Source organism: Clostridium oryzae (assembly GCF_002029235.1).
GTDB lineage: Bacteria > Bacillota > Clostridia > Clostridiales > Clostridiaceae > Clostridium_AE > Clostridium_AE oryzae.
On record NZ_MZGV01000023.1, the window covers coordinates 1 to 57,671 of the forward strand.

Sequence of the window (57,671 nt, forward strand, 5' to 3'; positions counted from 1 at the left end):
TATTTGACTTTTAATGACATATTTGTTATTATCTATTGTGAAAGATGTCGAATAATGTATAAGGGAGGAACTCAAATGAAATCAACAGGAGTAGTAAGAAGAGTAGATGAATTAGGAAGAATAGTTATTCCTATAGAATTAAGAAGGACTTTGGATATCGCTGAAAAAGATGCCCTTGAAATATACGTAGATGGTGAGCAAATAATATTAAAAAAGTATGAGCCAGCTTGTATATTCTGCGGTGACGCTAGAGATGTTATCAATTATAAGGGTAAAAATATCTGCAAGCACTGTCTTGAAGAATTAAAAAACGGTAAATAGTCTATTAACCAATTTACAGCACTGGCATACACATGCCAGTGTTTTAATATTACTAAATTTTATGCCTAAAAAACTAAACGGGAAAGTATTTCATTAAGAAATTCTTTCCCGTTTTATTTATCATGTTTTTTAACAAATTATGTTCTTAATTATCTAACCCTTCTTGCACCTGCAAAATCACTCCTGTTAAGTGGAGAGATTTTTATAACATCACCAGTTCTAGGTGAGTGAATATAACAACCATTTCCTATGTACATTCCTACATGATGTACAGGGCTTCCAAAGAATACCAAATCTCCTGGTTGCAAATCCGATGATGACACTGGAGTACCATATCGTGATTGGTCACCGCTGCTTCTAGGTAAATTTACTCCGAAATGTGCATAAACATATTTCATAAAACCTGAGCAATCAAAACCAGTAGACGGTGAAGTTCCTCCCCAATGATAAGGAGTTCCTCTAAATGTCATAGCATATTGTACAACAGCATCTGTGGAATAACTAGCATTTCCTGGATCAGAAGAAGGTATATTTATGCTTCCTCTTGAATATGTTTTTCTTGTAGGTGTTGTCTTAGCTACTGTAACTCTTGCCGCAGCTGCTTTAGCTTTGGCTGCTGCATTTTCTTTAGCCTTTATTTTGCTATCAATTGACATAATCAATGATACATATTTATCGACTTTCTTATCAGAACCTTTTGCAGCTATCTCCTCTTTTTTAATAAGCTTATTCTGTTCAGTTCTAGTATCTTTCATTTCAGCCATTTTAGTTTCATTAGCTTGTTTAACTTTTATTAACGCAGCTTCCTCTTTATCTAACTGCTGCTTCTTACTCTGTAATTCTGCCTTGGCCTGCTTATGTTCCTGTATAAGATTCTTGTCAAAAGCAGCAATCTTGCTTACAGCTTCAACCCTTGTCAAAAGATCAGAAAAACTTTTACTGCTAAGTATTACTGACAGATATCCAGTACTTCCATTTTCATAGGCAGCACTCAATCTCTCATCCAAAAGTTTCTGCTGCTTCTCAAGTTTTACTTGTTCAGTATTAATAAAATTTTGAACCTTCTCAATACTATTCTCATATTTCTTTATATCAACTTTATTTTTATTAACTTCCTTCAATAATTCTTCTATTTTTCCGTCCATCATTTCGATTGAACTTTCTAACTTGTCGATTTTAGATTGGTGTTTTTTATAGGATTTCATATACTTTTGTTTCTCTTGTATAGCCTTCGCTTTTTGACTTTTAAGCTCTCCCATAGACACAGCCATTGTGTTTGTTCCTAATGAAATCGTTAACCCAACAGCTAACAAAACCGCAAATATTTTCTTATTCAAACCATCCCACTCCATAGTCCTAAGTATAGAGCAGTTCCACCCCCTCGTATATTTACTTTCACCAACTGCTCGTCCACTAAAAACGAATATGTATTGATGAATATATTAATAGTATAACACTTTTTCCATTAAACTCACAACTTTAATCATATACATTTCATAATTTGTTAAAACTTTTTTGGATATTTTATAAAATTTATCATTTTTTTTGGACTTTTGTTATTAATATTAAGATATTATTAATAGTTTATCAAGTACTTTAGTATTAACTATTAATATTAAGGTCATTTTTCTGGAAAAAATGGCCTTAATACATGCTTTTTAATGCCTATTAATGCGTTTTTTATTACTTTTTACAATGCAAGTGAACTATAAATATGCTTGATACGTATACTATAAGTCTATAGAATAATTATATATTTCTGACTTCTTCATATTTCTATCTTTTGCTACCATTTTTACTGCTTCTTTTTTGCTGAAGCCTTCTCCAATGTATTTTTTTATATGATCCTCTATACTTATATCATTCCATACACTTCTTGCTTCGCTAAGAATTTCTTCTTTACTTTTTCCTTCAAGTACTAAAACATATTCCCCTTTCGGTGAATTTTCATCATAATACTTTATAATCTCATCCAAGCTTCCTCTCATAATTTCCTCGTGCAGCTTTGTAAGTTCTCTGCATATCGATATATTCCTATTTCCGAAACCTTTTCTTAGAAATGTCAACGTTTCTAAAAGCCTATGTGGAGCTTCATAGAAAATTATCGTTTCTATTCTGCTGGTTAAATTAGCTGTGATCTCTTCCTTGCTTTTATTATCTCTTGGTATAAAACCATAGAATATAAACTTAGAAGTGTCCAATCCCGAGTACACTAAAGCTGTAGTTATAGCTGTAGCCCCTGGAAGCACCTCAAAAGCTATATCATTATCTATGCATTTCCTAACAAGTGTACTTCCAGGATCAGAAATTCCTGGAGTTCCAGCATCAGTTATTACTGCAATATTTTCACCAGCACGTAGTCTTTCAATAATTTCATTACTTTTTGTATTTTCATTAAATTTATGATAACTGATTAATGTTTTTTTTATTTTGTAATGATTCAACAGCTTTAATGATTGCCTTGTATCCTCTGCTGCAATAGTATCAACGTTCTCTAAAACTTCTAATGCCCTTAGAGTTATATCCTTCAAATTCCCTATCGGAGTTGGTACTAAGTACAATTTCCCGTATTCCATTTTATATTTTCCTTCCATATATCGAATCTATTTCTTCGCTGTAGCCTCCAGTATCTTTATAGATGTATAGCGGTTTTTCCCAGCGTAGAAATTTACCGCCATAATTTTGTGCCTCTATAAGCATAATATTAGGAGGTTTCTTTGTATTAGGATGCACTGGTCTTATAACTTTAGGCTCTATTTTATACTTCCTCATCGCACAAATAATATCAGCTATTCTTTCCGGCCTATGTACCATGTATAGCCTTCCGTTATCTTTTAGTACAGCCTTAGCTGCTGCTATTACATCGTCAATATTACAACATATTTCATGACGTGCGATGGCTTCACTATCCTCTTCATTGATTATCCCTGAATTACATAGCTTGTAAGGAGGATTTACTGTTACTACATCCACCTTCTCAATTTTTTTTAGTTTATCCGTATCCTTAAGGTCCATTTCAATGAATTGTATTTTTTCCTGAAGCTTGTTATATATTGCACTCCTGTTAGCCATTTCAACCATTTCTTTTTGAATTTCTATTCCATAAACAATTTCTGGCTTCATTTTACCACATATTATAAATGGCACAATTCCAGTACCCGAACACAAATCTAATACTTTCATATCTTTTTTTACTCTTGCAAAATTAGCTAATAAAACAGCATCCACTCCAAATCTAAATGAATGCTTTTTCTGTATCAGATATATGCCATTTAATTGTAAATCGTCTAAAGTCTCATCATCTCTAATAAGTTTCTCCATGAATCCCTCTCATTTCAATATTAATTATCACTCATTTGAATTTATACTTTAGTACTACATCTTCACCGGCCTTAACATCCTCACCTATATTCAACTCTATAAAGCATATATTATCCATATTCGTTATTAGTACCGGAGTAATAAATGAACAATTTCTTTCTTTTATGTATTCTCTATCAAACCTCAATATAGCGTCACCAGCTTTTACCTTCTTACCTTCTTCCACAAGTCTATGAAAGCCTTCTCCACATAGACACACGGTATCCAGTCCTACATGAACCAACACCTCTACTTTGTTATCTAAAAGCAGTCCAAAAGCGTGATTTGTTTTAAATATTAAGGTAATTTCTCCATCAGCAGGAGCAACTACAGTATCTCCAGTTGCTTCTATAGCTATACCATCTCCGGCCATCTTCTCAGCAAAGATATCATCAGGAATTTTGGTCAAATCCACAACTTTGCCATCGATAGGCGCAAGCAATTTATAACTTCTTCTTATAAAGTCAAGCATAACGCTCCTCCTACATTATTCATTAACGCTATTATAATCAACAGTGTATCTATTGTCAATTTAGCAGTTTAAAACAAGTTAATAGGCAAATTCAGCTTGAAAATTAGGTATTTTGAGTTATACTATTATTGGCAATCTATTTTTAGCATAACCCAGCATATACAATTAATTATGCTGTTGAAATCTATTTATATTTATAGACTATATGAAAGGATGATACATAAACATGGCAAAATTACTTATTCGGGATTTATTCAGAAACGAAAAAGATTATATTGATAAATCCATAACTATTTCCGGTTGGATCAGAACCATTAGAAGTTCAAATGCTTTTGGTTTTATAGAAGTAAATGACGGAAGCTTTTTTAAGAACCTTCAAATAGTGTTTGATGCAAACTTAGACAATTTTAAAGAAATATGCAAACTGCATATAAGTTCTTCTATAACAGTAACTGGTACTTTAATAGCCACTCCCGATGCAAAGCAGCCTTTTGAAATTCATGCCACTTCATTGGTGGTTGAAGGGCACTCTTCCTCAGATTATCCGCTTCAGAAGAAGAGACACAGTTTTGAGTTTCTAAGGGAAATTGCTCATTTGAGACCTAGAAGTAACACATTTTCTGCTGTATTTAGAGTTCGTTCCATTGCCGCTTTTGCGATACACAAATTTTTTCAAGAACGAAATTTTGTGTATACAAATACACCTTTAATAACTGGAAGTGACTGTGAAGGTGCCGGAGAAATGTTTAGAGTCACAACTTTGGATTTGGAGAATCTTCCAAAAGACAAATCCGGTAAGGTTGATTATTCCAAAGACTTCTTTGGAAAAGAAACAAGTCTTACTGTTAGTGGGCAGTTAGCTGCTGAAGCATATGCTCTTGCTTTTAGAAACGTTTATACCTTCGGTCCAACTTTCAGAGCTGAAAATTCTAACACAACTCGTCATGCTTCAGAGTTCTGGATGATAGAACCAGAAATGGCGTTTGCAGACCTTAATTATGATATGGAAGTTGCAGAAGAAATGATTAAATATATTATAAAGTATGTTATGGACAACGCACCTGAAGAGATAGATTTTTTCAATAAATTCATAGATAAAGGACTTCTAGATAGATTAAATAATGTTGTAAACTCAGAATTTGCAAAAATAAGTTATACAGAAGCTGTTGATATCTTAAAGAAAGCTCCAAAAGAATTCTCTTATCCAGTAGAATGGGGCTGCGATCTACAAACAGAGCATGAAAGATACATTACAGAAGAAGTGTATAATAAGCCCGTATTTGTTAAAGATTATCCAAAAGATATAAAGGCTTTCTATATGCGAATGAATGATGATAATAAAACTGTGGCTGCCGCCGATTTACTTGTACCAGGAGTTGGTGAGATTATAGGTGGAAGCCAAAGAGAAGAGAGACTTGATGTACTTGAGGCACGTATGAAGGAACTTGGCCTTAATAAAGAAGATTACTGGTGGTACTTAGAGCTTAGAAAATATGGCGGTACCAAACATGCTGGTTTCGGTTTAGGTTTTGAAAGAATTATCATGTACATAACAGGTATGTCTAATATAAGAGACGTAATACCTTTCCCAAGAACACCAAACAACGCAGAGTTTTAATAAGAGAAAAGAGTAAAGAGAAGGTAGAAATTCAACTGTGCTGAATTTTAAGGAATTAAATTTTTAGAAATTTCGTTTACCGAAATTTCTTCCTTCACTTTACTCTCTACTCTTTTCTCTTTACTCTTCTTTAGCTGTGCTGAATTTTGTCCTTATCTTTTATTAATAGCTATCCATACCTCTTGACGGTTCTCTTGCATATAACATTCAATAACCGGAAGATCAGCCAATTCATATCCTGAATTAGGCAGCCATTCAGTATAAAATTGTTTATATATCTTCTGTGTTGCATTTGGCAATTCTCCATTTCATTTCTAACACTTGAAGGCAGTACTCCATGAAAATTTTTAAATGCCCTCGTAAATGAATCTTGAGATTCATATCCATATTTTAAGGAAATATCAATTATTCTTTCTGTACCATTCAGCAAATCAAAAGCCGCCATGGTTAAACGCCTGTTTCTTATATATTCAGACAAAGGCTTGTCAGCTATATATGAAAACATTCTTTGAAAATTATAAACAGAACATCCAGCAATTTTAGAAATAGCTTCATAGGATATTTCGTGCCGCATTATGCAGCTTCACTATTTATGGCAAACTTATAGTATATCCTTATTTAATGCACTACCTGCTGCAGTTGTTAATATACTACTACTAATAATAATTACAATTATATCAATATAAAGGAGTATTCTATGTATAATAACCAATTTTCCTGTTATTCCTACTATAATCAATCTGATTTTTCCCTCTTCAATATAAGATATAGCGATACTGAACAAAAATTTGCTGGGTTTAGCGGTGTAGTTACAAGGATTGAAGACTTTTACGCAATTCAAGATGATGCATCAGCAGGCTGCTATAAATTAATGGCGTTAGAAAACATAGACATGGGACAGGTGAATTTTGTAATATCCCCAGGTACTTACTTCGTAGACCATCAAATGATAGAAGTAGGAGATGAGATAACTGGATTCTACGATGCAAATGCACCTGCCATTCTTATTTATCCTCCTCAATATCCTGCAATTGTTATAGCAAAAAATTCAGTATATCGAAATGTTACTGTAGATTATTTTAATAATCAACTTGTAAGCAGTGATGGAAATTTGAAACTAAATATAGCCCCCTCTACTAAGCTAATTCTGACAAATGATCAGCCTTTTAACAGATATCCTGGAAAAAGAAATCTAATTGTTGTCTATGGTCCTACTACTAAAAGTATACCCGCGCAAACTAGTCCATATAAAATCATTGTTCTATGCTAAATTAAGATATATTACAAAGAGGATTCAGCACGAACTGAATCCTCTCCATCTCTTTACTCTTCTTTTAGTTGTCATAATCAAGGACAACTATTTTTCCACTTTCTTCACTTTTTTGAACATCTATTATCCGCTGGTTGTATGAACCTCTAAATTTTATTGCCATACTTTGCTTTTCTTGAATAAAAGGTCCGTCAACTAAAACGTCTATATATTTAAGAAGCTCTGCCCATCCAATCCTTCTATCTTTATTTTCAATAATATATTCAAAAGTATAACCGGTATAACACCAAATATTGAGTCCAATATCATGTATATTCTTAGCTAAATAAGCAAATTTATCTGCCTGCTCAAATGGATCACCGCCAGAAAACGTAATTCCTCTAAGCATAGGATTATCCTGTATATCTCTGAGTATATCATCCATATCGTAACTTATACCACCATTAAAACTGTGAGTATCCTGATTAAAACATCCTTCGCAATCGTGAATACAGCCTTGGGCGAAAAGTACCCGCCTTATACCAGGTCCATTCACTAAACTTTCATATGCAATTCCTGCTAATCTAACGGCATTACTTTTGCCCAAAACTACCACCTGCTTAAATCAATTTTATTCATAGGTATGCTTTCTGCTGCTGTGAGATATTCTATCCTTTCTCTCTGCAACTTTACCAGCACCAAATCTCTCATCAAGACTTAAATATCCTGTAACTCTTGATACTCCTTGTATGTTGTAGCTTCCGCACTTAGTACATTTAGTATCTCCACTATGCAGATAGGTTCCGCAATCTTTGCAATATCTTATATGAAAATTAATACCTATATAACTTATATTCGTGTTTTTATATGCATAATTAAGTATACTCATTATATCTTCACCATTAGGAGTATCGTCTAGTTCGATATAACTAATATGACCTGCATTACACAACTTATGATATGGAGCTTCTGTCTCTATCTTATCCTTTATTGATATAGCAAAACCAACAGGTATATGATAACTATTTGTATAGTATTCCTTATCTGTAACTCCTGGAATTATACCGAATATTTTTTTATCCTGTACTATGAATTTTCCACTTAATCCTTCAGCTGGTGTAGCATATGTACTCCAATTAAGTCTATCTTGTTGAGTAATTTTATCGGTGTATTCTCTTATATGAGTAATTATTCTTAAACCAAGTTCCTTAGCTTCAATACTTTCACCGTGATGTTTACCTATGAGTGCTGTCAGTGTTTCAGCCAGACCTATAAAACCGATTCCCCAAGTTCCCTGCTTAAGTATTGGCTCAATAGAATCATCTGGTTTAAGTCCTTCTGATCCCTTCATAAGACCTTGCCCTGCTACAAATGGTAAATCTTTTACCCTTAGTTTTTTGAGGACATCGTATCGATGAAGCAGTGCCTCTCTCGTAAGTGCTAATCTGCTATCTAAAAGTTCAAAAAATTTATCTATATCACCTTTAGCTAATATTCCTATCCTCGGAAGATTAATTGTTGAAGGAGCAATATTCCCTCTTCCTTTTGTTCCAGGCTCACCATTTATATTTGAAATAACATAAGTTCTGCAGCCCATAGTAGCTGGAATTATTCCTTGATCATAATATTTTTTGTTAAAATCAGCATCCATATTCATAAAAGTTGGGTTCATACGTTTAGCTGCTACTCTACAAGCCAACTCATACAGATAGTAATATGGATCTTCCTTTTCACGATTTAAACCTGCTTTTACTCTAAATATTATATTGGGGAATATAGGTTGCTCACCTTTTCCAAGCCCTTTTTCATATTGCAGTAAGAATATTTCACAAACAAGTGCTGCATCCTTTGAATGCGGTATTCCTATATTTACAGAACTGAACGGTACTTGTGAACCGGCTCTTGAATGCATTGTATTCAAATTATAAACTATTCCCTGCATGGCTTGCGATATAGTCTTTCTAAGTTTCTTTTCCACCATAGACTCTATCAGATTCTTTGGAACTCCAAGCTCCTCAATTTCTGCTCTTATTTCCTGTCTTGTCGGCTCAACAAAAGCAGCCATATCATTATCAAAATCAGGATGTGACTGACCGCCAAACATATCATTTTGAGTGGATTGAAGTAAAATACATGAAAGTTCTGCGGCTGACTCTATTCTTTTGGGTTTATTTATCGTTCCATAACCCGTATTAAATCCTCTTTCAAGAATCTCCCTAGTAGGTATATGTAGACAATTAGTAGTTAAATTATAACTATCTAAGTCATGATAATATATGTCTCCATTTTCATGAAGTTTTGCAAGGTGCTTAGGCATTGTTGAAAGATTATGCCATTTGTTAGATTCACTTGCTATTCTAAGCAATTTAGAACTAAAATTATTACCTACGTTAGCATTATCTCTATCTGTTTCCACACCTATTTTGGTTATTGCTTTCATTAAATCAGATTTGATTTCTCTTATTGTCGTTCTTTCTTTTCGATAATTTGAGTAAGCTACTCCTATTTGTTTATAATCGTTTTCTTTTAAAACTTCTTCTACAATATTTTGTATACTTTCTACACTAATTTTATCCTCGGTTTTTTCTTCAATAACTCTTATTGCCTTTTGTGTAAGTTCTACAGCTTCACTTTCTTTGATATCCTCGCCTATTTCTTCAGCTGCCCCTTTTATGGCATCAGTAATTTTCACTGAATTAAAGCTTGTTTCTCTTCCATCTCTCTTTACAACATATAGCATATACTAGCCTCCTAAAGCACAATATATTGTAAATGTATTATACTCTGATAATAAAAATTAAGCAATTTTATATTTGATTAATAATTTTTACTAAGCACATATAGGTCAAAAATACTCTTTTTTATTCCTTTTTTTATTAGCATCTACACGTTGACAATTCATTATGTTTAACAATGTTATAAAATATGCTATAATTATTAAATCAATGTCTGTATTTGAAGGGAGTCTTATATGAATAAAAGATGGTTTCTATCAACTTTACTAGTGTGCTCTATTTTTTTATCTAGTTGTAATGGTTCTTCTACTAAAAATACTGTAAAAAAAAGTTCAGATAAGCCTAAAAGTTCAATTGTAAGCAAGGAAGTCATCAAAAAAGATACAAAGAAAAAAGCCCCTATATATAGGTCTGTATATACTGGATTAAAAATATCGAAAAAGCAATATAAAAATATACCGTTTATGGCTGTCATAGAAAATTCAAGAGCAGCCAGGCCTCAGGCTGGACTTTCCAAAGCAGATATAGTCTTCGAAACTATGGCTGAAGGCGGAGTTCCTAGATTTATGGCATTGTTTTATTCCAATTCACCTAAAGTCATAGGACCTGTTAGAAGCGCAAGGCCTTACTTTTTAACTCTTTCTGTTGAATTTAACCTTCCTTTCGCCCATTGTGGCGGAAGCAGCGAAGCTTTAAATAGAATAAAAACTGATAGTACTATAATGAGTATGAATCAATATGCCTATGGTAACTATTACTGGAGAGATCCTTCAAGATATGCTCCTCATAATCTATATACTTCAGCTGCTAAACTAAGGAAATTGATAAGAGTAAAAAATTATGTACATAAACCTAAATCAAGCCTAAAATTTAGTACTACTTATTGGAATTCAAACAAAACAAACATAAAGAACATAAACATGAGGTTCAATTCCTATTATTCAACATCGTATAAATATAAGAATGGATTATATTATAAGTATATGGATGGTATTGCTTCAATGGATAAACTGTACAATAAACCATTAGCTTTTAAAAACATAATTATTCAGATTACAGATATAAGCACAAGAAAAGATACTAGACTTAATATAAAACAAACTGGAAACGGAAAAGGCTATGTACTTAGTCAGGGCAAACTGATAAAAATAAACTGGAAGAAGTCGAGTGAAAAATCACCTACTATTATTACTGATAAAAATGGAAGTGTTATCAAACTTTCACGAGGAAACACTTGGTGGCATATTCTAGATAGCTCCTGCAAACTTAGCTTTAAATAATTTCATTAATTAGGCAAAGGAAGCTGGTGAAATGGATAAATCAAATTTACATAGAGACGGAATAAAGGAAGAAGAAAGAAAGTTATATTTAGAATATAAAAAGAAATTAAAAGAACTTAGAAAAGTGAAGAAGGAAAATGAATCTGTTGGTCAAGTCTTCACAAAAGGTCTTTTACCTTTGTATGTACTTTTTATACTTAATCTAGGTCCTTCCAACGGAAATGACATTGCAAATAAGGTTGGAAAGAGAACTGACGGCCTTTGGCTGCCAAGTACTGGTGGAATCTATCCGATACTTAAGCGTTTTGAAAAGGCTGGTTTAGTTGAAGGTAAATGGGATGATCCAGAAAAAAAACTTCAGAAAATTTATTCTCTTACCGAGCTTGGAATTGAGGAATATGAACATAAAAAAAAATTATTAAAATGTAAGATAGAGGAGTCTCTTTCTGTCTTCAAAATTGTTTATAACGATCTATATAAAAAAGGGTAAGAAGTGACTCCCGTCGGCTGCAAAATGCCTCCTCCAACCACTTCCTACCCTGTGTCGGCTAGCTCCGCTGAATTCCCACCTTCACTTTACTCTCTACTCTTTACTATATCCTTAATTATAGGTGTGTACTTTTGGATGTTGACCATATATTGTTCAACAGTCCCATTTTCCATATTCTCAGTGAGGTCTAGGTCTACTGGCAGTTCCATAATCAAATTGAGGTTAAAATATTTCGCATGCTCTTCAGCTGAAGTTTTACTGAATATTCTTATCTTCTCGCCGCAGGAACACGTCACATAAGACATATTTTCAACTACCCCAAGTAATGGTATATTCAACTTTTCTGCCATTACCACTACCTTGTTTACTATCATAGACACCATATTCTGAGGCGTCGATACAATCACCATTGAACTAACTGGAAAACTCTGCATTACTGTTAATGCTACATCACCTGTACCTGGAGGCATATCTATAAGCAAGTAATCAAGCTCTCCCCACATAGTATCACCAAACATCTGATTTAGAACCCCATTTATCACTGGTCCTCTCCATATAACAGGCTGATCCTCAACCTCTGTAAGGAAGTTAAGAGACATCACTTTTATACCAAGAGAAGTTTCAATAGGTTCAAATTTAACCTGATCCTTTGCATCTGCCTGCAGAATTGGTGCTCTTTTCTTATTTGCGCCAAAAAATCTAGGCATAGATGGACCTGTTATATCTGCATCTAAAACTCCAACCTTATAACCTGCTTTTCTCAATTCTATTGCCATTAATCCAGTAACAGTAGATTTTCCTACTCCACCTTTTCCACTTATAACTCCAATAATATTTTTAATTTTCCCATATTTCGGAGTAAGCTTTGAACAGCTTTTCTCTCCGCCGCAATTATTCTTACTTGGGCAACTATCACATTTACTACTCATTTTTTCCTCCTTGTTGTATAATTACTTTTAAAATCCCGTCATAACTTTATCTGAGATTTGAATTGTCCATTCCCCATTTTCATATACATCGTTCACATAATACTTTTTTTCACTGTGTTCCTTTTTATTATCAACAAGCAATATAGCTTTATACAGGGATGGCTTATAGCCTTGTGTTTTTAATGTAACAACGACATCAAAATCGGTTCTGTTATTATCTACAAGAACCGCTTCTGGCATAACATTGCTCAGCTTATTTTTAAACGAATCTATATCTATAGATAACAAATATTTTTGCATTTCCACATCCTGAGAAATATCTATACCAATGGCCTTATTTTTCTTATTTACTACATTACCATAATCCTTAAAAAACTTAAGTATAGTACCATAATATACTTTTTCAAATTCCGTAGGTTTTCTAGTATTCCATAAGTTTTTTATGATATCAATATCTAGCCTTCTGGAAACAATATATATCTTCTTACCATCTTCACTAAATAGATTTCCTGCATCATGCTTATCAAGTCCAGCAATATAATCAAACTTATATACTTTATCTCCCTTATGTATTTCAAAAGTATAATCAGCCTTAAGAGACGATTTTCTATCAACCTTCTTTGCAGATGATAATATACTATAAAGCTCTTTAATAGCACTCTTATCTGTTACAACAAACCTAAAACCTAAATCTCTCGTACTTTGTATAACTATCTTGTTTGCCATATTGTTCTTTATATATTCAAAATCAGCATTTTTCATTCCTAACTTTACTTGAAGCTTATCAATTCTGTTACATCCTGAAAAAAGTAAAGTCATAATAAGCAGCATAACAAATGGTATCCTGTAAATAGTCTTCTTTATATTAATTATCGGCAAAACTAGATCTCCTTTCGAAATAATTGTTCTATTCACTCTTCTGAGGATATAAAAATAATATTATTCCAAATATAAAAGTAAATATGCAAATAAATTGTGAAGTAGATAAAACTCCAACACTACCCCTAGGGTCGTTTCTGAGGAACTCAATTAGAAATCTTCCTATGCTATATAATACGATATAGGCTGAAAAAATACTTCCTTTCTTTCTAGGTTTTCTTCCGTAATACAGTAGGAAAATAGCCAGTGCGAAATCAAATATAGAAGAATATATCTGAGTCGGAATAAGATTCACGTCGTTTGGAGCAAATTGTGACTTTGTAAATTTTACACCTATTCTTAATTGAGTCTCTCTACCATAACAACACCCAGCCAGAAAACATCCTATACGGCCAAAACCCTGTGCTAAAGGAACAGATGGTGTAATAAGATCAATAACTTTAAGCGTGTCCCATTTCTTATTTCTGCAATATAAGTAAACTGCCACAGCCCCTAAAATAATTCCACCTATAACCACAAAACCAGAGCCGAGATTAAGCAATTCTTTAGGGTTTTTTATAAAATAGTTTATTTCAACAATTACATACAATAGCTTACTTCCAATTACACCACATATAACAGCTATAAAGGCCATATTGAATATCTTATCATCATCATAGCCCTTCTTCTTTGCTCTATAATTAAGAAGAAGCATAGCAGCAATAATTCCTATAGCTATCATTGTTCCATATCCTTGAATTTTCAAAGGTCCTATATCAAATAACACGGGTCTCATTGCAAAATCTCCTTTTTCTACTGCCTCTTAGTTTTTTTATTATATTATTTATCTGTAAACAAATTAGAGAAGCCTAAGCTTCTCATTATGCACAGATTAATTATAATACTAATGCTTGTGTTAAGCAATGTATGTTTTATACCTTATTAAAAGTATTAGTAATGGATTCAAATACTACAGGCAAATTAGCCTTATATTCTTCCTGGGGTACAAAAAAGCATATTCTGAAAAACTCATTATTTTCTTCTATATAATATTCCCAGGCTTTATAGATTTCTCCTGACTGATTTTTCATATTATAAGTAACTAGGTATGTTTCAAAGTTTTTTATTTTTGTCTTCTTTATTTTATAATTTAACACACTTCCAGGCTTATAGCTGCTGCTTTTACTGTTTTCAAGAAATTTTTTTAATGGTGTTTTCAATTTCCATACCTCTGCAAAGCCGTGAAGTTTCAAATCATCTGAGACAAAATTGTTGTGATACACTATCTCTGAACTATCAAATGATTCCTCATTAGTGTTCCAATTGTTAGGAAGCTTATATTGATATTTTTTACCTACAGTATAGTATTCTGTTAACTGACTTATTCCATTTTGCATAAAGGCAGTACTCTTAAGCTTGCTATTGAATGTTAGCTGAGCACTTAATATAATAAGTATTACTCCCAAAATTATTGAAACATAGCTTATTAGTCTTCTATTTAATATAATTATTTTCATACTATTATTGTACTGGTATAACTATAGTAGAATTTCTAAAATCATAAAACATAAGCCAATATCCTAATTTATCAAAAGCTTCCCTATTTACATCATCAATCGCCCATGTAACAAATCCTGATCTGCCGGCATAGGGTTGATCATTAATAGTTTTAAATCCTGGTATTCCATATACTAAATATTTAACATTTCCAAACATATCATGTTTATAGCCAAGAAGAAAATGCCCATACTTTTTTATATATGGATAATAACTTATCATTGGATAATATACTACAGTGTACTTATTATAGTCAGATGCATCACACATATCTTCAAGACTCTTAACATTTACTCTATACCAGTCACATCTTTTTATATCTTCACATATCGGATTAACCTTTTTAAAATCTTTTGCTATATCATCAAAGAATTTTTCTAATGTTCCCTTGGTTACAGTAACTTTAGGTTTATTCTTATCACCTCTATCAAATTCTGCTGTTTTTTTATCATCCTCTTCTATTTCAACATTAGCAGTATCTTGTTTTTCATGAGCATCTTTTTCGGCATTTTCTATTACTTTCTTATCTTCTTTTGACTCACTCTCAACTTGTTTATATTTATCCTCTGCTAACTTTTGACTATTTTTGGGCTCCTCTATTATTTCTTCAGAGTTCCTTATATCTTCTCTTGCAATAACTTCTGCCTCTGCTTTGCTATCTTTTTCCTTATTATCCTCCTCTGCTGCATTTATTTCTGGCGTTTTATTATCTATATTTTCCTGTTCTGAATTCTCAACTATTTTTTGTTCTGAAGAATTAGTCTCAACATTTTTATTATTATCATCTATTTGATCTGCCTTGCCTTTATCTGAAACATCTTTCTGGGTAGTATCTATATTTTTTTCGTATTCGTCAAAAATATTAGCAGGCTTCTCTTCGCTTATAGTTGGTGTTTTTACAGGCTTTTCCTGTAAACTTGGTTTCGTCCCTTCTGCATCTAACGATTTAAAGCTTTTCCAATCTCTTGGTGCATCATTAGTTATGAAACCACTCATTATAGAATGCATGTCCTTGTTATTGCTATGTTTAACAACTGCTGCGCCGGTTACCATCTCAATAGGTATTGAAGTATCAGCAATATTGGCTGCGTTATACTCATAACTCACCTCAGCCCTTCCATATTCGTCTACAGTCATATTACCTAGATTAACAAGTTTCCTCATTTCTTTCTTACTGCATATAAGCACCATTTGATAAGGCTCTAATTCTTTTTTTAAATTTTGTACATAGTAGGTAATTTTACACTTATCATTCTTTGTCTCTAACTTTGTATATCCAGAAGGTAACTTATCCGAAGCCAGCGAATAACCATTTTCATCCTGCTGCAATATTATAAAATATCTGCTATAGGATTTTTTTTGTGCCACCTTAATATCCCTCCATTGCATTTATTACAGAAAAATCACATAACTGATTTTATAAATATAAGACGAAGTAAATGCTCTAGACTAAATAGTTAAAAGAAAGTGCATTAAATAGGTATGAGAGAAAAGAGTAGAGTGAAGGTTAAAATTCAGACATGCTGAATTTTGATTGTATAGATAATCCTAATTATTTAATTATGCTTTTGAAATATTAGATATTCTCTTAATTTTTAGAAAGTTATCTGCAGATAATGAGATTTAAATTCTCAGAAATTCTGCATAGCAGAATTTCTTCCTTCACTTTTCTCTCTACTCTTTACTCTTTTCTCTTACCTATTTAAAGCATGCACTAACTACTAAACATTATCTTCATTTAATTCACTTTCTTACTTCGCAATATATTTATTATGCGATTCTTTCATTTAGTTTAATATATGAGATACTACTCAAAAAAATGAACATGATATACAATTAATTGTGCTTACAGTAAAAATTGGTTTAACATTTTATGTACCACTTCTATTGTCTTTTTCTCTTATGCTAATCATTCACTTTTCTTGCTATTTCATCTGAAAGTGCTGCAAATTCTTCAATTGATAAAGTTTCTGCTCTTCTTCGGCTATCTATTCCGCAGTTTTCTAAAGCTGAAAGGATTATATCCTGAGGATACTTCAAATTTTTAAGGGAATTTGAAAGAGTCTTTCTTCTCATGGAAAAAGCACTTTTAATGACCTCAAAAAATAGTTTTTCGTCTACAACGTTCACTGCTGGTTTTTCCAATATCTCAAGCTTTATTACAGAAGATTCCACTTTAGGCTGTGGAACAAAACACGCAGGGCTAACCTTGCGTATTATTTCAGTCTTACAATAATACTTCACGAGGAGTGAAAGTGCGCCATAATCTTTTCCGCCTGCAGATGCATTCATCCTCTCAGCCACTTCTTTTTGGATCATTATAGTTATGGATTTAAAAGGATATTTTTCTTTTAAAAGTTTAACTACTATAGGAGTTGTAACATAGTAGGGTAAATTTGCAACAAGTTTTACGCTCTTTTCATCCTTAATGATTTCATTAAAATCTATCTTTAATGCATCATCATTTATCAGTGTAAAATTTGGAAACTCTTTAAGTTCCTCCTTTAGAATCGGTATAAGTGTATTGTCTATCTCTACTGCACAAACTGCTTTTGCCTTTTCAAGAAGTTCTCTCGTAAGTGCACCGACTCCTGGCCCGATCTCAATTACAAAATCATCTTTATCTACACTGGCACCTGATACTATATCCTCCAAAACAGACTCATCGGTTAGAAAATTCTGGCCTAAACTTTTAGTAAATCTAAATCCATACTTCTTAACTATATCCTGTGTCCTATTATAATTCATATAAGTTGCTCCTCTAAATTTCATAAATTAAATTTCATTGATAGCATTTGAAAATTCTTCTTCTGTTATGCCATAATTATTAAGTCTAGATAAAAATTGAACTGAATTTCCATATCCTATTCCAAGCTTTTTACCTAATCTTTCTCGCCTTTTGCCTGAATCTGGATAACCGGTCAACTTAAAGAAAAACATGTCTTCCATTGTGAATCTTATAGATACTTTTTCAATTTCGCATCTTGCTTTATTAAGAGCTTCTATAATTACCTCAGGTGATGCATTTTCCACACCTACATCCCCATCTTTTGTTCCGTCTTTTCTATCTATATATGCATGCTTTATACCTTTCACCCTTTTAGAAATTATGCTTCTTATTTTCTCCCCAGCATAATCTGGATCAGTTAACACTATAACTCCTTTTCTATTTTGTGCCTCTCGTATTCTTTGGATAACTTTTGCATTTATTCCAAATCCGCCTACAGCAATCACTTCAGCTTCTATAGCTCTCTTCACTGCAGATACGTCATCTCTTCCTTCAACAACTATAACTTCATGTATCATAACAAATTCCTCCAAAATGTTCCTACTCAATTCTTCATATGCCTTATTAAATTTTAACCATTATGTTACCATTTATCAAGAATAATAATTCCATTAGGCTTTATACTTTGTTTCAGCACATAGAAAAAGCATTGAGAATATCACATTCTCAATGCTTTTTCTTACTTCATCACATATAATTCAATGTACTTAACACCCCAGTTAATAGCTTCTCCGTAGCTGTTAAAGAACAAATCTATTCTATTCCCTTTTATTGCTCCACCTACATCTTCAGCAATGGCAAAGCCATAGCCTTTTACAAAAACTTTTGTACCAAGTGGTATAATTCTAGGATCCACAGCTATAGTACTATAGCCTTTAACATTTCTTTTAGCTACCGTTCCACAAGCGGTTATGCCATAACCTTTATCACCTGGAGTTTTGCCAGTACATTCATAACAGGCACTGTATGCCGTAGCTCTTACATGAAATACTCTTGTGTACGTCAACTGACTTCCACCTCTAGAAGCCAAATAATAGCAGTTTTTACTTCCTTTCAAAATAACCTTATTTTTTGATTTTTTTAATATTTTATTGGAACTTACTCTGCTAGAAACAAGTTTTCCATCTTCATAAACCTGTTTTACTGTTATCTGCTTCCTTCCATTATGTCCTTTTCTTAGTATCTTCATAAAATTTGAAGGAAGCTGTGCATCCTTTTTAACTATAGTTGAGTACTCTATTTTTTTTACTTGTCTCACTGTTTTTTTTGTAACTCTTTTTATCTGTATCTTTTCTCCTTTTTTTATCAGAGTATCTAACGAAGGAGCAACCTTATCACTCTTATTTATAGTTATACCTTCATCTAAAAGCATATCCCCGATATTATCTTGTGATGTAAGTATTTTTCTTGTACTGCCATCTACTGTCAAATATACATTTACCGCTTTTTTAATTACGATTTTTTGCCCGTCCCTAATCTTACTCTTAAGTGCCGGATATATTCTGTCTTTAGGGCCAATTTTTATATTATTCTTTTCAAGTGAACTCCTTAAATTAGAAGAATAAGTCACTATACTTTTTTGATGATCGTTGATAGATACTATCAGTGTTTTCTTCATACTTAAAAGTACAATGTAGCATAGTAAAATCATAATCAGTACTAGAAAGATTGAATTTTTGTGAGAAAGTCTTTTTACCATCATTCTTTTTAATCTTTCCATAATTACCCTCCTAAAAATAAAACTGTTTAATGCATCTATCTGCATATGCATATAAAACTATGAAATATTAATGATTGCATTTTATTACAGTTCTATCTATATATAGGAATATATGGATTGACAAAACATAAAATGGCACCATAGCCTCAGTATTTTGCATACTACTGCGCTATTATGATTTATTACCATTTTGCGGTAAATTATACATTATACTATAAATATATTTCAAAAATGTATTTTTATTACTGCTAATTATATAATGAAGAATGAGGAATGAAGGTAAAAATTCAGCTGTGCTGAATTTTAATTATATAGCATCCTTCACTTTTCTCTCTACTCTTCTCTCATTCTTAATTATAAATTAAGCATTCTTTTTACATTACTTATTGTAGCTCTACTAACTTCTTCCGGAGTAATACATTTTATTGAGGCAATCTGTTCTATTATGTATTTTATATAATCAGATTGATTTCTTTTTCCTCTGTTGGGTACAGGCGCCATATATGGACAATCTGTTTCAACTAAAAGTCTCTCAAGCGGTACCATTTTAACAACATCGATAATCTTTTTAGCATTTTTAAAGGTTACCACTCCAGTTACTCCTAAATAATACCCTTCTTTGAGACATAATTCAGCAAACTCCACACTTCCCGAAAAGCAGTGTACTACCCCGTTAACTTCTGGAAATTGTCTTATTATCTCCAGCGTATCTTGATGAGCATCTCTATCATGTATAATTACTGGAAGTCTGAGGTCTTTTGCTAATTGCATATGCCTAATAAATGTTTGCTTTTGTATTTCTCTAGGTGGATTTTCTTCATAATAATAATCTAAGCCTATCTCACCGATAGCTTTTACCTTATTAAATGAAGTTAAACTGCGAATTTCTTCCATACCTTTATCATCAGCTTCATATGCAGTTTCTGGATGAATCCCAACTGCTGCATATATAAAATCATATCTTTTAGCAAGTTCTATTGTTTTCTTTGAGCTTGCAACGGAAGATCCACAATTTAATATTCCAATAACTTTATTACTTTTTATTTCATCAATAATCTTGCTCCTGTCTTCATCAAAAGATTCGTCATCATAATGTGCATGTGAATCAAATATATCATATTGCATAATATCACTCCTATCTTTTTGAATTATAATTCATAGGTTACAGTTTGTAAAATAAATAAAGTGCGAACCAAATTCTCAGAACGTATTAATAAAGAGAAAGTGCATTTAACAGATATGAGAGTAAAGAGTAAAGAGTAAAGAGATAAGTGAAGGTTAAAATTCAGCCATGCTGAATTTTGATTGTATAGATAATCTCAATTATTTTGATAATCCTTTTGTATTACTAGATATAGTCTTAGTTTTTAAAAAGTTATCTTCGATAATCAGATTTAAATTCTTAGAAATTCTGCGCAGCAGAATTTCTTCCTTCACTTTTCTCTCTTCTCTTTACTCTTTTCTCTTAATATGGTTCGTCTTATACTTACAAGTCCATAGTATATTTTCCCTATTATTAAAACATACTATTATTGGATAATCTTATTATATGGAAGAAGGTGAATGCCTGATTAGTTTTTAATAGTCAGGATTTATTAATGGAAGGAATCGTTAAATGGTTTAATGCACAAAAAGGATATGGTTTTATAACATCGGATGAAGGAAAAGATATATTTGTCCACTTTTCAAGTATTCTATCTGATGGTTACAAATCATTAGAAGAAGGGGATAGAGTTAAATTTGATTTAACTGCTACTCAAAAGGGTGAACAGGCTGCAAATGTATGTATATTCAAGTAAAAACTAATTAAATTACAAAGTAAACCAATTAAGAATGTCGAATAAAAAAGGAAATATTGTGGCACTACGGAGATTTATCCGTTCATTAAGCACTTGTAACACAAATTTCCTAGTTAGGGCAAACTAGGAATGGAGATAAAATCATATATACTAGAATTTCATCCACAGTTTCCATTCGGCATTCCTAATTTATTAACAAGACTATAAAGTTCTAAAAACCATTTTCATTATAATGTATTCATTTACTTCGCAAATAATCGATTTTGTCATAGAATTATTCTTTTATTCCGTTCTTGATTTTTAACTTCTTTTATGCTATAAATTATCTGGTAACATATTATTGGGTGGCATCGTAAGAGCTGCACCATTTTATTTTGTGTCAATTTTTAATACTGCTCATATCTTTACGAATGAGACATATTTCATTACAGGTACACTTCCGTTGGAGGTGATACCCATAAAAATTGGATTCATAGGTGCCGGAAAAGTTGGATTTTCCGTTGGTAAACTTTTCAAAATTAATAGCTTAGATTTATCAGGCTATTACAGTAGAAACTTCCATTCTGCCGAAGCTGCTGCTGAATTTACTAATTCAAGTGCATTTTATGACATAGAAGCCCTTATAAAATGTTCTGATATTATTTTTATTACTGTACCTGATGATGAAATATACAAAACATATCTTAATATTAAGCAATTTGATTTAAGCAACAAAATTTTATGCCACACAAGTGGTAGTCTTTCTTCTCAAATCTTTTCAGACATAGATAAAATGAATGCTTTTTCTTATTCAATTCACCCTATTTTTCCTGTTTCAAATAAATACGAAAGCTATAAATATTTAAAAGACTCGCTTTTTACAATTGAAGGCAGTAAGGAACGTTTGGACTATATAATAGAATTATTTAGGAGCATAAACCTTAATATAATTCCAATAACGTCTACAGACAAAAGCCTTTATCATCTTGCTTCAGTGACAGTAAGCAATTTGTTTCTTGCTCTGTTAAAAAGAAGCTGCGATTATTTATCAGTATATGGTTTCAGTGAAAAAGAAGCTATTTCAATGCTATATCCACTTATTACCAGCAATGTTAATTCAGCATTAGAAAACGGCATTGATAATTCTCTTACAGGTCCGGTGCAGCGAAATGATATAGAAACTATAAAGCATCACTTAGAGCATATGCCCGCCGAACATGTAGACACATACTGTGATTTAAGCAAGGAACTTATATCTATAGCTAAGCGTAAAAATTCTGAAATTGATTATTCTTATATGGAAAAATTATTAGGAGGAATGTGAAAATGAAAAATACTGTACTTACCTTTAAAGAGGCAAAAGAACAAGGAACTAAAATAACTATGCTTACTGCTTATGATTATTCTATGGCAAAAATCGTTGATGAAGCTGGTATAAACAGTATATTAGTCGGGGATTCTTTAGGAATGGTATGCCTAGGATATAAAGATACTCTGAGTGTAACTATGGAGGATATGCTTCACCATACAAAAGCAGTTACAAGAGGTGCAAAAAATGCACTTGTCGTTGCAGATATGCCATTTATGTCCTATCAGACTTCAGTCTATGATGCTGTTGTAAATGCTGGACGGCTTATAAAAGAGGGTGGTGCTGCAGCCGTTAAGCTTGAGGGAGGAAGTTCCGTTGCTGAACAAATAAAAGCTATTGTTTCAGCTTCTATTCCTGTTGTTGGGCATCTTGGTCTTACCCCTCAATCAGTAAATTCCTTTGGCGGCTTTAAGGTTCAGGGAAAAACTCAAGAGGCCGCACAAAAGTTAACTGAAGATGCCAAAATTATAGAGGAAGCTGGTGCTTTTGCTGTAGTTTTAGAATGTGTTCCTGCTGAGCTAGCTAAAATAATAACTTCAAAATTAAGCATACCTACCATTGGAATAGGTGCGGGCAAAGGCTGCGACGGTCAGGTACTCGTATATCAGGATATGCTTGGAATGTTTTCTGATTTTAAACCTAAGTTTGTTAAGCAGTATGCTAATATAGGCGGCATCATGACTGATGCAATAAAACAATATATAGTCGAAACTAATTCAGGTGCTTTTCCTGCAAAAGAAAATGAATTTAAAATAGATCATTCTATTATTGAGAAATTATACTAGGAGTTGAGCGATATGAAGATAGTTAACACCCCAGAAGAAGTTCGTAAACAAGTGGCGCTTTGGAAAAAAGAAGGGTTTTCTGTAGGTCTTGTACCTACTATGGGATTTCTTCACGAGGGTCATGGTTCATTAATTAAAAAGGCAAGCGAAGAAAATGATAAGGTTGTAGTAAGCGTTTTTGTTAATCCAATACAATTTGGTCCATCCGAAGACTTAGCAAGCTACCCAAGAGATTTAAAACATGATACTGAGCTGGTTTCTGAATGCGGCGGGGATATGATATTTAGTCCTTCTCCTTCTGACATGTATTGTGAGGATTTCTGCAGCTTTGTAGATGTAGAAAATCTTACTTCAGGACTATGTGGTGCAAAAAGACCTGGACATTTTAGAGGAGTATGCACTGTTGTCACAAAGCTTTTTAATATAGTACAACCAGAAAGAGCATACTTCGGTCAAAAGGATGCGCAGCAGCTAGCTGTAATAAAAAGAATGGTAAGGGACTTAAATGTACCTGTAACTATAGTACCTTGTCCTATTGTCAGGGAAGCAGACGGTTTGGCTAAAAGTTCAAGGAACACCTATTTATCATCCGAAGAAAGAAAAGCTGCTGTTATACTTAATAAGAGTCTAAAAAAAGGACTGGCTGCTCTTACTAGCGGAGAACGAAATGCCGAAGTTGTTAAAAATATCATAAAAGATACTCTTAATTCAGAGCCTTTAGCAAAGATTGACTACGTAGAAATAGTGGACAGCTCAGCTTTAGCTCCTGTTACAAATATAAATTCTTCTATTTTAACTGCCATAGCAGTTTATATTGGTAAAACAAGATTGATTGATAACTTTACTTTTAATTTATAGAAATCGGAGGACTTTATAATGCTTTTAAATATGCTAAAATCTAAAATACACAGAGCAACTGTTACTCAGGCAGAATTGAATTATGTTGGGAGTATAACAATAGATCGTGAAATTATGAATGCAGCAGGAATTTATGAATATGAACAGGTATCAATTGTTAACATAAATAACGGAGAGCGATTTCAAACCTATGTAATAGAAGGTGATGCAGGTAGCGGTGTAATATGCCTTAATGGAGCTGCTGCAAGATGCGCGCAGCCAGGAGATTTAGTCATCATCATGACATATACTCAGCTGGAACCTAAAGAGGTAACAGATTATAAACCAACCGTTGTATTTGTAGATGAGCAAAACAAAATAAAAAGTGTTGCTCAGTACGAAAAACATGGAGTTATTGGTTAAGGATATAAATATAAGACGAACTAAATGTATAGGACGGAATAGTTAAGAGAAAGTGCATTAAATAGGTATGAGAGTTAAGAGTAAAGAGAAAAGAGAAAAGTGAAGGTTAAAATTCAGCCGGGCTGAATTTTGATTGTATAGATAATGCTAATTATTATAATAATATTTTTAGAATATTAGGTAAGTCTTAGTTTTTAAAAAGTTATTGCTGATAATCAGATTTAAATTCTTAGAAATTCTGCACAGCAGAATTTCTTCTTTCACTTTTCTCTCTACTCTTTACTCTTTTCTCTTATCTACTTAAAACATACACTAACTACTAAATATTATCTTAATTTAACGCACTTTCTTGATTCCCAATATATAAATATAGTCTGCTTTTTTCTGCTTATATTATGAAAGTATCCTCAAAAGTAATATTCATATTTTAAAACCAGTTTTATTTTTATGCCTTTTTTCATTTGCTGTAATATATGATATAATCTCACTTTATAAGTTTCAGCAAAATTTTTTATGAATTTTTTTTATTTTAAACTTGCATTTTTTATATTTTAGCAATATTATTAATTTAGAGGCTATTTTATAAACGTAAGGAGTTAATCATGGAGAAATCAATTTTTAAAAAACTAATCCTACCAGAACAGCTTGGGGCTATTCTTGAAAATAAGGAAGTGATTTTGGCAGAGACTAGAGAAGACTTATTAGACATAGCCATGGGAAGAGATAAAGTTAACATTTTTGACGTTTCGTACGACACTCCAGGCAAAGGTAATGTGCTTGAAGCCACTGTTGTTAGATGCAAAAATGGTTTGTCAGTAAATTACACTGATCCTTATATGCGTAGAAGAGATCCCGATTGTACAGTTATTGCTGATGATAAACCTACTGATAAACCGCAGTTCAAAGACAGATTTAATAAGGATTTTAATGAGCTTAGAAATGAAACTTTTGATTGGTTTAACAATCAAGATGAATTAATCTTACTTCCATTTATGGCCGGAGCAGATGAAATAGGCTATCCTGCCCTTTTAGTAGCTCCTGCTAATGCTGGTTTTTTTGCTAGCTGTCTTGCTGATCTCCAAGGCTTTATACCAAGAAGTAAGATTCCATACGAATTTAAACCTAGAGCTATTTTATACTTGGCACCACCATTTAGGCATACATATTTTGGTGGTAAACAGGTAGTAGTTCATAACAGACTTGAAAAAATGCATGAACTTTTCTGCTATAATTTATATCCAGGTCCAAGTGCCAAAAAAGGTATTTACGGAGTACTTCTTAATATAGGTGAAGAAGAAGGCTGGGTTACTTTACATGCGTCAGCAGTTAAAATAACAACTCCATATGAAAACACATTTACTATCATGCATGAAGGGGCAAGCGGAGGCGGTAAAAGTGAAATGACCGAGCAATTCCACAGAGAACTAGATGGTAGACTGCTGATTGGAACAAACACACTAAGCGGCGAAAAGTTTTATATGGATATAAAAGAAGCCTGTGAACTTCAGCCGGTTACTGATGATATGGCTATGGCTATACCATCTATACAAAATGGTAAGAAGCTTGTAGTTGAAGATGCTGAAAATGGATGGTTCTTAAGAATAGACCATATAAACAAATATGGTACTGATCCTAATATTGAAAGAATGACTATTTATCCTAAGGAACCTCTCATTTTCTTGAATATAGATGGTAAGCCAGAAGCTACTTGTCTGATTTGGGAGCATACTTTAGACGCACCTGGCAAACCATGTACTAACCCTAGAGTTATCTTACCAAGAACATTTATAGAGAATGTTGCAGTAAATGAACCTGTAGAAATAGATTTGAGAAGTTTTGGAGTAAGAACTCCACCTAGCGAAAGAAACAATCCAAATTACGGAATCATAGGCATATTCCATGTTCTTCCACCGGCACTTGCATGGCTTTGGAGACTTGTGGCTCCTAGAGGACATGCTAATCCTAGTGTGACTTCTACTGAGGGTATGAGCAGCGAAGGTGTTGGTTCATATTGGCCATTCGCTACTGGAAGAAGAGTTGATCAGGCTAACCTGCTTCTAAAACAGATTCTAAGCACTCCTGAAACCCATTATGTATTAATACCAAACCAACATATAGGTGTCTATAAGGTTGGTTTTATGGGACAATGGATTGCTAGAGAATATCTTGCAAGAAGAGGAAATGTTCACTTTAAGAAGGAACCTCTCGTACCTTCTAGATGTCCATTATTAGGATATGCTCTTGAGTCTTTAAAAATAGATGGACAATCTGTTCCAAAAGATTTCCTTCAAGTTGATTTACAAGATGATAATGGTGTTGAAGGTTATGATGCCGGTGCAGAAATGCTCAACGAATTCTTTAAATCGGAGTTGCAGCAATTTTTAACACCTGATTTAGATCCACTTGGAAAACAGATTATTGAAGTATGCTTGCGAAATGGTTCATTAAAAGAATATGTAGATCTTATACCTTAAATAATCATTAACTATGAATGAGAAATTTGCAATGTAGGAAAAAATCCAGCTGTACAGCTGGATTTTCTTATATCCTCATTCGCAATTTCTAATTAACTAACTGTACTTCCTGTTGGAAGATCTCCAGGAATTGTAACTGCAAACAATTTGCTTTCATCCTCTGATGCAGCAGCAAGTATCATTCCTTGCGAAAGTTCCCCTCTTAATTTTACAGGCTTAAGATTAGCAAGAAGCACAACATATTTACCAACTAAATCTTCAGGTTTATACCATTGGGCTATTCCAGAGACTACCTGTCTTTCTTCACCACCAAGATCAACCTTTAATTTCAAAAGTTTCTTAGCTCCTTTAATCGGCTCACATTCTTTTACTTTAACAACTCTCAAGTCAAGCTTGTCAAAATCATCTATTGTTATTTCAGGCTTAATAGGTTTTATTTCAGCCTTTGCGTCACCTGCTGAAGATTCCTTCATTTGCTGTTCTCTTATAGCATCAAGTTCTGCAAGTTTAGCATCGACATCAATTCTTGGAAAAATAGCGTCTCCTTTTTTAACCATAGTGCCAGCTCTAGTTCCATCAAAAGCAGACAGTGAATCCCAAGTTGTCAGCTCAATATTAAGCTGTTCATTAATCTTACTGCTTGTAGTTGGAAGAAATGACGCTACTAATGAAGATATTATTCTAAGGCTCTCAACTAAGTTATATAACACTGTGCCAAGTCTGCCCTTCTTATCTTCACTCTTAGCCAGAATCCATGGTGTAGTTTCATCTATATATTTATTTGATCGTCCAATTAAATTCCATATACTGTCTAATGCTTCTGGTATTTTAAAGGCATCCATAGCTTTATCAACTTGATTTGGAGTATCCAATGCCAGCTTGATAAGCTCATCATCTATTTCTTCCTTATCAGTAGGTGCAGGAATAACACCATCAAAATATTTGCCTATCATAGCTGCAGTTCTAGAAACAAGATTTCCAAGATCATTTGCTAAGTCTGAGTTAATCTTCTTAATAAATATCTCATTATTAAACAAGCCATCTGAACCAAAAGGTATTTCTCTAAGAAGATAATATCTTACTGGGTCTACACCAAAGTTATTTACAAGCACTACTGGATCAACCACATTTCCTTTTGATTTTGACATTTTCCCGCCGTCAACAAGAAGCCAGCCATGACCAAATACATGCTTAGGCAGCGGTTCACCTAATGCCATAAGCATAATAGGCCAATAAATAGTGTGAAATCTCAATATATCTTTACCTATAAGATGAACATCACAAGGCCAATATTTATTATAGTCATTATATTTATCATTTCCATATCCCATAGCAGTTATATAGTTAGTTAATGCATCTATCCATACATAAACCACATGCTTAGGATCGAATTTAACTGGTATTCCCCAGTTAAATGTTGTTCTCGACACACATAAGTCTTGCAGACCAGGTCTTAAAAAATTATTAAGCATCTCATTTTTTCTTGATTCAGGTTGAATGAAATCTGGATGACTTTCTATATATTCAATAAGCTTAGGAGCATATTTGCTCATTTTGAAGAAATAAGCCTCTTCCTTTGCTTTCTCAACAGGTCTTCCGCAATCAGGACATTTTCCATCCACAAGCTGAGTTTCTGTCCAGAAAGATTCGCAAGGTGTACAATACCATCCCTCATAAGAACTCTTATAAATATCACCTTGCTCGTAAAGTTTTGTAAATATATCCTGAACAGCCTTCTCATGATAGTCATCTGTAGTTCTTATAAACCTATCATAGCTTATATCCATAAGTTTCCATAGGTCTTTAATTCCTGCCACTATTTCATCAACATATTCCTTAGGTGTAACACCTTTTTCCTCAGCTATTCTTTGAATTTTCTGACCATGCTCATCGGTACCTGTAAGCAGCATAACATCGTAACCTCTAAGCCTTTTAAATCTAGCCAAAGCATCAGCTGCTACAGTTGTATAGGTATTTCCTATATGTAGCTTAGCAGATGGGTAATAAATCGGTGTTGTAATATAATATGGTTTCTTTGTCATGATATTCCTCCTTTTAAACTGTTGTAATTGTATTTTTTAATATCATCCTTTATATCATCTATATCTATCCAATCAAATAAGGGTGATAATTTGTTTACTTTAATTATTTTAGTTTCCTCTATATACTCCCATTTTGGTATAGAGATATCTAAAAATCTTCTTATTTTGCTACAGCATTCAGGCATAAACGGTTCTAACAGGTTAGATAAATTTGCAATTATAATAATACAATTATAAAGTACCTGCTCATTTTCACTTCTATTTTCGTCAACCTGAATCCAGGGTTGATTATTGTCAAAATATTCATTAGCCTTTTTTATATATATAAATATTTCATCTAAAGCACTATTAAACTGCTTACTTTCTATCATTTTTCCAACATTATCATAGAGGTTATTTATACTTTTCTTTATATTAGTATCTACATTTCCTGCTGGAAGTTTACCACCGAAATATCTCTTTACGTAAATTAGGCACCTATTAATATAGTTTCCTAATATACCTAATAATTTATTATTATTCTCCATTACAAGATTTTCTAAAGCCCCCCTATTTTTATCTTGGTTGCTTATGATAAAATATCTTATAGAATCTACATTGCAATTTTTTAGTATAAATGGCAGCTTCATATCTCTGGTAAATAACTCAACAGTTTTATGTGATTTGTTGGATTTTAACATATTATATCTATTTACTACATCTTTGCGCAAAACATCTTCTAAACTATCTAAATCAACATATATTTTATTGCAGCTATAAATTCTTCCGTCATATATTTTCTGTTCCATACTACCCTTCCTCATCATAATTTACACAAATAAAAAACCTCTATACAGAAAACTCCATATAGAGGCATTAAATACGCGGTACCACTCTATTTCATATTTGTCTCACAACAAATATCTTATCAAGTGACTCAGCTTTGTTTTTACAAAAGTTTAGCTTTTATCACCCAGTATTTTAACGGCTACAAACCCGTATTGCCTTATGCTTAGCTTCAGGCAATAAGCTCCGGGGCCATGTTCATAGAATTTTCCATCGCAGTTTCTCACCAACCCTGCTCTCTTTAGATATCCAAAATCTAGTACTCTTCCCATCAAAGCTCTATATTTATTTCATACAGAATTATAAATCAATGCTGTGTATTTGTCAAGAAACTATTCTGCCATTCTTAAACGCTGAACAACTGTCTGACTCTTACTGCTTTCCAGAAACAAAACTGGAAGAATAATTGAAAATACTAGCATTCCCACTGCACCTATCAGTATTAGCATCAACGTAAAATGATAAGTGTTGGTCCACTCATTACTTATATATTTTCTGACGAAAGTCAAGCTGCAAACCGCAGCCAGCGGTGCAGATACCAGCACAGTAAAGCCTGCATAGTAAATTCCTTCATAGATAAGCGTAGCTGCAAGCTGTCCCTTTGTCATACCTACACTTTCCATAAGCGCGAATTCTTTACGTCTCGATACCATTGAAATGGTCAAGGTATTAATAAAATTTAATATACCAATTAATATAATTACAATACTCAACGTCTGTCCCATAACATTTTCAGCAACCGTTTCGCTCCTATAAGCTTTTACATAGTCGTTTCTTGACTTTATTGCCAGATTAGGCTGAATATTTTTCTTGTACTGCGCCAAATACTTGCGAGCATCGTTTATGTTGCCTTTATCAAAATCAATATAGGTTAACATCGGTGATTGTTGAGAATACCGCTCTAAAAATATCTTTGATGGAATGATATATTTATTATTTAATGCTGGCTTTGTTTTAGTTGAATCTGCTCTATTAAGCGAAAGTACATCTATATAAGCCATCACCTTATATACTCTTCCATCAATTATTACGTTTTCACCGATTCTATCATTACATTCATCATCCTTATTAAAAGGTTCCGCTCCTGAAACCAGCACATATTTTCCAGTTTCAAATTTTTTCAAATCGAATTTTCCGTAATAAATATCCTGCTTTTTAATTATAAGATTATCTTCGCCATATACAATAGCACCCATTTTACCTGTCTTTTTCATTTTCTTAAAAGCATTGATCCAAATATTATCAATAGCAACCTGCTTATACACATCCTTTTGCTGATAAAATTTTGTAACTCTTTGCTTTGCAGCCTTTGATAACTTTGTTCGTGTTTCGTGATAATATATATTTCCAAGCCCTTTAAAGCCCTTTAATCTTTTTATTTTTGTCAACAAATCTTTTGATATTGTATGGTTATTCATATTGTAATAAGAATCAACTAAAGTGCTGTCTGAAAGATAAAAATCCGTTGAAATAATGTCCTTTAGATATTTATCTATGTCAAAGCTGTTATTTATTGTGTAGATACTGTTCATAACAACAAATCCAAGTGATAAAGAAATTATAGTCATAACAAATCTTCTAGGATTTCGTTTTATATTAACAAAAGCCATCCTATGTAATTTAGCATCTTTCCTTGACTTTTTAATTCGTTTACTGCCAGAGGAACTATTAAATTGAAACTTTAAGGCTTCTATAGGAGATATTGCCCCAACAATTCTTACTGCTTTTTCACTGGACACAAGCACTGTAATAATTGCAAACAATGCTGAAAGCAGGAATATCACTGGGCTGCTAGAGATGGTATATGCGCCTGACTGTGCATTAAGCACAAGCGGCAAAATTAAGAAGCCTACACCATAGCCTGTTAATAGACCTATAGGCACTCCTAGCATACACAGATAAGCTACCTGTTTTCTAAGCAGCTTATAAATCTGATTTGAAGTCATTCCAATTGTCTTTAATCTGCCATAGAACTGAATCTCCTTTGCCAAAGAAATCTGTATTGTATTGTTAATTATAAGATATCCGCTTACCAGAATTAGCAGGATTCCAAGAGAATATAATACTTTAGTTTTAAAGTTCATGGCTTTCTCATATGCCCAGTTATAGCTGGTCTTTATGTTTTTATTACCAAGTCCAGCTTCACCAAGAATTTCCTTTGCTATTTTCTTCGTATTTGAATGATTTTTCAGTCCTATATCGATAATTAAATTTTTGCTAACCTCTTTGGTTGATAGATAATTACTTACAAAAGCCTTCGACATCCATATCTTATTTGCACTGGCAACTATGTCTCCCTCCCAGAAACCAGATAAAACAAATTGAGCTGTGCTTGTTTTTTTGCTTTTTGGATTTTTCTTAAATTTAAGAGTTATTTTTTCTCCAACTTTATGAGGAATATTTAAATAATCTAAGACAATCGTATCCGTAGCTATTTCATTTTCTGTTTTCGGCATCCTTCCAACGGTTGGGTAATTCAAAGACATCTTTGCAAACTCATCATCTGCACTGCGTATTTCTGTAGGCGCACCTTCTAAGCCCTTATTTGCTGCCACACCAGCATAAATGCAAGTGCCGTATTCTTTTATTAGAGAATTCTTTGAAATGCTTTCAGTCTGCTTTCTGGTTATTTTTTCAAAAGTGATATCACTCGTAGTTCCAACCTGCCTGCAGGTCGCCTGCTCTACTGATTTCTTTACACTCAATTCTATGGTAAATATAATGGTAAACATAATCGTAGTTAATAATATAGCTGTAAGCGTAACTAAATTCTGTTTTGTATTACACAAAAAATATTTTATTGAAAATTTATTCAATGTAAATTTCCGTTTTTTATTCATCTAGCACCACCTGCTTCTACTACTTTTCCATCCTCTATGTGTATAATAGTATCTGCGTTTTTAGCTATTTCATCATTGTGAGTAATCATAACTATTGTCTGATTAAATTTCTTACTTGACTCTTTTAACAGCTTTATTACCTCTTCACTGGTTTTGCTGTCTAAGTTTCCTGTAGGCTCATCCGCAAGAATTATATTAGGCTTTGTAATCAAGGCTCTAGCTATAGCAACTCTCTGCTGCTGTCCTCCGGATAGATTGTTAGGAAGATTATCTAACTTATCCTCTAACCCAAGCATAGTTACAATGTCATCAAAGTATTTTTCATCTGCCTGCTTTCCATCCAGCACAACTGGTAGAACTATATTTTCGTACACGCTTAACATCGGAACGAGGTTGTAGTTCTGAAATATAAAGCCGATATGCCTTCTTCGAAATATTGTAAGTTCTTTATCCGTAAGTTCAGATAAACTTTTTCCCCCAATTTCTATACTTCCGGAGGATGGCTTGTCCAATCCTCCCATAATATTTAATAACGTGGATTTTCCACTTCCACTAGTACCAATGATAGCTACAAATTTTTTCTCTTCAATCGAAATATTAATTCCGTCAACTGCCTTCACCGGGTTAAACTTGCTGCCATACTGCTTTCTTAGTTCTTTTACTTGAAGAATACTCATTTACCTTCTTCCCTTCCAAACATAATATATGCACTAACGTCTTCTAGATTAAATCTAAACTAATTGCTATTAAGCTATTTCATATAAACTATCAATATATTAATGATTCATAACTTTACATTATTAATATATTATTACATAATGTATTAATAATGTAAATTAACTGAATGCAAATTATTGTTCAGAATGGGAATAAAGAGCTGAAGGATACTAATGAATATATTAGATTATAAGTAAAAAATGGTTACACCCTATGTCGGCTAATTCCGCTGCGTTAAGCAATTTCACCGCATCTTTTAGTCAAATTTCCTAATGGCTCATAACTCGGCTGCGCCTCAAACAATTCGCCATCTTAACGGAAATTTGCCTAAAAGACACGGATAATTGCTAAACTCACTCCAAATGCCTCCGTCGGATGTAACCATTTTTAATGCCCTAACTCTTAATATTAACAAGATGCTTTTATTATACTGCTTCTGTTGCCTTCTTATCTTAATTCTCTAATTTCAAAATATATTACTGTTTCTTGTTAACTTCTTCGTAAACACGTTGTATCGTTTTTTCATTTAATAACCACCTTTTCTCTTATTTAGTGGTGTATCTTAATTTTGATTAAAAGTTATCCACTGTTCCCAGAAAACATAAATTCCTAGAGAGCAAGAAAAAAAATTCGGCATAGCCGAATTCAATCATACAATAAATAATATTAATAATAGCTTATTATATTTTATGAAATATGTTCTTTGTTTTAAATCTTTTGTAGTAGTCCGTAGCAACTGCTGTTACTGCACCAACTACGCCTCCTGCTGAAATACCAAGCATAACATTATTGATTACTGCACCTGCGAATACCCCTATTCCAATGCCGAAACATATGCCAAGTATAACTTCTTTGTTTTGGTCAGAAAACAAATCCTGATTCTGGATTTGTTCTTCAGTTATTTTTTCTTCAGTAACTTTTTCTTCAATCATTTTTTTCAACCTCCCATTATTTTCTCTCACCCTATTAATAGACCCTTTAGCAGCTAGCCTGTACATAAATCCTTAAATATCTGCCGGCTCACCAGTCCAGACTTCAGTACGTTTATTGTCAATATTATAAGCTAATTTATTATATACTTATTTTATAGCAAGCATATATTTCAAACAACTGTACCTTAAGGCAAAATATAATGTACTTTCAGGCAATATTACATTGCCTCAACCAGCTTTTAAATATATCTTTATATTATATAACGTAACTTTTGAGAAAAAGTTCACCCCTAAATGATATTTTTATAAATTTATTTTTTCAAACCACTTTTCTCCTATTTTAGCTATAAAGAAATACAATGCTATATTCAAACAGCCAAACACAATAGCTAATATTCCAAATGCATACCATAGTCCAAAATTTAATTTTACTATAGCGAATATTATTGCTCCAGCTACAATCCAGCTTCCAAACATTGTTATAAGTAAATTAAGATTCTGCTTTACAGCTTTCTGCTCATTATCCCAATCAAGCTTAGGAAATCTTATATCCATGATAATTCCTGCAAAAGCCATAAACAGCATTCCCAAAATTGTTACTATAATAATAGGAAGTATAGTATAAGTTGGCAGCTTAAGAATTAAAAAGCACGCAGCATATATAATAATTATCGGCAGTGCAGATATAATCAAAGAAGCATTTATTCTCGCCATAATATTATCCATGAATTTTATTGGTAAGTACTTACTAACATAAAGATTCTGGCCTTCCCTAGAAAACGAGGTTGCTGCAATTCCATTGCCGCCCTCCATAAATACGCCTAGTCCAAATGCTACTGCTACCACTATTCCCAACATTTTATCTCCTTGTATATACCCCGACAGCATGTTCAACTGACTAAGTTTAACGCCTGAAGTTGCTATACCTATTATCATAAACACAGGCCACAAAAAGTTAGATATTATACAATTCATAAGAAAAGCAGGTGTTCTGAAAAGTATCTTTATTTCTTTCACAGTATAAGCTTTTATCGGCGAATTCTTTCTAATGTTTTTATGGAGCTGTTCCTTGGTCAGTTTTGCTCGTTTTGAATATATTTCTGAATTACCAAGAGCACCTTTAAAATAGAGTTTTTCAGATAGCATTAAAAATAACGCAAATATTATAACACTGATAAGAACAAATATTATTAAATTAACTAGTCCTGAAAGTTTGTCACTATGAATTAATGCCAAAGAACCAATTCTTGATGTTGGAAACAAACGCGACACTATTCCAACCAAAGAATTATTCCCTTCTAGTAGTAACTTTTTCATCTGTTCAGCAGAATCAGCATTTTTACCTAGGCCTTGTGATACTAAATTTATACCTATTGCAAATAATAAACCAATCATTCCACCTATAATTTTAAGTGCATCTTTATGCTTACCGATATTAGTGAATCTCATTATTACCATATTTATAATAGCGGCGATTACTAGTGGCAATATTGGGATAATGAAAAACAGTATGACTGCATATAAATAATATAAAATCGAAGCTTGGCTCTTAATTCCAAATACTATAAGCGCTGGTGCAAATACTATAACTTCAGTAATGTATTCGTATATAAGTACAGATATAAATTTTGCTGTAAGTATTTCATAAGATCTTAATGGCATAGGAAGCAGAACTTCGACGTCCCTGGCAAAATAAAACACTGTAAGTACATAGAATATAGCAAAGAAGAATATTATCATGCTGACAGAAGCAATTGCCAAGGTTATAATAACACCTTCCTGATTTATCGTTTTAAGACTATCATACATAGATGCAAAAAACATTCCTAAAGGTATTCCCAGACATGCAACTAGTATCAATAAACCTATTACATTCATCAGCATAGGTGGTATTTTTCTTTTTTTGCCAGAATAGCTTGAATTACTTTTTAGAAGACATTTAGTTAAAATAATAATCTTATTCATCTTCAGTCAACTCCAAAAACATTTTTTCCAGAGATTCGTTAGCCTTAAAATGCTCCCTCATCTCTTCTATTGTACCGCAGAAAAGTATTTTACCCTTATTAATAATAGCTACTCTGTCACATATTTTTTCAGCCACTTCCAGCACATGAGTTGAAAAAAATACTGTCTTACCTGAATCAGCATGCTGCCTCATCATTTCCTTAAGTGAAAAAGAAGACTTAGGGTCTAAACCAGTAAGAGGTTCATCCAGTATCCATACTTCAGGATCATGAATAAGTGCACCCATAATTACAATTTTCTGCCTCATACCGTGAGAATAACTTTGTATCTGATCTCCTAGAGCGCTATTCATATCAAATACTTTAGCGAGCTTCTCTATTTTGCCTTTTCTCTCATCTGTAGGAACATCATATATATCAGCCATAAAGTTTATATATTCAATACCTTTTAATCTTAAGAACATATCTGGACTATCAGGTACATATCCAAACTGCTTTTTAGCATCAATCGGATTTTTTTGGTTATCAACTCCGTTAATTTTTACTTGACCACCATCTATATCGATTATTCCTGTGATCATTTTAAGGGTCGTAGTTTTTCCAGCACCATTAGGGCCTAAAAAGCCAAATATTTCACCTCTATCAATAGAAAGATTTATGCTATCAACAGCTTTAGTCTTTCCATTATAGCTCTTAGTAAGATTTGTAATTTCAATCATAAGAAATCCTCCTTATTTTATACCATACGTAAAATTGTTAAACATATTTAATATCTATTATCATACCCCTTTCATAATTTCGGGTACCCGACAAAAGAATAAAACCGTCAGTGCTTTCTAGCTCTTCTATATAAACCAATACCCTATTACCCATATTCTACACTATCTACTGACGATTTTAAACATACTTTTAGTTAATTCCCTATGTGTAAAATTACATCTTGTTTCTGTATGAATTACATCTGAGGAATTACTAAAACTATAATATAGATTATATAGATATTTATACCATTTAACAAGTTTTATTTTATTTTAAATAAGTTATTATATAACTCTTTTTAGGGTTTTTATTTATCTTTTATCTTCAATCTTCTTCTAGCTCCTTTTTTCATTCATTTTCATAGTTTTTTATATATTTTTTATAAACACAGTAATATTAACAGCTGCTATAATTGCAGTAATATCTGCTATTACTGCCGCTATAAGTGTATGTCTAATATTCTTCACTTTAACTGCCCCGTAGTATACTGTAATTGTATAAAAGATTGTCTCAGTTGTTCCCATAATTATAGATGCCGCTATCCCTATATTAGTATCTGCTCCATAGGTTTTGATTACGTCTGTAAAAATACCTAAAGCTCCGCTTCCTGACAGTGGTTTAATAAATATTAAAAGCATTAATTCTTTAGGAATTCCCATCAATTTAAGTATAGGTGAAAAAATATATGTAATATATTCTAATGCCCCAGAATATTTGAATACACTTACTGCTACGAGCATAGCCAGTATGTAAGGAAATATCCTTACGCATATATTTATCCCTTCCTTTGCCCCATCAACAAAACATTCATATACCTTCACTCCTTTTATAAAACCGTACAAACTTACACTAATTACGATAATTGGAATTATACAGATTACTATGTAATTCATATTAAATATCCTCTCCACTAAAAATATTTCTCCAGTATCTTACAGCTTATGATACCTACAATTGCTGCTAAACTTGTTGCCGCTATTGCAGGTATTATTATCATACCTGGATTTTTCGAACCGGCTGATGCTCTAATAGAAATAACCGTAGAAGGTATAAGTTGTATGCATGCAGCATTCATTACAAGAAATAAACTCATATCATTTGAAGCTGTATCTTTTTTAGGATTAAGCCTTTGCATTTCTTCCATAGCCTTTATACCAAAGGGTGTAGCTGCATTAGATAATCCTAGCATGTTTGCTGTTAAATTCATAACTATAGCTCCAAGCGCTTTTTCATCTTTGCCTGCTGATTTATATAATATCTTTAAAAGCGGCTTCATTATATTAGCTAATTTTTCTGTAAGTCCGCTTTTTTCACCTATATTCATTACCCCACACCACATGCAAAGCATTCCTGCCATTCCAAGGATCATTTTTACCGGATAATCCGCACCATCTACAATAGCTTTTGTTATGTCAGCCCCTCTTCCAGTCACAATACCAATTAAAATTCCAACAAACAAAATAAAAAACCAGATGTAGTTTATCAATATCTCCCCTCCTCGATAAAAAAATTCGCAAACTATTTATATAATGAAATATATGCATATTTCTAAATGTGTATAATACATTTATATGTATCATAATTTATGGTAATTCAAAAAAATAGTTTTTATATTGAATCCTTGTCCTATTAATGTTACCATTGAAATTAGCGCTAATATGCTGGAGGTTAATTAATGACATTAAGAGAAATTATGAAATATATAGAAAGTGAATATGAAGTGATCAATAAGACTCATTGTGAAGTTTGCGGAGGAGAGTTTATTACAGAACAGATTCAGCTATCCATTATAGAAGGTGCACCTTTTGATGTATGCAGCTGTACCTGTGAAAATTGTGGACATGAAAAAGATTTTTTCTTTTCAGCTCCTTTTGTATACGAAGACGGAGAACCATTTAACAATACTCTAAACTAATAAAATAAGGGGCGAGTGGCCTCCGTCGGCTGAAAAATGCCTCCTACGGTCACTCACCCCTTTAACCGGCTCTATGCATTTACAAAGTACTATTTTCTACATTACTTCTTCCAAATTTTTTTCTTGTTTATTTAATTAATAGTATTTTCTTAAGAGTTATCTTCATATCACTTCGTATATTATATAATTACATCTTTTGGACAAACAGCTTAAATCATAAAAGCGTAAACTAAATAAAATATACAACACCATATAATGAAATTGGCTCCTTAAGGAGGCGATTTCTTCCTTCACTTTTCTCTTTTCTCTTTAGTGATATATCTTGATATTAATTAAAAGTTAGCCGCAATTGACAAAATATATAAATTTCTAAAGAGTGAATAGTTAAAATTCTGCATAGCAGAATTTCTTACTTAATTCCTAATCTTCCTATCCAAGTCTAACATTCTTCCGTTTTCCTTAAGCCATTTTCTCCTGTGCTTATAATCCGGTAAGTATTTTCCAACCTCATTCCAATACTCTTTTGAATGATTCCTGAATTTTATATGGCAAAGCTCATGTACTACAAGATAATCAACTATTTTCTCAGGGGCCATTATTATTTTCCAATTGTAATTTATATTATTAATATAAGAGCAGCTTCCCCATAAAGTTTTTTGTTCCTTTATAAAGATTTTATTAAAATTAACTCCTATAATACTGCTGAAATACTCAGTCTTCTGCATCAATACCCTTCGAGCTGCCTTTTTATATAATAATATTAGTGCTTGCTTTATATGATTTTTGCGAGTGCTGACAGTTATCGATTCACCCAGCTTAGCATAAAATCCGTCTTCTTTCATAGCTAAAGCTAAACTGCTTCCCTCTATCTTTTCTATATGTAGCGGAAGTCTATTACCTAGGTAAAAAAACTCTTCTCCTTGTGTATAATTTCTATTTTCATAGTTCTTGTTAAGGAATTCCACTTTACTTATTTTTCCCACTAGCCAGGATTTATTTTGTTGTAAAAATAATTCTATATGTATTTTATTATATTGCATAGGAACCTTTACAACTACATTACCTTTAATATCTATCTGAATAGCACAGGTTTTTCTCTTTGATTTTATAACCTTATAGTATATTATTGTATTATCTAAATTTATATTTTCCAAAATAATTTCACCTTTTCATCCATAATTGTTTATAATTATTATATGATTATTTGTTACTTATATAAAAAAGTTGGAATGAGGTCTTATTTCATGAGAAAAAAGCTTCTTATAGTTGCTGCTATATTAATGTGTATAGGTATATCATCATTTATTATATATATAATATCATCAAACAGTTCAGTTAAAAATAATAAAATAAGTTCAGTTAACATTAAAGCAAAATTATCAAAAAAATCAACTCCAGCATCATTGACGAGTTTTCAAAACACTTTAATTAACAGTTCTTCTGTAGTTGGAAATACTCCTTCAAATCTTTCTAAAGGTGGATTATTGGCTAGCGATAAAGGTTATTGTTTTACAAATTTTTCTCCTTTTTTTAGTAATAAAAATAACGTTTCTTCTATATATAGATCATTTAATGACGGTATTACATCTTCTTTTAAAATCGTTCCTAGCAAAGATAATGCTTTGTATCTCTATCTTAACCTCCATAATGAATGGTTATATTTTTTGAATTATAACTCAAACATATATAAATGTAAAACTAATGGAAATAATTTAGAAATGTGCCTGCAAGGCAGCTATAAAGCTTTCATTATAGCAAGGAATTACATTTTCTATCTTAAATCCGATGGTTCCTTTTATAGAGCTGATTTAGATACTCTTGATTCAAAACAGCTTATTGATAACAAGGTACAATACTTTACAATTAGTGAAGATGGAAAAAAACTTTTTTATACAAAATCAGATTATTCAAAAATTAGGCTTTATAAGGCTGCTGCATTAAGTTCTAAGTTATCTGTCAAAGAGTATTATTCAGTAACTGCTGAAAATATGATTTCCTATATATATCATAAAAACTATATATATTTTTTTCCTGCAGAAGCTTCTGCTATTCATATTCCTCATATAAAGAGTAACAAAATTCTATACAGACTTAAAACTTCTGGAAGTCATAATAAAATAGAAGAGTTTTACAAAAACAAAAATGGTATATACGATTTAAACATCTGGAAATCAAAACTATATTTTTCCGATTCTCACCATATAAAATATATAAATTTACATACCAGCAGGCTTTCTTCACTTAATATGCCGCCTGTTAGTAATTTTTATATAGCCCATAATAAGTTATTTGGTTTTGTAATCTCTTATGATTACTCTATAGAAACAAACGGTAGGAATACATCAAGCATGTATATATACGATTTAAAAGAAAATAAATGTAAATTAAATACTATGGATTCCGGTGAAATACCCTACTACCCCATAGACTAAAAAAGGAAATGATGCAACACTACAAAGACTGATCTTTTCATTAGACATTTGTAACACGAATTTTATGCAAATTTTCTAAAGAGTAAATTTAAAAAGAATTCAGCAATAGCTGAATTCTCTCCATAATTTTCTCTTTACTCTTTTTCTCTCTTTATAATCATTTCTTACAAGAATCTCTTTCTATTAATTCATAAGGTAAAATATAGTTCTTTTCTTCAAGATCCTTCTTATTAATTGATTTAATAAGCATTCTCATACCTACAGATCCCATATCATACATAGGTTGAGCGACTGTAGTAAGTTTAGGATAGAATATAGAAGATGAATATATGTTATCAAAACCTATAACATCAACATCTTCAGGGACTTTTATATTCTTTTCCCTCAATGCATTTATAGCGCCCATAGCAATTTCATCTGAACCACAAAATAACGCATCAAATTTTTCCCCTGATTCAAGAATCTTATTAACTCCTTCATAACCTTCCTGAGCTCTTAATTCACCAAAATATATTAAATTTTCATTAATCTCGATACCTTTTTCTTTTAATGCATCTTCATATCCGAAGTACCTTGCTGCTCCAGCATTAACTGCATCTTTATGGCTCCCTATATAAGCAACTTTTTTATTACCCTTATTTAATAAATATATTGCTGCGTCATAAGCCGCTTCCCTGTTATCAATAGAAACACTTGGAAATGTCTTATCCTTATCAGTAGTTACTACCAATACAGTGGTAAGCTCTAATTCTTTAATAAGTTCTACTATCTCAGGCTCCAATGAACTACTCATATAAAGAACACCATCAACCATCTTTTCCTTAAGTACTCTTAAATATTCCTTTTCTTTTTCTAAATCAGAATCAGAATTACAGAGTATAATGTTGTAATCATATATGTTAGCAACGTCCTCAGTTCCTCTTACTATCTCAGGATACAGTTGACTTGATATATCAGGTATCAGTATTCCAACAGTTCTTGTTTTCTGAGTCTTAAGACTTCTTGCTACAATATTAGGTCTATAACCTAATTTCAATATAGCGTCCTTTACTTTCTTTTTAGTATCCTCGTTTACTACATCCACATCATTCAAGACTCTAGATACAGTAGCTATTGAAACTCCAGCCTCTCTAGCTACATCCTTAATTGATACAGCCATTTAATCAACTCCCTCTCATTTATATAAATAATTATACCTACAAAATGTAAATTTTTCAATACTTACATAGCTTTCATTGTAAACTTATGAAAACAATAATTAAAACGTTTATATTGTTACTTATACATTTTAAAGTTGGTGTCATTTCTAATATATTTTCAAATTTCAACAAGTATTACTATTATTTTACCAAATATTATGATTTTTTAAAACATATTTTTCTGTATATCTAAAATATATTTAATATATGGATTATTTTATTGTTATTATGGTATACTTTTACATGGGTGCCATTAATATTTTAAGAGAGGTGATTATATGAATTATAAAGTAGGAGAGGTCTATAATGGCTTCAAACTATTAGAAGAGCGATACATAAAAGAAATAAGCTCTTCACAAAAACTTTTTTTACATGAAAAAAGCGGTGCAAAATTACTTGCATTACAAAATGATGATGATAACAAAGTGTTTTCAGCTTCCTTCAGAACACCTGCAGGAAACAATATGGGAATTCCACATATAATTGAACATACAGTTTTATGCGGTTCAAGAAAATTTAAAACAAAAGAACCTTTTGTAGATTTGCTTAAATGCTCATTAAATACTTTCCTTAATGCAATAACTTATCCTGATAAAACTGTATATCCGGTTGCAAGCTGTAATGAAAAAGACCTTATGAATCTGATGGATGTTTATCTGGACGCTGTATTTTATCCAGGAATTTATGAGCATCCTGAATTCTTTCTTCAGGAAGGTTGGCATTACGAGCTTGATGAGAAATCAGATGAACTTACAATCAATGGAGTAGTTTATAATGAGATGAAAGGCGCTTTGTCAAATCCTGATGGTCTATTAGAAAGACATAGTATGAAGTCTCTTTTTCCAAATACTACCTATCAGTATGAATCTGGTGGTGATCCAGACTACATACCAGAACTTACTCATGAAAACTTCCTTGATTTTCACAGAAAATATTATCATCCTTCAAACTGTTATCTTTATTTATATGGAAATGGTGATTTAGATAAACAAATGGCTTTTATTAATGATGAATATCTTTCACATTTCGATAAAAAAGAGATAGAGTCTAGCATAGAATTTCAGAAGCCATTATCTAAGATGCAGGAAGTATCAATTGATTTTTCTTCAGATGAGTTGAAAAACAATGCCTATATAGCATTAAATTATGCTGTAGGTAATGCTCTTGATGCTGAAAATCATATTGCCTTTTCAATGCTGCAAAATATTTTAATAGATTCTCAAGCTTCTCCACTAAAAAAAGCAATCTTATCTAGTGGAATTGCAAAAGTTGTGGATGGTTATTTTTCTACCAGTATGCTTCAGCCTTATTTCAGTATATTTATAAAAAATGCTGATGAAAACAGCAAAGACAAATTTACAAAACTTGTACATGACACACTTACTGAACTTGTTAAAAACGGTATCGACGAAAAACTTAAGGAAGCTGCTGTAAACAGAAAAGAGTTCGAACTTAGAGAAGCAGATTTTTCCGGCTATCCAAAGGGACTTATATACAATCTCACTGTTTTGGAAAGTTGGATTTACGACGGCAGTCCTACACTGCATCTTGAATATGAAAAAGCGCTTGAAAATATAAAGAGTAAATATAAAGGTTCATATTTTGAGGATCTTATAGAAAAATATATTTTGAAAAACACCCATAGTTCACTTTTGACGCTAGTACCTAAAAAAGGCGTATCAGAAGCAAAAGCAGAACAACTTAATAAAAAATTAGCAAATATCAAAGCTAATTTATCTGATGAAGACATCAAACAGATAAAAGAAAACATGGATGTCCTAAAAAAACGTCAAACAGAAGATGATTCTCCAGAGGCTATAGCAACTATCCCATCATTAAAAATTGAGGATGTAGATCCAAAAATAAAGCATGTAGATGTAAAAGAAATTGAAGCCTCAGGAATAAAAATACTTCTTAATGAAGCTACAACAAATAAAATAAGTTATGTTAATTTTATGTTTGATACAACTACCGTACCATTAGAACTTATACCATATACAGGTATATTAAAGTACCTTCTTGGAAAAATAAATACTAAGAACTACAGCTATGAAGATCTTTCAAATATAATCGGTATAAACACTGGCGGTATATATGCTGACTCAGAGGTAACTGCTGTAAAAGATTCTGCAGATGAGTTTAAGGCTGGTATTGTAATCAGAGGTAAATCACTTGCTGAAAAACAGTCTCTTTTGATTGACTATATAAAAGAAATAGTTAACAATACTATATTTACAGATAAAAACAGAATTCTTGAACTCGTAAGAAATCTAAAGAGTAATATAGAAAATGTTATTTATTCAAGAGGTAACTCCATTGCTGCACAGAGAACACTTTCATATTTCTCTGCTAAGTCTAAATATACAGATATGACTGCCGGAATAGGCTTCTATTTATTCCTTAGCAGTATAGAAAAAGATTTTGATAATCAATTTACAGTACTTGAGCAAAATTTAGAAAAAATCTATAAGACTATATTCACAAAAGATAACCTTCTTATAAATGTAGTTACAGAAAAAGAATCCTTTAGTTCACTTAACAATAATATTAGCGACTTCATTTTGTCCCTTGGTAATTGTGACAAATGCAGCAAGACTGCTATAGCTGCAGAAAAGCTTAACGAGGGTTTTACATTTCCTAGTGAAGTACAATATGTTGCAAAGGGCAGTAATTTTATATCAAAAGGCTTTAAAAATACTGGTGCACTTAAAGTTGCAAAAACTATAATAAATTATGAATATTTATGGGTTAAAGTAAGAATGCAAGGCGGAGCTTATGGTTGCGGTATCAGTTCTTCTATCGACGGAAGCATGTGGATATCCTCTTATAGAGATCCAAGGCTAAAGGAAACAATAGCTGCTTATAATGACCTTCCTGATTATATTGAAAATCTTAATTTGTCCGATGAGGAGATTTCAAGGTATATAATCGGAACGATAAGCCCACTAGATACTCCATTAACTCCATCCATGAGGGGTGATTTTACACTTGGCTGCTATCTTTCCGGAATTACTGAAGAAGACATTCAAAAGGAAAGAACAGAGATTTTGCATACTGGCTCTAAAGAAATAAAAGCTTTAGCTCCTCTGTTTAAATCAGTGTTTAGTGATAATAATGTGTGCGTTCTTGGAAACAGAGCTAAGATTAATGAAAATAAGGATGTATTTAGTGAAGTAAAAACTCTTATTGATTAATTAAGAATAAGATAGGTGGCTAACGCCACCTATCTTTTCAATATGCTATTTAATTATATTGAGAGTTCTCTTGAACATAGAATAATTAATAAATTAGGAATTAGCAATTATGGTTAAAATTCTGCATAGCAGAATTTTCTACCTCACTTTTCTCTTTACTCTTTTTTCATTCATAATTTCTAATTATTTTCTCTTCCACTCTATATTGTCTCCTCTTGAAGGATCAACCTCAAAACCAGCGCTGTTTATTCTTCTCTCTATGCAGTTTCTGCATTCAGCAGCCTCGTCGCCAGTACATATCTTATTATCATAAAGAGAATACTTAGCTCTTACATCCGTAGGTGAAAGATTCGGCATAACTACATTTGCACCTGCTTTTATGCCCATTTCCCTTCCTAAAGGATGTATTGTACCCAAAGCAGTGGTTGCCGGCAACAAAACTTTAGGAAACATAAGCCTTGTGAGTGCAAGCATTAAAACTGTTGTTTGGAGACTGCCCTGCTTCTTATCTCTAAATGGCGTGTCCTTTTGCGGTATAAATGGTCCAAGGCCAATCATCTCCGGCTGCAATTCCTTCATGAACAATAAATCCTCTGCCAGATTTTCCGGCGTCTGATATGGCGATTCCACCATAAAACCTGCTCCCACCTGATAGCCTATCTTTTTTAAATTAAATAAACATTCTTTCCTGTTTCTCAGACTTAGTTCTTTCGGATGAAGTTTAGCATAATGCTCTTCATTGGCTGTCTCATGTCTCAAAAGATATCTATCTGCACCTGCAACATAATATTTTTTATAGGATTCATAGGATTTTTCACCTATGGACAGAGTTATTGCACACTCAGGGTATAATCTCTTTATATCGCTTACTATTTCAATTATCTTATCATCTGTATAAAAAGGATCTTCTCCGCCTTGAAGTACATAAGTCCTGTATCCAAGGTTATAGCCTATCTCACAACACTTAAGTATCTGTTCAGCCGTAAGTCTGTACCTTTCTGCATTGCTATTGCTTCGTCTTATTCCACAGTAAATGCAGTCATTCTTACAATAGCTTGTGAATTCAATAAGTCCTCGCATAAATACCTTATTTCCATAATATTTCTGCCTGACTTCAGCTGCCTTCGTCGACGCATATTTAATAACTTCATCTTCCTTGTTCGCTATAATATAAGCAAGTTCATCCTTATTAAGATAGTTGTTCTTATATAGTTTGTCTATTAGTTCTTTTATCATATGTTTTCCTCTTCCCACAAAAGCTTTGCCAATGGAAATGGTTCAAGCGCTCTAGGCATTATCCCCTGAACATAGGCAATAAGCACTCCGTAATTTACTATAGGTACACCAAACTTTGCAGCAGCTTCTATTCTGCTCATCATCGCAGTTTTATTTAACATGCAGGCTCCACAGTGAACGATAAGCGAATACTTCTTAACCTCTTCTGTAAAACTTGCTCCTGAAGCAAATTCAAACTCTATATCCTTTCCGGTTCTCTGTCTTATCCATCTTGGAATTTTAACCGTACCGATATCATCAGACTGCCTATGATGCGTACATCCCTCTGCTATTAGAACTTTATCACCATTTTTCAATCTATCGACTGCTTTTGCACCTTTTATAAGTTCATTAAGATCTCCTTTGTTCCTGGCAAATAGTATAGAAAATGATGTAAGCGGCACATCCTTAGGTGTATCTGCTGCTACCTTCAAAAAGGCCTGTGAATCTGTAATTACAAGTCTTGGTTTTCTGCCTAGTTTCTCAAGAGTTTCCCTAAGTTCATATTCTTTTGTAACTATGGCTATAGCATCACTTTCTAATATATCTCTTATAGTCTGCTGCTGCGGGAGAATAAGTCTACCCTTGGGTGCAGCCTTATCTATAGGAGTAACTAGTACAACAAAGTCCCCTGGTGAAATAAGATCTCCAACTATTCTGAACTTTTCTGAATCCTCAGGCATGATTTTTATCATTGTATCTTTAAGTTTATTTATATTTATTTTTTCAGCTGATGATACCCCAACTACAGGAACTTCTATATCTTTTTCGAGCTTTTTTAGTGTTTCTTCCTCTATTTTTACTGAATCTATCTTGTTGAATACAACTACAGCAGGTATCTGCTTTTCCTTAAATATTTTAATAAATTTATTGTCCTCTGCTGAAATTCCTAGTTTTGAATCTATAACCAAAAGAGCTAAGTCAGTTTTTTTAAGTATCTCCTTTGTTTTCTCTATTCTAAGTTCACCTAGCGTTCCATCATCATCTATTCCTGCAGTATCAATCAATACACATGGACCTAGCGGAAGTATTTCCATACTTTTATATACTGGGTCAGTAGTTGTCCCCTTAACTTCAGATACTATAGCAGTATTACCTCCTGTTATAGCATTTATCAGGCTTGATTTTCCTGCGTTTCTTTTCCCGAATAGGGCGATATGTAAACTTACTCCTCTTGGACTGTTATTCAAGCTCATAGTTTTCCTCCTTTAGCTTCTTCCAGGAATACCTGGTTTCGTAACTTCAAATGGATTCAGTAATTGTTCTGCTTCCTCAGGTGTAAATAGTCTTTCATTTATAAGGACTTCCTTAATGCTCACACCATCTTCAATAGCTTTCTTAGCTACATATGATGCTTTATCATAGCCAATATGCTGTACGATAGCTGCAGCTAATGCGGTTGAACCTATAAGATTTCTTTCACATTCTTCTTTATCTACGTCTATATGCTCTACGCACTTCTCGCCAAAAATCGTTACTCCATCCTTAAGCAGTTGAAGCGATTGCAAAAGACTATCTGCAATAAGCGGCATAAAAGCATTGAGTTCAAGCTGTCCCATTGAAGCCGCCATCGTTATGGCTTGATCATTAGCAATAACCTTTATAGCAACTTGAGTTATCATTTCAGTAATTACCGGATTAACTTTTCCTGGCATTATTGTTGAACCTGCCTGCATCTGAGGAAGCTTTATCTCTCCGATGCCTCCTGCAGGTCCTGAAGCCAGCAGCCTCAGGTCGGCTGATATCTTAATTAAGTTAGTACTGCAGGCTTTTAAAAGTCCGGATACCTCTACAAACACATCCGCATTTTGAGTTATATCCATCGGATAATCTGATCTGGCTAGACCTAATCCTGTAAGATCTTGAAGTTCCTCTGTTATCATATAAATATATTTTAGTGGTGCATTTAGTCCTGTACCTATAGCTGTTCCCCCTATATTTATCTGTCTAAGTCTCTCCTCTACCTTATATATTCTCCAACGATCTCTTTCTAAAGCTTTTGCATACGCACCAAAGCCCTGACCTGCAAGCATTGGCACAGCATCCATCAATTCTGTTCTTCCAAGTTTTATAATATGATTGAATTGCTGTTCCTTCTCTTGAAACCGCTGTTGAAGCTTTGCAAGTTCTTCACTAAGCTGTCTTATGAGTTTTATAGCTGCAATTCGAAGTGCTGTTGGATAAACATCATTTGTGGACTGACACATATTAACATCATTAAGCGGGTGTACTAAACTATAATCGCCCTTTTTACCTCCGAGAAGTTCTATAGCTCTATTTGCTATAACTTCATTTACATTCATATTAGCCGAAGTACCCGCTCCGCCTTGAAGTGCATTTGTACAGAGTTCTTCATTAAATTTTCCTGCTATAACCTCCTCGCTGGCCTGAGCAATTGCCTTTGCTTTATCTTCATCAAGGTACATAAGTTTTCCATTAACTGTTGCTGCAGCCTTTTTAATTAATGCCAGCTCTTTTATAAGTTTTATATTAGTATTATGATATTCCAGCTTAAAATTTTCTAAAGCTCTCTTCGTATTTATTCCATAATACCGATCTTCCTCTATATCATATTGTCCTAACATATCCTGTTCTGTTCTGAAGCTCATTTTATCACTCCTCTTATGAAAGGTGCATATGTAAAGTTTATATTCTCAATAAACAAAAAACTTTTCCCAAAGGAAAAGTTAGATTTTAAGCACAGAAAAACACTTATTTCTAATTTCCTTTTAGATAAGAAAATTCTTTTCTATCAGGTCGTTAATTTTTTAACAACAGTATAATCAAGAAAGCCTCAAAAATACTGAAGTGTTCCATTTCAACATAATAGTACTATATATAAGTTATTGCGTCAATAAAAAAGGCTGCAGGTGATTTCTCTAAACGGCATATAATCGTAGAATAAACGATTATATGCCGTCTTTCTGCTTACTCTATAATATTATCTCTGTCCCATCAATAACGATTTTCTTTATCTGTTCTAAACTAACAGTAGCATTGAACATAGTCTTAAACATGAATACCCCATTTTTATAATCTTCTTCACACGACAATTCGGCAATTTTAGAACCATCTTTTAACACAAGATATATATTTCCCTTCCAATTATCCTCAAAATAAGCTTTATTCTCAGTATTCATTAGTTTATCCGTTTTATAAATTATTTTCATAGACAAAGGAGATATATCAATGCTTTTAATTCTACCTGCAAATCCAGAAATCTTAGCTTTTTTATTTATGTTATATCTTCTGCTAGTGTCTTTATATGACAGCTTAAATTTTAATTTCCATATACCTTTATTAATTATATCTTGCGTCCCCTCTCCACCAATTGCCAGATAATAATCTTTAAGCTGTTCTGCTGATGTTATAGTATGAAAAACAACAAAATGAGCAGAAGTAAGTTTTTTTGTATCACCTTCATCTATATCCATAGTAGTTCTAACGCATTTCCCTGTTTTACGATTAACTAAGGCTAGAGGCTTATTAAAAAGATATTGATAATCTAATTCATCATTAATATTCATGTTAAATGTAAATATATTATCCTTGATGCCCATATTAGTAATCTCTAGTTTAGGATATTTTTCAGAAAAAGTAATTTTTTTAGAAGTCTTAGGCAAAGTGTATAGAGGCTCTAATAATCCAGCTTTTATTAATTCCTCTCTGCGCTTAAGAAATTTATCACCTGTTAACTTTCCACTTTCTCTCATCGAATAATATTCTTTAAGAATTTTATTATCTTTATCAAAATGATTACTGTCACTTCTAACACTGTAATATCTATAGTCTTTATCATTAGCTTTGTCAAACTTGGTAAAGATATTGTAAAGACTGCCTTTCATTCCGATATCATCCAGTTTATTTGTTGTGTGGAGAAAATTAGTTAGTAAAATAGTTATATTATGACCACTTAGTTTTTTGATATTGGAATTTACAATTGTATGAATCATAAAGGTTGCCTTTCCCTTTTTACTACCATCATCAATCCTTGTGCAGCTGCAATATTGTCTCGATACATCATCATCAACCTGCAATTCTACTTCCTCAAAGTTAATTGAATTAAGTTTATCTTCCTGATTATCTGTAAATGATTTTCCATTTACAGTTCTTACATCTATGGCAACATTAAGCATTCGATCATCACCAACAACACCTCTTGCTGTCAGCTTAAGCCCTGCTTCTGTATCAGTTGATTTAATAATTGCACCAGCAGTTTTAAGAAAGACTGAATTATTTTTGATATCAGCTTGCTTATTATCCTTTGTACTAGAAATATGCTCCTTAAAATAGCCTTTAAACACATCAGCAATATTCCATGTAGCTGCTGCTACACTAATGCTTGATAGTGACAAAATAATTGCACATATTAGTACAAGTTTCTTTTTACGGCTCCTATTACGAAATATTCTTTTATCTTCATCACTGTCTAATATATTAAAAACAATTCTATCATTCAGCTCTTTTGATGGCTTAATCCCTCTCATTGCATCTCGGTAGTCATGACTATTCATAAATTAATTCCTCCTTCAATTTTAATTTTAAGATATCCCTGCCCCTTTGAAGTTGAGTACGTACAGTGGTCTCTTTACGCGATAAAATAGAAGAAATCTCCTTTGTAGAGTAGCCTTCATAATAATAAAGGTGAATAACCTCTCGATATTTAGACGGTAGTTCCAGCACAGCCTTCAATAAATCATTATTTTCTTCTATAAATACTAATTCTTCTTGCTTATCATCTATTGGAACAACCCGCTTATACCAGCTCGACCGTAAAAAACTTTTTGAACAATTAATTGTAACTCGAATTAACCAGGCCTTTTCATGAGTATTACTCTCGAACACCTCTCCATGTTGAAAATATTTAACAAAAACCTCTTGATAAATATCCTCTGCATCAGAGCGATTTTTGCAATAAGAAAATGCTATCTTATAAACCGTGTCTCCGTATGTATCGAGTATTTCTCTTATAGCATTTTCATTCATACCAAACTTTACTTTCATTTTATTGCCTCCTTCACTAGTAATACTCTTAACAATAGCTAAATGTCACAGCTTATATATATTGGTTAGGATAATTATACTGTGTACTTTTATACAATCCCTTTTCAATTGTCTAAAACTATATCTTTATTGCTTATAATTTATAATAACTGATTTATATTGAAATTCATGATAAATATATTACGAACTAAATGCTCAGGACGGAAAAGCAGAGCGAAAGTGCATTAAATAGGTAAGAGAATTAAGAGTAAAGAGAAAAGTGCTGGTATTGCAATAGTTATCGTTTTTACTGCTAAACTATTGGTTTATTAAGCATCAAAAGAGCCCTTGCGGGCTCTTTCAAAAATATGTTACTTTAACAAATCTTCAATTGTTTCTATTCTTGAAAACAGTTCAGGCTTTTGGTTTATCATGTCGCCATTTCCGTCAACAACATAGTATTTTTCATCTAATATAGCTTTCAGCACCTTAGCATAACTTCTTATGTCATCAACTGTTGTATTAAGCATTCCTCTATATAAATTTGTTTTATCTTCCGCTGTTTCGTTAGTCATTGACATCTTATCTGTCAAATCTGCTTGAGCACTAGGATCACTTGAATAACTTGCATTATTCCCTATAGCACCTATTATATAGTTCTTCATCTCTTCATTAGTTGCTTTAAAGTTCTCTATATAGCTAACTGAATCATTATATGCCTTTAATGTTTTTTCCATATTAGGATCACTCATTGATACGAATGCCATTCCACGGTTACTTATATCAAATACAGTAATATAAGCACCTCCTTCTACTCTTACTTTATTCCAGAGATATGCATTCAATATCTTAGATAGTACTTCCATTTTGGGTTCGTATTTATATCCTGACTCTTTAAAATTTCCACACTGCATAACAGAAACTAATTTATCTTGACTTATTATTGCCTGAGTTTTTTCATATTTAACCTGATTATGTTCAACATCTGAGTATTGTTTTGAATTCAAGTCGTTAACAAACTTTTTCAATGAAGCTTTAAAGGTTTTATATGTATTGCTGTCTCCTGTAAAGCTTACCTGAAGATTGTTCTTATTAAAAACTACATCTTTTACATAATTAAGTTCTTTCTCCGTACTATCCCATTTAGAATCAAAATTATTATCAAGCGATACCAGAAACTTGTACAGTTTCAGTTCACTAAACTCATTATTCAGGTTATCATCTTCAGAGTAGAATTTCTCTAGCTCTGCCATTCCAATTATATTATTTTCCTCCAAATCCATTTTCAATTCTTTTATTTTCTCTTCAACAATTTCTTTTATTCTGCTTTTATTGCTGAAGTCTGCATTATTAACTATATCATTATATAAGTTAAATGCCTGACTTACATTATCGCCAAGAGCTGTAAAACTCGACTTTAGCCTAAAAACATGTTTATTCTGATCTTTATAGTCACTTTCAATATCAGGTGTAAAATTAATATTGCCATCTGTATATTGCTGTATCTTTTGTGCCAATAATAAATGATCAGTATTCTTTGTATCCATTTTTCCTAATAATGAATCTAAAAATGAAAGATATATATATTTATCCCGTGGCAGCTTTGAAAAATCAAAATAAAACTTAGCATATGCAATACCATCACTTGGAATATTATGATATAAAACCTTTGTATTTCCTAATTTTTCTGTCTTTGTCGGTATCGGAGTAAAATTAGTATCTAAATCTTTTATACTTAACGATGGCATTTTAGCAAGGGCTTCTTTTGAGTCAGGCTTATTTTTCCATTTAGTTAATGCCTTCGTATCTGCTACAAGTTTTTTAACAGCTTTTCTAGAAAGAGATTCTTTATATTTCTGAAGCTTCTTTTTAAACTGTCTTTCCTTTTCCTCAAGCAAACCTCTTTTAGGTTTTAAAACTACTATTGATTCATTCTTATTCTTCAATATGTATTTGTTTATTAACTTTTCAAGATATTCATTATTATATTGCTTTTTTATTTTATTCATGACATCGCTTTTATCAAGATACATCAGTGGATCTCCACCATATAACCAGCTTCTATTGATACACTGAGCATAATCATATCCAATTGCATAAGACTTATATATACTCTCTTTTGTAGACAAATTATATCTATTTAGATATTTATCTATATCCTTTCCATCAAATCCATTTTTCACTACACTTTTCAGCGTATTTAGAATTATATTTTCTATTTCTGCTCGCTTTGAGGCATCAGTATTTTCAATTGTTATAGACAGTATTGGCTGATAGGTATCCTCACAAAGACCTATGTCTATATTGCTGAATCCCTTATCTTTAAAGGCTTTTTTTAATGGTGAAGTTTCTGAATTTGTTAAATAATCCGATAAAAATTCAAAAGCTACATTTGTTTCTTTATCAAGCATCGTATTAAGTTTATAGTTAAACGAAATATATGTTTTTCCTTTTTCAGTGTCACTTTTCCCTACTCCATAATAATCTTCCACTGCCTTTTTCTTTTTAAATGGTTTTTCAATCTCTTTACTAGACGGCAGTTTCTTTTTTCTATATCTGCTAAAATAATTTGTGTCAATATAGCTTAACATATCGTTTATGTTCACATCTCCATAGAACACAGTACTGCTGTTTGATGCGGAGTAATTCTTTTTATAGGTGTTTACTAGTTCTTTATAGCTCAAAGTTGCTATATCATCAGGTTTACCAGGCGAATTCCATTTGTATTGCGTATCTGGTAAAAGTGATTTTGTGATATCTTCATTCATAATATCTGAAATATCGTTGGCATGACCGTTCATTTCATTGTAAACAGTTCCATTTACCTTAAGTTCATCATTTACGGAGTTTAATTCATAATGCCATCCTTCACGCCTAAATACATTCTTTTCCTTAAGAAAATTAGGCTCAAAGACAGAATTTAAATAAACTTTTACCAGATTCATAAAATCTTTATTATTTTTGCTTCCTACAGGAAATGCAGTATAATTGGGCAAAGTATAAGCATTCATATACGTATATAAAGACCGATTACGCATCTCACTGAACACATCCTTCACCGGATACTTTTTTGAACCACATAATATCGAATGTTCAATTATATGATTAGTGCCTTTATTATTTTCGGCGGGTGTTTTAAAACTTATTGTACAATATTTGTTTTTATCACTGTTTTTCAGAAACAATATTCTGGCACCAGTCTTTTTATGAATGTACTCATAAGCCGTTGCTCCTATGCTTTTAACCTTCTTATTTAACACCAATCTAAAATCTTTCTTATTTTTTTGAGCTTCACTCAATGTTTGAGCTTTTATATTCTTTACACATGGATTTGCAAATACTGCAGTAGCTGAAAAAATAGTAAGCATTAAGCTAGCTTTTATTCTTCGATTCATTTTCCCATCCCCTTAGAATTTTCAAACTATATTATCCTGAATTCGGTATAAACATTTATCCCGCATTCATTGAAGTACGTTTTTATTTTACTCTTAAGTTTAACTTGCAACCATCGAATCAAGGTTACATATCATGCTCTAACATTACATTTTTGTAATATAAAAAATGGTTACACCCTATGTCGGCTAGTTCCGCTCGTTAAGCAATTTTACCGCATCTTTTAGTCAAATTTCCTAATGACTCATAACTCGGCTGCGCCTCAAACAATTCGCCATCTTAACGGAAATTTGCCTAAAAGACACGGATAATTGCTAAACTCACTCCAAATGCCTCCGTCGGGTGTAACTATTTTTAATGCCCTAATTCTTAATATTAACAAAATACTTTTATTTTATTAATTCTATTACCTTTCTATCCTAATTCACTAACTTTAAAATATATTACTGTTTCTTTTTAACTTCTTCGTAAACACGCTGTACCGTTTTTTTATTTAATTCCCACCTTCACTTTACTCTTTAGTGGTGTATCTTGATATTAATTAAAAGTTATCCACAATTGGCAAAATACACAAATTACTAAAAAGTAAAAAAAGTGGCGTGTAATCCTCCTAGACTTCAATGTTTCCTACGATTACACGCCACCTGCTTCTATCTCTATAAAAATTATATTACTTTAACAAGTCTTCAATAGTTTTTATACTTGAAAACAATTCAGGCTTCTGATTAATAATATCACCGTTTCCAGTAACAACATAGTATTTTTCATCTAATATCGCTTTCAATACCTTAGCATACCCTCTTATATCAGAAGCAGTAGTATTAAGCATTTCCTTATATTTATTCGTTTCATCTTGAGCTGTTTCATTAGTCATTGACATTTTATCCGCCAAATATGCCTGATCACTAGGACTTTCAAAATAGCTGGCATTATTACCCACAGCACCTATTATATAATTTTTCATTTCTTCCTTGTTTGCCTTAAGGTTTGCTATATAACTGACTGAATCATTAAAAGCTTTAAAGGTCTTTTCCATATTCGGATCATCCGTTGACTCAAAAACCATTCCTGAGTTGTTTACATTGAAGCTAGTACCATAAGCTCCACCCTGCACTCTTACTTTATCAAACAAATAGGAATTTAGTATCTTAGCAAGTACTTCCATCTTAGGATTATATGTACACGCAGCTTCCTTAAAATTTCCACACTGCATAACTGAAACAATTTTATCTTGACTTACTATCGCTTGTGTCTTTTCATACTCAACTGTATTATGATCAATATCTGGATATTCTTTTGAACTTAACCCTTCAGCAAACTTTTCCAACGAGTTTTTAAAGGTTTTATAAGTAGTCCCGTCCCCTGTAAAGCTAACTTCAAGATTATTCTTATTAAAAACTACATCTTTTACATATTCAAGTTCTTTTTCTACACTGTCCCACTTAGAATCAAAATTATTATCTAAATCTACTAAAAATTTATATAATTTTAATTTACTAAATTCATAACTTAAATTTCTACCACTATCTAAATTTTTTGTTAGTTCCTTTTCTCCTAAAAATGATGTATTTTCCTCTAAATCTTGTTTCAATTTCTTTATCTTTTCTTCTACAATTTCTTTTACTCGGCTTTTGTTACTAAATGACATCTTATTAACAATATCATTATATAAATCAAATGCTTGGCCTACATTATCATCAAGAGTTACAAAACCAGATTGTAAATCAAAAATATGTTTATTCCTATCTTTATAATCACTTTCTATATTAGGGAAAAAATCTATATGGCCATCCGTACACTGCTGTATTTTTTTCATTATTGTTGTATAATCCGTATTTGTTGTATCCATTTTACTTAGCAGTGTCGTCAAAAATGAAAGATATATATATTTGTCACGAGGCAGTCTTGAAAAATCAAAATAGAATTTAGTATATCCAACACCATCTGTTGGAATATTATGATACAAAACTTTTGTACTACCTACATTTTCTCCTTTAGTTGGAATTTCATCAAAATTAGTATCCAAATCATTAATGCTTAATGATGGCATTTTTGCAAGATTCTTTTTCGAATCCGGTTTACTTTTCCATTTAGCTAATGCTTTTGTATCTGCTACAAGCTTATTAATAGCTTTTTTAGATAAAGACTTTTTATATTT

General features: G+C 32.4%; 47 protein-coding genes, 1 pseudogene and 1 other annotated feature (1 of these 49 running past the window's edge). Of the genes and pseudogenes, 14 read left to right on the forward strand and 34 right to left on the reverse strand.

Annotation, left to right across the window (positions count from 1 at the left end; genetic code table 11):
- Window positions 1-75: 75 nt before the first annotated feature.
- Complete coding sequence (locus tag CLORY_RS11580; protein WP_079424520.1) at window positions 76-321, forward strand: AbrB/MazE/SpoVT family DNA-binding domain-containing protein; 246 nt, start codon at window positions 76-78, stop codon at window positions 319-321.
- 149 nt (window positions 322-470) lie between these two features.
- On the opposite strand, the gene CLORY_RS11585 is transcribed toward CLORY_RS11580, so the two are convergent.
- The 4 genes from CLORY_RS11585 to CLORY_RS11600 all read right to left on the reverse strand — a co-directional run bounded on the left by CLORY_RS11585 (window position 471) and on the right by CLORY_RS11600 (window position 4,153).
- On the reverse strand, window positions 471-1,658 hold the full coding sequence (locus CLORY_RS11585; protein ID WP_242954403.1) for a C40 family peptidase: 1,188 nt from the start codon (window positions 1,656-1,658) through the stop codon (window positions 471-473).
- A 393-nt stretch (window positions 1,659-2,051) separates the two neighbouring features.
- The gene (gene rsmI / locus CLORY_RS11590; RefSeq protein WP_079424636.1) at window positions 2,052-2,897 is read right to left on the reverse strand and encodes a 16S rRNA (cytidine(1402)-2'-O)-methyltransferase; all 846 of its coding nucleotides are present in this window, start codon (window positions 2,895-2,897) and stop codon (window positions 2,052-2,054) included.
- Window position 2,898: 1 nt separating this feature from the next.
- Entirely contained in the window at window positions 2,899-3,642 is a 744-nt protein-coding gene (locus CLORY_RS11595) for a tRNA1(Val) (adenine(37)-N6)-methyltransferase (protein WP_079424525.1), read from the reverse strand.
- Window positions 3,643-3,673: 31 nt separating this feature from the next.
- Window positions 3,674-4,153 carry a PTS sugar transporter subunit IIA gene (locus CLORY_RS11600; RefSeq protein WP_079424527.1) on the reverse strand — a complete coding sequence of 160 codons (480 nt, stop codon included), beginning with the start codon at window positions 4,151-4,153 and terminating at the stop codon, window positions 3,674-3,676.
- Between the two features lie 226 nt (window positions 4,154-4,379).
- On the opposite strand from CLORY_RS11600, the gene asnS reads away from it, so the two are divergent.
- Window positions 4,380-5,771 carry an asparagine--tRNA ligase gene (asnS, locus tag CLORY_RS11605; protein ID WP_079424529.1) on the forward strand — a complete coding sequence of 464 codons (1,392 nt, stop codon included), beginning with the start codon at window positions 4,380-4,382 and terminating at the stop codon, window positions 5,769-5,771.
- 152 nt (window positions 5,772-5,923) lie between these two features.
- Here asnS and CLORY_RS11610 read toward each other — a convergent pair.
- Window positions 5,924-6,345 (reverse strand): annotated as a pseudogene (locus tag CLORY_RS11610) (AraC family transcriptional regulator).
- A gap of 123 nt (window positions 6,346-6,468) precedes the next feature.
- On the opposite strand from CLORY_RS11610, the gene CLORY_RS11615 reads away from it, so the two are divergent.
- Window positions 6,469-7,041: a hypothetical protein gene (locus tag CLORY_RS11615; protein WP_079424531.1), complete on the forward strand. Its 573-nt coding sequence runs from the start codon at window positions 6,469-6,471 to the stop codon at window positions 7,039-7,041.
- Between the two features lie 64 nt (window positions 7,042-7,105).
- On the opposite strand, the gene nrdG is transcribed toward CLORY_RS11615, so the two are convergent.
- Window positions 7,106-7,627 carry an anaerobic ribonucleoside-triphosphate reductase activating protein gene (gene nrdG / locus CLORY_RS11620; protein ID WP_079424534.1) on the reverse strand — a complete coding sequence of 174 codons (522 nt, stop codon included), beginning with the start codon at window positions 7,625-7,627 and terminating at the stop codon, window positions 7,106-7,108.
- A 24-nt stretch (window positions 7,628-7,651) separates the two neighbouring features.
- Window positions 7,652-9,760 (reverse strand): anaerobic ribonucleoside-triphosphate reductase, encoded by a 2,109-nt coding sequence (gene nrdD / locus CLORY_RS11625; protein ID WP_079424537.1) that lies wholly within the window; start codon window positions 9,758-9,760, stop codon window positions 7,652-7,654.
- A 231-nt stretch (window positions 9,761-9,991) separates the two neighbouring features.
- Here nrdD and CLORY_RS11630 point away from each other — a divergent pair, with 231 nt between their 5' ends.
- Together CLORY_RS11630 and CLORY_RS11635 are read left to right on the forward strand one after the other, a co-directional pair.
- Window positions 9,992-11,035, forward strand: a complete 1,044-nt coding sequence (locus CLORY_RS11630; protein ID WP_079424539.1) for a DUF3048 domain-containing protein — start codon at window positions 9,992-9,994, stop codon at window positions 11,033-11,035.
- 31 nt (window positions 11,036-11,066) lie between these two features.
- On the forward strand, window positions 11,067-11,525 hold the full coding sequence (locus tag CLORY_RS11635) for a PadR family transcriptional regulator (protein ID WP_079424541.1): 459 nt from the start codon (window positions 11,067-11,069) through the stop codon (window positions 11,523-11,525).
- Between the two features lie 86 nt (window positions 11,526-11,611).
- On the opposite strand, the gene CLORY_RS11640 is transcribed toward CLORY_RS11635, so the two are convergent.
- The 9 genes from CLORY_RS11640 to CLORY_RS11680 form a co-directional block, all read right to left on the reverse strand.
- Window positions 11,612-12,454, reverse strand: a complete 843-nt coding sequence (locus CLORY_RS11640; RefSeq protein ID WP_079424544.1) for an Mrp/NBP35 family ATP-binding protein — start codon at window positions 12,452-12,454, stop codon at window positions 11,612-11,614.
- A 27-nt stretch (window positions 12,455-12,481) separates the two neighbouring features.
- On the reverse strand, window positions 12,482-13,333 hold the full coding sequence (locus CLORY_RS11645; protein ID WP_242954404.1) for a YhfM domain-containing protein: 852 nt from the start codon (window positions 13,331-13,333) through the stop codon (window positions 12,482-12,484).
- Between the two features lie 28 nt (window positions 13,334-13,361).
- Window positions 13,362-14,108 carry a prolipoprotein diacylglyceryl transferase gene (locus CLORY_RS11650; protein ID WP_079424547.1) on the reverse strand — a complete coding sequence of 249 codons (747 nt, stop codon included), beginning with the start codon at window positions 14,106-14,108 and terminating at the stop codon, window positions 13,362-13,364.
- Window positions 14,109-14,244: 136 nt separating this feature from the next.
- Window positions 14,245-14,829: a hypothetical protein gene (locus tag CLORY_RS11655; RefSeq protein ID WP_079424549.1), complete on the reverse strand. Its 585-nt coding sequence runs from the start codon at window positions 14,827-14,829 to the stop codon at window positions 14,245-14,247.
- A 4-nt stretch (window positions 14,830-14,833) separates the two neighbouring features.
- Entirely contained in the window at window positions 14,834-16,237 is a 1,404-nt protein-coding gene (locus tag CLORY_RS11660; RefSeq protein ID WP_079424551.1) for a hypothetical protein, read from the reverse strand.
- A gap of 537 nt (window positions 16,238-16,774) precedes the next feature.
- The gene (gene rsmA / locus CLORY_RS11665) at window positions 16,775-17,617 is read right to left on the reverse strand and encodes a 16S rRNA (adenine(1518)-N(6)/adenine(1519)-N(6))-dimethyltransferase RsmA (protein ID WP_079424553.1); all 843 of its coding nucleotides are present in this window, start codon (window positions 17,615-17,617) and stop codon (window positions 16,775-16,777) included.
- A 27-nt stretch (window positions 17,618-17,644) separates the two neighbouring features.
- Window positions 17,645-18,175, reverse strand: a complete 531-nt coding sequence (gene rnmV, locus CLORY_RS11670; protein ID WP_079424556.1) for a ribonuclease M5 — start codon at window positions 18,173-18,175, stop codon at window positions 17,645-17,647.
- A 161-nt stretch (window positions 18,176-18,336) separates the two neighbouring features.
- Complete coding sequence (locus tag CLORY_RS11675; RefSeq protein WP_169911603.1) at window positions 18,337-19,377, reverse strand: 3D domain-containing protein; 1,041 nt, start codon at window positions 19,375-19,377, stop codon at window positions 18,337-18,339.
- 354 nt (window positions 19,378-19,731) lie between these two features.
- Window positions 19,732-20,505 (reverse strand): TatD family hydrolase, encoded by a 774-nt coding sequence (locus tag CLORY_RS11680; RefSeq protein ID WP_207652203.1) that lies wholly within the window; start codon window positions 20,503-20,505, stop codon window positions 19,732-19,734.
- A 470-nt stretch (window positions 20,506-20,975) separates the two neighbouring features.
- On the opposite strand from CLORY_RS11680, the gene CLORY_RS11685 reads away from it, so the two are divergent.
- From CLORY_RS11685 to CLORY_RS11710, 6 genes are all read left to right on the forward strand, one after another.
- Window positions 20,976-21,176, forward strand: coding sequence for a cold-shock protein (locus tag CLORY_RS11685; protein ID WP_079424562.1), 201 nt, complete (start codon window positions 20,976-20,978; stop codon window positions 21,174-21,176).
- A gap of 340 nt (window positions 21,177-21,516) precedes the next feature.
- Window positions 21,517-22,479 carry a Rossmann-like and DUF2520 domain-containing protein gene (locus CLORY_RS11690; RefSeq protein WP_139376024.1) on the forward strand — a complete coding sequence of 321 codons (963 nt, stop codon included), beginning with the start codon at window positions 21,517-21,519 and terminating at the stop codon, window positions 22,477-22,479.
- Window positions 22,480-22,481: 2 nt separating this feature from the next.
- Window positions 22,482-23,309: a 3-methyl-2-oxobutanoate hydroxymethyltransferase gene (gene panB / locus CLORY_RS11695; RefSeq protein WP_079424566.1), complete on the forward strand. Its 828-nt coding sequence runs from the start codon at window positions 22,482-22,484 to the stop codon at window positions 23,307-23,309.
- Between the two features lie 12 nt (window positions 23,310-23,321).
- On the forward strand, window positions 23,322-24,167 hold the full coding sequence (panC, locus tag CLORY_RS11700) for a pantoate--beta-alanine ligase (RefSeq protein WP_079424569.1): 846 nt from the start codon (window positions 23,322-23,324) through the stop codon (window positions 24,165-24,167).
- A gap of 18 nt (window positions 24,168-24,185) precedes the next feature.
- Window positions 24,186-24,569, forward strand: coding sequence for an aspartate 1-decarboxylase (panD, locus tag CLORY_RS11705; RefSeq protein WP_079424571.1), 384 nt, complete (start codon window positions 24,186-24,188; stop codon window positions 24,567-24,569).
- Window positions 24,570-25,171: 602 nt separating this feature from the next.
- Entirely contained in the window at window positions 25,172-27,043 is a 1,872-nt protein-coding gene (locus CLORY_RS11710) for a DUF4914 family protein (RefSeq protein WP_079424574.1), read from the forward strand.
- Between the two features lie 92 nt (window positions 27,044-27,135).
- On the opposite strand, the gene metG is transcribed toward CLORY_RS11710, so the two are convergent.
- The 9 genes from metG to CLORY_RS11755 all read right to left on the reverse strand — a co-directional run bounded on the left by metG (window position 27,136) and on the right by CLORY_RS11755 (window position 38,608).
- Window positions 27,136-29,085, reverse strand: a complete 1,950-nt coding sequence (metG, locus tag CLORY_RS11715) for a methionine--tRNA ligase (RefSeq protein ID WP_079424576.1) — start codon at window positions 29,083-29,085, stop codon at window positions 27,136-27,138.
- Window positions 29,082-29,873 carry a class I tRNA ligase family protein gene (locus CLORY_RS11720; protein ID WP_169911604.1) on the reverse strand — a complete coding sequence of 264 codons (792 nt, stop codon included), beginning with the start codon at window positions 29,871-29,873 and terminating at the stop codon, window positions 29,082-29,084. Before CLORY_RS11720 ends, metG begins: the two co-directional genes overlap by 4 nt.
- Before the next feature lie 57 nt (window positions 29,874-29,930).
- Window positions 29,931-30,194, reverse strand: a binding site (T-box leader).
- A 48-nt stretch (window positions 30,195-30,242) separates the two neighbouring features.
- Window positions 30,243-32,750 (reverse strand): FtsX-like permease family protein, encoded by a 2,508-nt coding sequence (locus CLORY_RS11725; RefSeq protein WP_079424581.1) that lies wholly within the window; start codon window positions 32,748-32,750, stop codon window positions 30,243-30,245.
- Window positions 32,747-33,427, reverse strand: a complete 681-nt coding sequence (locus tag CLORY_RS11730) for an ABC transporter ATP-binding protein (protein ID WP_079424583.1) — start codon at window positions 33,425-33,427, stop codon at window positions 32,747-32,749. Before CLORY_RS11730 ends, CLORY_RS11725 begins: the two co-directional genes overlap by 4 nt.
- A 720-nt stretch (window positions 33,428-34,147) precedes the next feature.
- Complete coding sequence (locus CLORY_RS11735; RefSeq protein ID WP_079424586.1) at window positions 34,148-34,399, reverse strand: hypothetical protein; 252 nt, start codon at window positions 34,397-34,399, stop codon at window positions 34,148-34,150.
- Between the two features lie 303 nt (window positions 34,400-34,702).
- The gene (locus tag CLORY_RS11740; protein ID WP_079424588.1) at window positions 34,703-36,364 is read right to left on the reverse strand and encodes a putative ABC transporter permease subunit; all 1,662 of its coding nucleotides are present in this window, start codon (window positions 36,362-36,364) and stop codon (window positions 34,703-34,705) included.
- A complete protein-coding gene (locus CLORY_RS11745; RefSeq protein WP_079424590.1) occupies window positions 36,357-37,082 on the reverse strand; it encodes an ABC transporter ATP-binding protein in 726 nt (241 codons plus the stop codon). Before CLORY_RS11745 ends, CLORY_RS11740 begins: the two co-directional genes overlap by 8 nt.
- A 408-nt stretch (window positions 37,083-37,490) precedes the next feature.
- Window positions 37,491-38,015 carry a spore maturation protein gene (locus CLORY_RS11750; RefSeq protein ID WP_079424640.1) on the reverse strand — a complete coding sequence of 175 codons (525 nt, stop codon included), beginning with the start codon at window positions 38,013-38,015 and terminating at the stop codon, window positions 37,491-37,493.
- 17 nt (window positions 38,016-38,032) lie between these two features.
- A complete protein-coding gene (locus CLORY_RS11755; protein WP_079424592.1) occupies window positions 38,033-38,608 on the reverse strand; it encodes a nucleoside recognition domain-containing protein in 576 nt (191 codons plus the stop codon).
- Window positions 38,609-38,797: 189 nt separating this feature from the next.
- On the opposite strand from CLORY_RS11755, the gene CLORY_RS11760 reads away from it, so the two are divergent.
- Entirely contained in the window at window positions 38,798-39,037 is a 240-nt protein-coding gene (locus tag CLORY_RS11760) for a metal-binding protein (RefSeq protein WP_079424595.1), read from the forward strand.
- 413 nt (window positions 39,038-39,450) lie between these two features.
- On the opposite strand, the gene CLORY_RS11765 is transcribed toward CLORY_RS11760, so the two are convergent.
- Window positions 39,451-40,191: a M48 family metallopeptidase gene (locus tag CLORY_RS11765; RefSeq protein WP_169911605.1), complete on the reverse strand. Its 741-nt coding sequence runs from the start codon at window positions 40,189-40,191 to the stop codon at window positions 39,451-39,453.
- 90 nt (window positions 40,192-40,281) lie between these two features.
- On the opposite strand from CLORY_RS11765, the gene CLORY_RS11770 reads away from it, so the two are divergent.
- Window positions 40,282-41,469 carry a DUF5050 domain-containing protein gene (locus tag CLORY_RS11770; RefSeq protein ID WP_169911606.1) on the forward strand — a complete coding sequence of 396 codons (1,188 nt, stop codon included), beginning with the start codon at window positions 40,282-40,284 and terminating at the stop codon, window positions 41,467-41,469.
- 157 nt (window positions 41,470-41,626) lie between these two features.
- Here the strand turns inward: CLORY_RS11770 and CLORY_RS11775 are convergent, their stop codons facing one another.
- A complete protein-coding gene (locus CLORY_RS11775; RefSeq protein WP_079424603.1) occupies window positions 41,627-42,628 on the reverse strand; it encodes a LacI family DNA-binding transcriptional regulator in 1,002 nt (333 codons plus the stop codon).
- Between the two features lie 318 nt (window positions 42,629-42,946).
- On the opposite strand from CLORY_RS11775, the gene CLORY_RS11780 reads away from it, so the two are divergent.
- Window positions 42,947-45,862, forward strand: a complete 2,916-nt coding sequence (locus tag CLORY_RS11780; protein ID WP_079424605.1) for an insulinase family protein — start codon at window positions 42,947-42,949, stop codon at window positions 45,860-45,862.
- A 183-nt stretch (window positions 45,863-46,045) separates the two neighbouring features.
- On the opposite strand, the gene hydE is transcribed toward CLORY_RS11780, so the two are convergent.
- The 7 genes from hydE to CLORY_RS11815 form a co-directional block, all read right to left on the reverse strand.
- On the reverse strand, window positions 46,046-47,095 hold the full coding sequence (hydE, locus tag CLORY_RS11785) for a [FeFe] hydrogenase H-cluster radical SAM maturase HydE (RefSeq protein ID WP_079424642.1): 1,050 nt from the start codon (window positions 47,093-47,095) through the stop codon (window positions 46,046-46,048).
- Window positions 47,095-48,333: a [FeFe] hydrogenase H-cluster maturation GTPase HydF gene (hydF, locus tag CLORY_RS11790; RefSeq protein WP_079424607.1), complete on the reverse strand. Its 1,239-nt coding sequence runs from the start codon at window positions 48,331-48,333 to the stop codon at window positions 47,095-47,097. The genes hydE and hydF overlap by 1 nt, the downstream gene beginning before the upstream one ends.
- Before the next feature lie 12 nt (window positions 48,334-48,345).
- Window positions 48,346-49,746, reverse strand: coding sequence for an aspartate ammonia-lyase (locus CLORY_RS11795; protein ID WP_079424609.1), 1,401 nt, complete (start codon window positions 49,744-49,746; stop codon window positions 48,346-48,348).
- A 324-nt stretch (window positions 49,747-50,070) separates the two neighbouring features.
- A complete protein-coding gene (locus CLORY_RS11800) occupies window positions 50,071-51,651 on the reverse strand; it encodes a DUF4179 domain-containing protein (RefSeq protein ID WP_079424611.1) in 1,581 nt (526 codons plus the stop codon).
- A complete protein-coding gene (locus CLORY_RS11805; protein ID WP_242954405.1) occupies window positions 51,644-52,141 on the reverse strand; it encodes a sigma-70 family RNA polymerase sigma factor in 498 nt (165 codons plus the stop codon). The genes CLORY_RS11800 and CLORY_RS11805 overlap by 8 nt, the downstream gene beginning before the upstream one ends.
- A 350-nt stretch (window positions 52,142-52,491) precedes the next feature.
- Window positions 52,492-55,515, reverse strand: coding sequence for an insulinase family protein (locus tag CLORY_RS11810; protein ID WP_079424614.1), 3,024 nt, complete (start codon window positions 55,513-55,515; stop codon window positions 52,492-52,494).
- 668 nt (window positions 55,516-56,183) lie between these two features.
- Window positions 56,184-57,671, reverse strand: the end of a protein-coding gene (locus tag CLORY_RS11815) for an insulinase family protein (RefSeq protein ID WP_079424616.1). 1,539 nt of this gene lie beyond the right edge of the window; only the last 1,488 of its 3,027 coding nucleotides appear in the window; its start codon lies off the right edge, out of view — the gene reads right to left on this strand; the stop codon is at window positions 56,184-56,186.

Excerpts from the sequence above, each read along its gene's own strand:
- rsmA (WP_079424553.1), bottom strand. The coding sequence starts at position 17,617 with ATGAATTATAATAGGACACAGGATATAGTTAAGAAGTATGGATTTAGA.
- CLORY_RS11720 (WP_169911604.1), bottom strand. The coding sequence starts at position 29,873 with ATGGAACAGAAAATATATGACGGAAGAATTTATAGCTGCAATAAAATA.
- CLORY_RS11725 (WP_079424581.1), bottom strand. The coding sequence starts at position 32,750 with ATGAATAAAAAACGGAAATTTACATTGAATAAATTTTCAATAAAATAT.
- asnS (WP_079424529.1), top strand. The coding sequence starts at position 4,380 with ATGGCAAAATTACTTATTCGGGATTTATTCAGAAACGAAAAAGATTAT.
- CLORY_RS11635 (WP_079424541.1), top strand. The coding sequence starts at position 11,067 with ATGGATAAATCAAATTTACATAGAGACGGAATAAAGGAAGAAGAAAGA.
- CLORY_RS11630 (WP_079424539.1), top strand. The coding sequence starts at position 9,992 with ATGAATAAAAGATGGTTTCTATCAACTTTACTAGTGTGCTCTATTTTT.
- CLORY_RS11735 (WP_079424586.1), bottom strand. The coding sequence starts at position 34,399 with ATGATTGAAGAAAAAGTTACTGAAGAAAAAATAACTGAAGAACAAATC.
- metG (WP_079424576.1), bottom strand. The coding sequence starts at position 29,085 with ATGACAAAGAAACCATATTATATTACAACACCGATTTATTACCCATCT.
- CLORY_RS11640 (WP_079424544.1), bottom strand. The coding sequence starts at position 12,454 with ATGAGTAGTAAATGTGATAGTTGCCCAAGTAAGAATAATTGCGGCGGA.
- CLORY_RS11770 (WP_169911606.1), top strand. The coding sequence starts at position 40,282 with ATGAGAAAAAAGCTTCTTATAGTTGCTGCTATATTAATGTGTATAGGT.
- CLORY_RS11775 (WP_079424603.1), bottom strand. The coding sequence starts at position 42,628 with ATGGCTGTATCAATTAAGGATGTAGCTAGAGAGGCTGGAGTTTCAATA.
- CLORY_RS11600 (WP_079424527.1), bottom strand. The coding sequence starts at position 4,153 with ATGCTTGACTTTATAAGAAGAAGTTATAAATTGCTTGCGCCTATCGAT.
- CLORY_RS11745 (WP_079424590.1), bottom strand. The coding sequence starts at position 37,082 with ATGATTGAAATTACAAATCTTACTAAGAGCTATAATGGAAAGACTAAA.
- CLORY_RS11650 (WP_079424547.1), bottom strand. The coding sequence starts at position 14,108 with ATGAGACCCGTGTTATTTGATATAGGACCTTTGAAAATTCAAGGATAT.
- CLORY_RS11710 (WP_079424574.1), top strand. The coding sequence starts at position 25,172 with ATGGAGAAATCAATTTTTAAAAAACTAATCCTACCAGAACAGCTTGGG.
- CLORY_RS11685 (WP_079424562.1), top strand. The coding sequence starts at position 20,976 with ATGGAAGGAATCGTTAAATGGTTTAATGCACAAAAAGGATATGGTTTT.
- CLORY_RS11675 (WP_169911603.1), bottom strand. The coding sequence starts at position 19,377 with ATGGAAAGATTAAAAAGAATGATGGTAAAAAGACTTTCTCACAAAAAT.
- CLORY_RS11615 (WP_079424531.1), top strand. The coding sequence starts at position 6,469 with ATGTATAATAACCAATTTTCCTGTTATTCCTACTATAATCAATCTGAT.
- CLORY_RS11740 (WP_079424588.1), bottom strand. The coding sequence starts at position 36,364 with ATGAATAAGATTATTATTTTAACTAAATGTCTTCTAAAAAGTAATTCA.
- hydF (WP_079424607.1), bottom strand. The coding sequence starts at position 48,333 with ATGAGCTTGAATAACAGTCCAAGAGGAGTAAGTTTACATATCGCCCTA.
- nrdD (WP_079424537.1), bottom strand. The coding sequence starts at position 9,760 with ATGCTATATGTTGTAAAGAGAGATGGAAGAGAAACAAGCTTTAATTCA.
- CLORY_RS11760 (WP_079424595.1), top strand. The coding sequence starts at position 38,798 with ATGACATTAAGAGAAATTATGAAATATATAGAAAGTGAATATGAAGTG.
- CLORY_RS11780 (WP_079424605.1), top strand. The coding sequence starts at position 42,947 with ATGAATTATAAAGTAGGAGAGGTCTATAATGGCTTCAAACTATTAGAA.
- panD (WP_079424571.1), top strand. The coding sequence starts at position 24,186 with ATGCTTTTAAATATGCTAAAATCTAAAATACACAGAGCAACTGTTACT.
- CLORY_RS11580 (WP_079424520.1), top strand. The coding sequence starts at position 76 with ATGAAATCAACAGGAGTAGTAAGAAGAGTAGATGAATTAGGAAGAATA.
- panC (WP_079424569.1), top strand. The coding sequence starts at position 23,322 with ATGAAGATAGTTAACACCCCAGAAGAAGTTCGTAAACAAGTGGCGCTT.
- CLORY_RS11805 (WP_242954405.1), bottom strand. The coding sequence starts at position 52,141 with ATGAAAGTAAAGTTTGGTATGAATGAAAATGCTATAAGAGAAATACTC.
- CLORY_RS11750 (WP_079424640.1), bottom strand. The coding sequence starts at position 38,015 with ATGAATTACATAGTAATCTGTATAATTCCAATTATCGTAATTAGTGTA.
- CLORY_RS11810 (WP_079424614.1), bottom strand. The coding sequence starts at position 55,515 with ATGAATCGAAGAATAAAAGCTAGCTTAATGCTTACTATTTTTTCAGCT.
- panB (WP_079424566.1), top strand. The coding sequence starts at position 22,482 with ATGAAAAATACTGTACTTACCTTTAAAGAGGCAAAAGAACAAGGAACT.
- CLORY_RS11655 (WP_079424549.1), bottom strand. The coding sequence starts at position 14,829 with ATGAAAATAATTATATTAAATAGAAGACTAATAAGCTATGTTTCAATA.
- CLORY_RS11800 (WP_079424611.1), bottom strand. The coding sequence starts at position 51,651 with ATGAATAGTCATGACTACCGAGATGCAATGAGAGGGATTAAGCCATCA.
- CLORY_RS11730 (WP_079424583.1), bottom strand. The coding sequence starts at position 33,427 with ATGAGTATTCTTCAAGTAAAAGAACTAAGAAAGCAGTATGGCAGCAAG.
- rsmI (WP_079424636.1), bottom strand. The coding sequence starts at position 2,897 with ATGGAATACGGGAAATTGTACTTAGTACCAACTCCGATAGGGAATTTG.
- CLORY_RS11795 (WP_079424609.1), bottom strand. The coding sequence starts at position 49,746 with ATGAGCTTCAGAACAGAACAGGATATGTTAGGACAATATGATATAGAG.
- rnmV (WP_079424556.1), bottom strand. The coding sequence starts at position 18,175 with ATGATACATGAAGTTATAGTTGTTGAAGGAAGAGATGACGTATCTGCA.
- CLORY_RS11595 (WP_079424525.1), bottom strand. The coding sequence starts at position 3,642 with ATGGAGAAACTTATTAGAGATGATGAGACTTTAGACGATTTACAATTA.